The following is a 57447-nucleotide window of genomic DNA, read 5'->3' as shown; positions in this document are numbered from 1 at the left end:
ATGACGCACCTTCAGATCAAAGCCCTTTGATCGAACCTCTCGGTGTGCGGGTCGGCGTTGTCGATAGCGGTTTCGATATCGATCGCATCATCAATAACGACGTCGTGATCGATAGCCTGAACGTGCATACCGGTCTCAAGGAGGTGAGTGGCGGCAATGAGTGGCACGGTAACGTTGTCGCATCGACCATTTCCGGCGGTACCCTGGGTAGCGCCCGGCTGGATCTGATCAAGGTAGAAGATCCGAGCGGAACGACCTACAGCAGCACGCTGGATTACGGCATCGGCGAGGCGGCGCTTCGCGGGGCCCGCGTCATCAACACCAGCTATTCGCGTCGTTTAGAGGCCAGCGATCCGCGATTGAGTTTCAACGGCGTTTCGTCAGCGGAGTCCTATCAACGCGTGGTTGACGCAAACGGTGGCAAGGGGGCGGTGTACGTCGTCAGTGCCGGTAACAGCGGCGCGTCGATCGATACGCGGGGTAACCCCATTTATGCTAGCCAACCCGGCCTATTTAACATGATGCTGATCGCTGTAGGCAGTGATGATCAGGGTAATTTGCACCCGGCGAGCAGCTATCCAGGCGACGATACGCAGCTACAGTCGCGCACGCTGGCCGCGCCTTTCGTCAATCGTCAGGTGGGGGCGCAGGGCACTTCCATTTCGGCGCCCCGGGTGGCGGAGTACGCCGCTGGCATCATTGCGCGCTGGCCTCACTTGACGGCGCAGCAGGTGAGCCAGCGCCTGTTGGAGACCGCAAGCCGCGACAGCGCTCTGTTTGGTCAAAACAGCTGCGGCGCCTCGGGCACCGCCAACTGCGGTTTCTTCTATTTGGGCCAGGGAGCCGCCGATATCGACGCAGCGCTGGCGCCTGCCGGCGAGCTGGTGGTCGCCAGCGGCGAGAGCGTGGCACTTGGCGGTGAGTCTGCCAGCGCCTCCTTCGCCCAGCTCTCCGGTGCTTATGGCGACGCGCTCGCCAGTACCAATGCGCTCGAAAACGTGGCGGCCTTCGATGCGTTGGGGCGCGACTACGCGATCGACATGAGTGGCAATGCTCAGCGGCGCAAGAGTCACGATGATCAGCTGCGTACCGGTATGGAGCGCGTTTCCAGTGCGTCGGTTCAGGCGGTGAAGACGCAGTTCATCGACAGCGGCGCTTATCAGTTCACGGCGAGTACGGATAGCGCCGGCACACCGCTGGCAAGTCGTTTCGATGTCGACTTCGGTGCGACCGGCTTTGGTGCGGCTGGCCTCGGTGCCGCCGGCTTCAGCGCTTACCGCTTCGCGGGCGACCAGGCAAGCCCGATGAGTAGCTACGCCGAGTCCCGCATGATGCCGATGATCTCCTTTCAGGGCGGCTCGGCGCTGACCCAAGGGCTTGATAGCGTGAGCGGCGTTCAAACCCGCTACGCGCTGGGCAGCCGGGTCGAGCTGAGCGCCTCGCACTGGGCCGGGGTCGTCGAAGATCAGCAGGAGAGCCGCTACCGCTCGAACCGCTCCGATATCGGTATCTCGTTTAAGTTGGCGCCGGCGCTTGCGATCGATACCCACGTGGGCCGGCTGGGCGAGCAGGAAGGGCTACTCGGTGCTCACGGCACCGGCGCGCTGAGCCTCGGCGAAAACAATCACATGACGTTTGCCGGCGTAGGGCTTCAAATGGCGCTGGGCCGCGGCTTCAGCGGATTCGCCGAATTCGAACAGGCCCGTGGTGATGCCGGTGGCAGCGGTTTGCTCGCCAGCGTCGATAACGTCGTGGCGCGTGAAATGGCGTTGGGCGCGCAGTGGCAAGGGCAGGGCGCGCGTGCCGACGAGCGGCTGGCGCTAAGCGTTCGCCAGCCGCTGCGCATCGAAAGCGCGGATGCCAGTTTCAATGTGCCGGTCGGCCGGCGCCTTGACGGCACCGTGGTGCGCGAAACCCGCGAAGCCTCGCTTTCGCCTTCCGGGCGTCAGGTGGATATCGAGCTTGGTTATGCCTTCGCCGGCGGCGAGCGCAGCGAGTGGCAGTTGAACGTACTGCACACCCTCGAGCCTGGCCACGATGCCGATGCGCCCAACGATACGGCGGCGGTGGTCAATTACCGCTATAGCTGGTAGGTACCAAGCCGCTCTATTCACTCCCGGCGGCGGGCACCTTGGCCATTGCCAGCCCGGCCGCCAGCCGCTAGAGTTCGCCCTTTTAACCAGGGGCGCGCATGGCCACGCTGATGATTCAGGGCACCACCTCGGATGCGGGCAAGAGCACGGTGGTGGCCGGGCTTTGCCGGGTGCTGGCGCGCCGCGGCGTTTCGGTGGTCCCCTTTAAGCCGCAAAACATGGCGCTCAACAGCGCCGTGACTGTCGATGACGGCGAAATCGGCCGCTCCACCGCGCTGCAGGCGATAGCGGCAGGGGTGGCGCCTCACAGCGACATGAACCCGGTGCTGTTGAAGCCTGAAAGTGACCGCGGCGCCCAGGTAATTCTGCGCGGCCGCGTTCATGGTCATATGGATGCGCTCGACTACCACGCCTTCAAGCGCACCGCGCAGGAAAGCGTTCTGGATGCTTGGCGAGACTTGAGCGCGCGCTTTGACGTGATCATCGCCGAGGGCGCGGGCAGCCCCGCCGAGATCAACCTGCGCCAAGGCGACATCGCCAATATGGGCTTCGCCGAGGCCATCGACTGCCCGGTGCTGCTGGTGGGCGACATCGACCGCGGCGGCGTGTTCGCCCAGCTCGTCGGCACGCTGGCGCTTTTGAGCGCCTCCGAGCAGGCCCGCACTCAAGGCTTCATCATCAATCGTTTTCGCGGCGATATCGGCCTGCTCACCTCAGGCCTTGATTGGCTCACACAGCACACCGGCAAGCCGGTATTCGGCACGCTGCCCTACCTCAAGGGCCACCTGCTCGACGCCGAGGACGCCATTGCCGGGGTTCAGGCCGACAAAAGCGCCCAAACGCTGAAGATCGTGGTGCCAAGGCTTCCCCGCATCAGCAACCACACTGACTTCGACGCCCTGCGCCTGCACCCTCAGGTCTCGTTGATCTTCGTTCATGAAGGCGAGCCGATTCCACCGGCAGACGCCATCATCCTGCCCGGCAGCAAGAGTACGCTCAGCGACCTTGGTTGGCTCAAGCGAAACGGCTGGGAGGCGGCGATCGAGCGTCATCTTCGTTACGGCGGGCGCGTGCTGGGTATCTGCGGCGGTTTTCAGATGCTCGGTGAGTGGGTCGAGGACCCGGAGGGGCTCGAAGGGCCCGCCGGGCGCGTACCTGGGCTTGGTCTTTTGGCGCTTACCACCACCATGGTCAAAGGCAAGCAGCTTCGAAACGTGGAGGGCACCATGGTCGAGGAGGGTGTGCGCGTGAGCGGCTACGAGATCCATAACGGCGTCAGTCACGGCGCCGCGTTAAAGCGCGCGCTGTTCGATCTGGGAAGCCACGTCGATGGTGCCGTAAGCGAAGATGGCCAGGTGCTGGGCACTTATCTGCACGGCGTGTTCGACGGTGGCGAGGCGTGTCAGGCGCTGCTCGCGCGGTTGGGGCTGCAAACGAGCAGCGCGGTCGACTATAGCGCCCACCGCGAGCGCGAGCTGGAACGGTTGGCGGATACGCTGGAAGCGCATCTGGATATCGAGCGAATAGTGGGAATACTCGAAAACGCGCCTTCGAGCACAGGCTAGGCTCGAAGGCGTTTGAACGTGAGAAAAGGTTATTCCGGGCCGGTATCCGAATCGGGCTGCGGCTTGCTTTCACTTTGTGAGCGCCGGCTACGGCTCGCCATCAGCGTGATCTCCACGTTGCTGCCCTTGCACAGGCGGCTCGCCTCGGTGCAGGTGCGCGCCGGGTACTGACCCGCTTCGAAAAACTCGGCGTAGACGCTGTCGAGTTTGCTGATCTCGCCAAGGTCGGTCAGGTGAATATCGACGCGAACCACGTCGCGCCACTCAAGCTCTTCCTGGCGCAGCATACGCTCGAGCTCGCGCATGATGCGGTGCGTCTCCTTGGCGACGTCATCGACCACCTGGTCCTCTTCGACGATATCGGCAATGGTGAGCCCGGAAATGAACACGTAGTGGTCATCCACCACCATGTGGCTTCCGGGAAAATCGGGTTTGGGCAGGGTCGGGTCGTTGATGAACTGAGGCACGGGCTCTCCTTGTCGGCCTGGGGTAGGGTGTCGTTCTGTGTGATCAGCCTGGCACATTAGCGCCTGCCGTGCGTGATCGCTCTGGCACCTGGACGCGGTTTACTCTAGGCTTGCGGGCTTCGAGCGTGCGCTTCACGCGCGCCGAGAGTTGGTCAAAAAAGCACGACGAGAGAGCACAATGAAGGTTGTCCAGATTAAAGAGCCCCGCGAGCGCTGCGCGTGTCTTGCAAAGCTATGCGCTGAAGCATACGGCCAGCAGGCGGGGCTGACCCCGCTGGTGGTCTTCACCGGCACCCAAAACGTGCTGTTCGAGCAGGAGGCCGCAAGGCTGATCGCCGGTACGGGCAGTGGCGGCGAGATTCTGGCGCTGGCGCTACTGGTGCTTGACGAGAAGGGCGAAGGCATGACGCTGAGCCTGGCCTGGGAGCAGCGCGAGGGGGCAAAAGCGCGGCTGATCAGCGAGCTTAGCCTCAACGTGCCGCTCAAGGTCGAAGTGAGTGAGCCATCGCAGGTGGCGTTTTATCAAGGCTGTGGGCTCAAGCGCTGGTTCGACGGCGAAAACGGCGAACGGATCGGCCTTAACGCCCGCCACCCGGCGGCTCGTTTCGAGGAAATTTCGCCGACCCTGACGCTGGATCACGACCGGATACTGCGCCGCTTCAAGCACGACCCGAAAGCGTTCGAGGCGGCCAAGCGTGACTTTCTGGAAGGCCTCGAGCGCGCGCCGAGCGCGCTTTAACGTCATTCGAGCCTGGCCTTTGCTCGTATAGAAAGCACACTCACTATAAAAAGCACATTCACGAAAGCTCGCGCATGGCCGCCTCGAGCCCTTCGACGGTCATCGGGTACATGCGATCCTCGATGATCTCCTGAATCAGCTTCGTCGAGTAAGTGTACTCCCAGGTGCGCGGCAAGGCCGGGTTGAGCCACACGAGTTTCGGGAAGTGCCGAGTCAAACGTTCGAGCCAAACGCCGCCCGGCTCCTCATTGAAGTGCTCGACGCTCCCACCCGGGTGGGTGATCTCGTAAGGCGACATCGCCGCATCGCCCACCACCACGACCTGATAGTCCGGCCCATAAGTGCGCAGAAGCTCCAGCGTCGGAATACGTTCGCTGCCGCGGCGGCGATTGTTCTTCCAGACGCCTTCGTAAACGCAGTTGTGAAAGTAAAAGTATTCCAGATGCTTGAACTCCGAGCGCGCCGCGGAGAAGAGCTCCTCGCATGCGCGCACGTGGTCGTCCATCGACCCGCCCACGTCCAAAAACAGCAGAATCTTGACGGCGTTGTGGCGCTCCGGGCGCATCTGCACGTTCAAAAGTCCCGCGTCGCGGGCGGTTTCCCGAATGGTGCCCTGAATATCGAACTCCGACCGGGCGCCTTGGCGAGCGAATTTTCTGAGCCGGCGTAGCGCCATCTTGATGTTGCGCGTGCCGAGCTCAAGGCTATCGTCGTAATCGCGAAAGCGGCGCTCGTCCCACACCTTGGTGGCGCGGCGGTGGCGTGAGCCATCCTGGCCGATGCGAATGCCCTCCGGGTTGTATCCGTAGGCGCCGAACGGGCTGGTGCCGCCGGTGCCGATCCACTTGTTGCCGCCGGCGTGGCGCTCTTTTTGTTCTTCCAAACGCTTTTTGAAGGTTTCGATCAGCGCCTCTAGTCCGCCCAGCGACTCGATTTTGGCTTTTTCCTCCGCCGAGAGCTGCTTCTCGAATTCGCGGCGCAGCCACTCATCCGGAATCAGCGCCTCGATGCCGGCGTCCACGCTTTCGAGCCCTTCGAACCAAGCGGCGAAGGCGCGATCGAAGCGATCAAAATAGCGCTCGTCCTTGACCATCACCGTGCGCGCGACGTGGTAGAAGCTCTCCATGTCGGCGAATACCACGCCTTGCTCGAGGGCGGCGTGCACATCGAGGAGCTCGCGTAGCGATACCGGCACGCCGGCACGCTTCAACGTTTCAAACAGACCGATGAACATGGCTTAACGCCCCGGCCCTTTTTGGCGGCGCATCATGAACGCGAGGCGCTCCAATAGGTGGGTATCCTGCTCGTTTTTGATCAGCGCGCCGGCCATGGGCGGCAGGGCTTTACTTGGGTCGCGGTTATAAAGCGCTTCGCGGGAGAGTTCGTCGCTCATCAAGAGCTTCAGCCAATCGACCAGCTCCGAGGTCGAGGGCTTTTTCTTGAGCCCCGGCGCCTCGCGCAGCTCGAAGAAGACGTTGAGCGCCTCGGACACCAGGCGTGGGGCGATATCCGGAAAGTGAACATCGACGATCGCCTGTAGAGTGTCGCGGTCGGGAAAGTCGATGTAGTGGAAAAAGCAGCGGCGCAAAAACGCATCCGGTAGCTCTTTTTCGTTGTTCGAGGTAATGATGATGATCGGGCGGTGCTGAGCGCGCACGGTTTCACCGGTTTCGTAAACGAAGAACTCCATGCGATCCAGCTCCTGGAGCAGGTCGTTGGGGAACTCGATGTCCGCCTTGTCGATTTCATCGATCAAGAGCACCACGCGCTTGTCCGCGGTGAACCCCTCCCACAGCTTGCCGGGGCGAATGTAGTTGGCAACGTTCTCGACGCCCTCGACACCCAGCTGCGAGTCACGCAGCCGGCTGACCGCATCGTACTCGTAAAGGCCTTGAGCCGCCTTGGTGGTCGACTTGATATGCCAGGTCAAAAGCTCGGTATCGAGCGAGCGGGCGAGCTCTTCGGCCAGCAGCGTTTTTCCCGTGCCTGGTTCGCCTTTGATCAATAGCGGGCGCTCGAGCGTAATGGCTGCATTGACCGCCTGCTTGAGCGCCTCGGTGGCTATGTAGGAAGAAGTGGAGTCGAATGCCATGAGGCGTCACCTTTTCGAATTGGGTCAGTGTCTTGTTCAATTCAAAAAGTGTACGTGAGGGGCTTTGCATCACCAAGTCTTAGTGGTCGTTCCACTTGGGAGCCACCACACCCTGGCGGCGCATCTGCCGATATACGGTTGGACGCGATACGCCCATCGTTCTCGCAACGGCGCTGATGTTCCATTGGTGCTCTTTTAACAGTTTCACGAGGTGATCCTCCTTTTCATCATGATTGATTGAAGCGAGGCGCGCTGCGCGGGTGATACGTTGATCGAGACACTGCTCTGGAAGATCGTTCACGGTAATCTCATCGTCCTCGACGGTGGCCATGGCAAATGCGAGGGCATTTTTGAGTTGGCGAATATTCCCCGGCCAGGTGTAGGCCAACAAGGCACTCATGGCGTCGGCGCGCAGCTGGGGGGTGTGAGCTTGCTGGCGCTCGCTGGCAAGCTCATCGTAAACGCGGCGGATCACATCGATTCTGTCGGCGCGGTCGCGAAGGGCGGGTAGGGTCAACTGCGCGCCGTTTAGCCGATAGAAAAGGTCTTCTCTGAATGCGCCGCTTTCAACCAGGCTCGCGATATCCCGGTGAGTGGCGCTCACCAGGCGTATATTGACGGGTACCGGTTGGCTGGCGCCCAGCGGCATTACTTCTCTTTCGGCAAGCACCCGTAAAAGCCGTGTTTGCAATCCGGCAGGCATATCGCCGATCTCGTCCAGAAACAGCGTGCCCCCATCTGCTTGCGCAATGAGCCCTTTGAGGCCCTTGGTGCGTCCGCCGGTAAAGGCACCCGGTGCATAGCCGAAAAGCTCACTTTCGATCAGGCTTTCGGGAATGGCGGCGCAGTTAACCGCGATAAACGGGGCGGTAGAACGCTGGCTACTTTGGTGAAGGGCTCGGGCGACGATCTCCTTGCCGGTGCCGGTCTCACCACAAATTAATACGTTAACGCTGGTTTCATCGCACAGTCTTTTGGCCAGTTTCTGAACCTTGTGTATGGAGGGGTCGTCGCCACCCAGTTGTGCCAATGGCTGCGGCAACGAGCAGCGATCTGAAGGCGACGTCTTGGGTATTCTCGGCCAGCGAGACTCCAATAAGGCAATGAAATAGGTCACATCCGTGGCACGGGCACGAAACGCGCGAAGCTGATCTTCATTGGCACGGTTGATACCCAGGATATCGGGCATTTCACACTCGAAGAGCTCGGTAAGCTGAACAGAGCTTTCGTTGGACCAGGCGGGCCAGCGCTTTCGATGGTGCTCGATCAGCTCACGGCCCAACGTATTGGCCGCTATCACCTGGCCACTCTCTTCGATGGCGATAAGGCCTCGGCCATTGACGTGAACGAACGGCCTGTCGCAGTCGAATCGAAGTATCAGGCAATCCCGGTAGCGCTGAAGAAAATAAGCATCTTCGATCATTCGGGCGTAAAGGGTGACTAGCGAGAGGCCAAAAAGCTGGTCGCCTTGGTGTCTCGACGGATGAAGCGATGAAATATCCAGCGCCGCCATGACGTTACCCCGAGCATCGGTAATGGGTGCGGCGGTACAGGTGAGATCAATGTGCGAGGCGTCGAAATGCGCGTCTCGATGGCATACGACCGCTTGGCGTTCATGCAGGCAAGTACCCACCGCGCAAGTGCCGGCAAATCGCTCGTTCCAGTCCGAGCCAAGATAAAGCCCGGCCCGTCGAAGCGTTGAATCCATTGCTGGGTCGCCCCGAAACTCGACGGTTACGCCCCGATCATCAGTGAGAAGCAGCACATAGCCAAGCTTGGCCACCTGAGCATAGAGCTGATCGACTCCGGCGCGCGCCACGTGTAGGAGTTCATCCACGGATTCACGATGCTCGATGAGGGTCTGCTGGGTGACTACGCGAGCGGGACGAGGGCTAGCCGGGTCGATCAAATATTCATTGAGACAGCGTGACCAGGAGCGTCGAATCAACGGCTGTGAGTCCAACTGCGACATCTCTCGCCCTTCGCCGAAGCGGCATACGCGCTCGATATGCTGGCGCTGCTGGCTGGATAAGGGTGATGTTGAATTGGCGGTTATGGGCATGGCATCGCTCATCAAGGGCTTTTCTTATTGTCTTTTCCAGCCTAAGCGTCCTGGGAAAGGTGTCAATCCTTTAGCGTTAAGCCCTTGGTCGAGCGTTACACCTGTAACGTGAATCGGTTAGCGGGTGTAACAGGTGTAGTCTCACTGTGCTTCAAAGGATGGCTAGGGATCACTTAAGCGATAAGGTAAGTTTTTGTTATTTGGTGCTTATTATATTTTTTTGGAAAGCTTAACTGTGTTGGCATGCTGGCTGCAATGGACAAAGGGACGGTACTAATAAGGTAGCAGTACAACAACAACGACCGACTGGAGCTTACGATGAATCACTTTGACGCCAACACCACGGTTAAGCGCTGGCTAAGCGACTTGGATAGCGCACTACAAAAGCGAGATATCGCCCAAGTACTCGATTTGTTTGACGACGAGTGCTATTGGCGAGACTTCATCGCCTTTACCTGGAATTTGAAAACCTGTGAAGGCAAGGAAGCCATTCAGCACATGCTTGAGGCCACACTAGAGAGGGCGCAGCCCTCGAACTGGCAGTTGGAGGACGATGCCACTATCGAAGGGGGTGTCTGCCAAGCGTGGTTCACCTTTGAAACCGCCGTTGCTACCGGTAAAGGGTATTTGCGTTTACGCGAAGGCAAATGTTGGACGCTTTTGACCACCATGCAGTCGCTTAAGCGCTACCCCGAGCCGCTCAAGGAAAACCGACCATTGGGAGCGGAGCATGGTGCTAACAAGCAGCGGGAAACCTGGCTTGAAGGACGTGAGCGAGAAAAATCCGAGCTTGGCTATAGCGTCCAGCCCTACTGCGTGATCGTTGGCGGCGGGCAGGGCGGGATTGGCTTGGGAGCGCGACTCAAACAGATGGGTGTGCCAACGTTAATAATTGAGCGAAACGAGCGGGCGGGAGATTCATGGCGTAAACGTTACAAGTCGCTCTGCCTGCATGATCCGGTTTGGTACGACCATTTACCTTACCTGCCGTTTCCGGACAACTGGCCAGTCTTTGCCCCCAAGGACAAGGTCGGGGACTGGCTCGAGATGTATACCAACATCATGGAGCTGAATTACTGGCCTTCTACCGAGTGTAAAAGCGCACGCTACGATGAGACGGCTGGCGAATGGGTCGTCGAGGTCGATCGCAACGGCGAACTGCTGACGCTGAGTCCCAAGCATTTGATCATGGCAACCGGCATGTCCGGTATGCCGAATGTGCCGCAATTTCCCGGAGCCGAAACGTTTGAAGGTGAGCAGCAGCATTCGAGTCAGCACTCTGGACCCGATGCCTACGCCGGTAAACGGTGTGTCATTGTGGGATCGAACAATTCCGCTCACGACATCGCTGCTGCGCTTTGGGAGCACGACGCCGATGTCACCATGCTTCAGCGCTCGTCCACTCACATCGTCAAATCGGATGCCTTGATGAAGGAGGCGTTGGGGCCACTTTACTCTGAAGAGGCCGTCGCCCAAGGTGTGACGACCGAGAAGGCGGACCTGCTTTTTGCCTCAATTCCTTATCGGTTATTGCCAGCGTTTCAGCGTCCAGCGTTCGATGCCATACGTGAGCGGGATGCAGATTTCTATCAGAGGTTGGAAAAAGCCGGTTTCATGCTGGACTTCGGTGATGACGACTCGGGCCTCTTTCTCAAATACTTGCGTCGTGGTTCGGGGTACTACATCGACGTGGGAGCCAGCGAATTGGTAGCTAGCGGCGAGATCAAGCTGCGCAGCGGTGTGGGGGTTGAGCGCATCAACCCTCACTCCGTCACTTTGACCGATGGTAGCGAGCTACCTGCAGATCTTATCGTCTACGCAACGGGTTACGGCTCCATGAACGGCTGGGCAGCCAAGCTTATTTCCCAAGAGGTCGCTGACAAGGTAGGTAAGTGTTGGGGCATGGGATCGGATACCACCAAGGACCCCGGCCCTTGGGAAGGGGAGTTGCGCAATATGTGGAAACCTACACAGCAAGAGGCACTCTGGTTTCATGGAGGAAATTTGCACCAGTCGCGCCACTACTCTCATTACTTAGCGCTACAGATTAAGGCGCGTATGGAGGGAATCGATACGCCTGTCTATGGCTTGCAGAGGGTTCACCATGAATCATGACTCCATTGGCTTCAAAATGTTGCAAAGAGGCTAATAACTGCATTGTCGTGGTGCGCTCAACGGCGGAGAGCTACGCTTGCAAGATGACTTGCCGCTTGTTTTTTATATAAGTTTTTGATTTTAAATAATTTTATAAATTATGGCACGCGGCTCGCAATATAATCGGGCAAGAAGCAACCGAATAGAATCACCTGACGTACCGATTCTTCCTTCATTGCTACGTTGCTCAAACGAGCAACACACCGAGTGAGCTGGCGTGCTCCACCTGGGTCCCCTTCGGGGGACCTTTTTTTATGCCTATAAAACAGCGGTGATTAGATAAAAATATTATAAAAGACTTCCACCGATTATTTGGAAACACTGTTCGATTAGTATATATTGTATAAGTAAGCCGGAGGCAACGGCGTGGTTATTGGCAAATTGAGCCACTGGCAAACTTAAAGGATGACCGTGATGAGCAAAGTTAAAGTAATTTCAGCTGCCGTAATTTCTGCAAGCGTTCTGTTGGCAAGCCAGGCAGCGCTTGCCTATCAGGCGGGTGACGTCTTCGTTCGCGGCGGTTACGCCAAAACCGATACTGGTTCCAGCAACGGTAATCTTGCGGGCGATTCTTTGAATGTTCAAAGCGAGAGCGGTTTCACCTACGGTTTAGGCTACCTGTTTACCAACAACGTAGGCATCGAGCTCAACGGTTCCGAGAAGTTTGAGCATCAGTTGAACACCGGTGCCTTGGGCGATGTAGGCACTACCGATCGCCTGCCGGTCAACCTGATGGTCAACTACTACCCGCTGGGTGGCTACGAGTCCAAAGTACAGCCCTACGTGGGCGCGGGCTTGAACTACACCCGTTTCTCCGGCGTACCGAGCGATGTCGAAATCAAGGACAGCTACGGCGCGGCGGCCCAAGTCGGTATCGATCTGGCGGTTACCGATAACGTCATGCTCAACGGTTTTGCAAACTACGCTGACGTCGACTCCGACTATCGCGTTAACGGCGACACCATCGGTAATGTAGAAATGGAGCCGGTCACCATTGGCGGCGGTGTTACCCTGCGCTTCTAAAGTGTCGTGATCGATTTTCGATCGATGAGCATGAACGCCCGGCGAAAGCCGGGCGTTTTTGTATAAGCGTATCCACCGATCTACTCTAGCCTATAAAAGTCCTGGAGGAGCGCCGGCATGACGACAGGCTTCGTTGATACCCACTGTCACTTCGACTTTCCTCCGTTTTTTGGCGACGAGGAGCAAAGTCTGGCACAGGCATTCGATGCCGGTGTCGAAAAAATCATTGCGGTTGGCGTCACGGCAGGGCGCTTTGACGGCGTCATGGCGCTGGCCGAGCGGTTTGAGCCTATTCATGCCGCGCTTGGGATTCACCCCATGGGTATCAGTGAGTTCAAAGAGGAGCACTTGAGTCAGCTCGAAGCGTGGCTCGAAAAACGCCCGGGAAAGCTGGTGGCGATCGGCGAGATTGGGCTGGATCTCTTTATCGACGATCCACAGTTCGAAAAACAGGAAGCGCTGCTCGATGCTCAGCTCAAACTGGCCCGCCGGTTCGAGCTTCCGGTGATCCTGCATTCGCGGCGCACCCACGATAAGCTCGCCATGCACTTGCGGCGATTGAACCTACCGAAAACCGGCGTGGTGCACGGCTTTGCCGGAAGCCTGCAGCAGGCCCGCGCGTTCATCGAGGCGGGCTACTATATCGGCGTCGGTGGCACCATGACCTATGAGCGCGCGACCAAAACGCGGCGTACGCTTGCGCGCCTGCCGCTCTCAACGTTGCTGCTGGAAACGGATTCGCCGGACATGCCGGTTCAAGGGTTCCAGGGCGAACCCAATCGACCCGAGCGTATTCGCCACGTATGGCAAAGCCTTTGCGAGATTCGCGAGGAGTCGCCGCAAGAGATCCTTGAGACCATCCGCGACAACAGCCGCCGGCTGTTTGGAATTTAGCCGGCGGATTGCCTCGCTCTCTGCTTCAGGGCGCCTGCTTCAAGGCGTTAGATTCTCGAAGCCCGACTCGGTGACCACGACGTTGTCTTCGACCCGAATACCGCCGCAGTTGATCAGCGAGTCCACCAGCGGCCAGTTGATGGCCAGTTCCCGCTCCTTGAGCGGAGCCAGCAGCATAGGAATGAAGTAGAGCCCGGGTTCGATAGTGACGACCATGCCGGGTTTGAGCGTGCGGGTCAGACGCAGCGCCGGGTGCTCTTTTGGGGCGGGTAAAGGGGCGCCATCTTCGGTTTTAAGACCCGCCACGTCGTGCACCTGCAGGCCCAGCAGGTGGCCAAGCCCGTGAGGGCAGAAGGCGCGGGTGACGCCGAGTTCGACTGCGCTTTCGGCGCTGCCCTGGTAAAGATCGAAGCTCACCAGAATATTCGCCAGGCGCCGGTGCATTTGTTCGTGCAGCGTCAAAAACTCGACGTTGGGCCCAACGCTTTGCACCAGCTCATTTTTGAGCCCGTGCAGCGCCACGACTAGCGCGGCGAAGGTTTCCGGGGCATCCGGGCCAACGTGGGTGCGGGTGATATCGGCGCAGTAGCCGCGAAAGCGATGGCCCGCATCTACCAGTAGGCTGTGCCTGTTCCTGGGTGGGGTCAGGTCGTAGTGTTGATAGTGCAGTACGCCGGCGTGGCCGTTCAAACCGATGATATTTTTATAGGGCACCATGGACTCGCGCTGACGGCTCGCGCCCAGATAGGCAAGCTGAATATCGAGTTCGGCGCCAACGCCAATGAACGCCGCCTTGGCCGCCTGATGGCCCGCCTTGGCCAGGCGATTCGCTTCGCGCAGGCAGGCGAGTTCGTAGTCGCTTTTGATCACGCGCAGCTCGTCGAGCGCGGTGATCAGTGTCTCGGGCATGAACTGCGCCCCGGACAGCGCCTTTTGCTGGTGCGCGTCCAGCCGCTCGACGTCGCCGATCACCGCCGCGTTGGACGAAAGCGTGGGGGCGGTGGGCTCCTTGCAGAGCGTGATATCGAAGGCTTCGATCCAGGGCTCCTCCGGCAGGGTCGTCGTTAGATGCCAGAAATCGCTTGGGGCGTAGAGCAGCAGCTGGGGCTTTTGCCCTGGCGTGATGACGATCCAGCTGCGTTCGGCCCCGGCCAGGCCGACCCAGTGCATGAAATGTCCATAAGCCTGAAAAGCGGGCGCGTGGTCATCGGCGAAGAAGGGGGCGCTGTGGCCGCTGTAGATGGCCACGCTCTCGAGGCCCTCGCGTTCGAGAATCGCGGCGTAGGCGCGATCCAGGCGTTTCAAATGCGCTAGCTGTAAGGCAAAAAGTGTCTCTGACATGGTCATCCCTTTTAAACGTGAAGCGCAGGCAGCTCGCTCCAGAGCCTCTCCAGCTCGGCGTGATGTTTTTTCTGATGGCGGTACAGACGTAGCTCCGTCGGCACATCGAAATGGGGGTCACCGGCGCGCACCAGCGCGCCGCTTTGAAGCTCGGCGCTGACGTTTCTCTCGGGCAGCCACCCCATACCATAGCCCAGAAGCACGAGCTCCTTGATGTTCGCGGCAAAAAGATTGTCGCTTTGGGCGCTCAGGTAGCTGCTGTGAGAAAGCCTTGCCAAGTGCGCCTTGATCGCCCCGCCCAGCAGGCTGCGCTTGGGATAGGCAAGCCAGCGCACCGGTTTAGTGGGGCTTCCAGGCAGCCGGGCGCCGGGGTCGCTTGCAAGGCTTGCCGCGACGACGGGAATCAGCCGCTCGGCGCCGATCACCCGGTAAACGCAGGCGCTGGTGTCGATATCCGGATCGAACCGCCCGGTCGGCCAGTAGCAGATCGCCAGATCGCACTCGGCGCGGCCCAGTGCCTGGAAGTAGTCGCTGGCCGCCCAGCCCGTCGCCCGCAGGTAAGGCTGGACCTGATGCTGCCAGCCAAGCTCCTCGAGCCACTGCGGCACGAAGCGTGACAAAAGACTTTGCGGGGCGGCCAGCATGATGCGGCGCTGCTCGCCGGCGCTGATCTCCTGTACCCTATCGCGGGTCAGGCGCACGCGGTCGGTGATCTGCTCGCAAAGCGTCAGAAACTCCTCACCGGCGGGGGTAAGCGATAGCGGTAGCGTCTGGCGGTTGATCAGCGTGGCGCCCATCTCCTCTTCCAGCAGCTTGATGCGCCGGGAAAAGGTTGGCTGGGTGACGTGCTGCTCGTCCGCCGCCCGTGAGAAGTGCCGTGTTCTGGCCAGGGCGATAAAGTCTTCTAGCCAGCGGATTTCCATGCCTTACCCCATCGTAATGAAAAAGCGGCGCCGGACGGGTGTCGCGGCGTCACAGTCGGCCCTCTTCAACGCCGTGACAGGCCACCCGCGTGCCGTCAGACTGGGTTTGCAGCAGCGGGATCTCCGCCTTGCAGCGCGCGTTGGCGTGGGGGCAGCGCCCGTGGAACACGCAGCCGCTGGGCAAATTCACCGGCGTCGGTACCTCGCCGGAAAGGCGAATATGCTGCGGGCGGTCATCCTTGAGCCGCGGTATGGCCGATAAAAGCGCTTGGGTGTAGGGGTGGCGCGGCTTGTCGAATAGCGTAGCAGTGGTCGCGATTTCGCACACCGTGCCCAAGTACATGACCGCCACTCGGGTGCCAAAATGCTCGACTACCGCCAGGTCGTGGGTGATGAACAGATAGGTCAGGTTGCGCTCGCGCTGAGCGTCCATCAGAAGGTTCAACACCTGAGCCTGGATGGAGACATCGAGGGCGGAGATCGGCTCGTCGGCGACGATGAACTCCGGGTCGACCGCAAGTGCCCGGGCGATGGCGATACGCTGGCGTTGACCGCCGGAGAACTCGTGGCCAAAGCGTTTACCCCAGTCCGGATCGATGCCCACCGAGCGCATCACGGTTTCGACCTTGTCGGCCACCTTGGCTCGGTCCCACTCCGGGTGGTGAAAGCGCAGCGGCTCTTCCAGGGTTTGCTGGATGGTCATGCGCGGGTTGAGCGAGGCGTAAGGGTTTTGAAAGATCATCTGCATGCGCTTGCGATAGGGCAAAAGCTTTCGCGCGCTCAAATCGTCGATACGCTGACCGTCATAGCGTATTTCGCCTTCCGAGGGGCTTAATAACCCCATGACGGTTCGTGCCACCGTCGACTTGCCGCAGCCGGACTCGCCCACCACGCAAAGCGCCTCGCCGCGCTGAATGTCAAGATTGACGCCGTTGATCGCGTGCACGTGCTCCTGATGGCGAACGAGTCTGCCTTTTTTAAAGCGCAGCTGATCGAGAAAATCGCCGGAAAGCGAGAAGCGCTTTTTGAGATCGCGAATTTCAAGCAACGCATCGCCGCGCTCAGTCGCTGGTGCATCGCTTGCGATGACGTTCTCGGTCGGCTCTACGTGGGTCGCCTCGATGCTCATGGGGTTTCCTCCTTCAGCCGGCGGTCTTCGAGCATTTCCGCCACCATGTGGCAGGCCACTCGGCAGTTGCCGGTATCGACGAAGCCGGGCACCTGCTCAACACACGCCGCACGCGGCTCACCGTTTGGTCGAATGCGAAAGTCGCAGCGTGGATGAAAGGCGCAGCCGCTGGGCAAATTGGAAAGTGAGGGCATGCTGCCGCGGATTTGGTTGAGCTTCTCGCCGGGCGTGGCCATTTGCGGCAGGGCGTTGATCAGACCTTGCGTGTAGGGGTGCTGCGGGTCGTTGATGATTTCGCGGGTCGGGCCCTGCTCGATCACCCGCCCGGCGTACATCACCAGCATGCGCTGGGTGACCTGGCTGACCACGCCCAGATCATGGGTGATCAAAATCAAGCCGACGTTGTGCTGCTCGCACAGATCGAGCAGCAGCGCCATGATTTCGGCCTGAATGGTGACATCGAGGGCGGTGGTGGGCTCGTCGGCGATGATGATGTCCGGGTCGAGCAGCAGGGCAATGGCGATGATGATGCGCTGACGCATACCGCCGGAGAGCTCGTGCGGGTATTGATCCAGGCGTTTTTCCGGCGATGGGATCTGCACCTGCTGGAGCTTGTCCAGCGCAATGGTGCGGGCCGCCTTGCTGGAGATCCGCCGGTGCGCTTTCAGACACTCCACCATCTGCTCGCCGATCGAGAGCACCGGGTTGAGCGTCATCATCGGATCCTGAAAGATCATCGAGATGCGGTGGCCGCGCACGCGCCTCAGCGCGCGCTCGGACATGGTGTTGAGCGTCTGGCCTTCGAACGTGACGCTACCGCCGGCAATGAAGCCGGGTTTGGCGATCAGGTTCAAAAGCGAGAAGGCCGCTACGGATTTACCCGCGCCGGATTCGCCGACGATGCCGAGGCGCTCGCCCCGGTCCAGGGTGAAGCTGACGTCGCGCAGCGCGCGTACTTCGCCCTGGCGCAGCGCAAAGCGCACGTCGAGTCCTGAAACTTCGAGTAGTGCCATGGTGGTCTCACCCCTTGTAGAGTCGTGGGTTCATGACATCGCGCAGCCAGTCACCGAGCAGATTGATCGAGAGCACCAGCACGACCAGCACCGCCCCTGGAATCAGCGTGATCCACCAGGAGCCGGACTGGATATAGTCGAACCCGGCCTTGATCAGCGAGCCAAGCGACGGATGGGTCTCCGGCATGCCAAGGCCCAGAAACGACAGCGCCGCTTCGGAAATGATGGCGTTGGCGATCTGTACGGTGGAGATGACGAAAATCGGCGACAGCGTATTGGGCAGCACGTGGCGAAACATGATGCGCCGGCTCTTCAGGCCCATAACCCGTGCGGCGTCGACGTACTCCTTGCTCCGCTCGGCCAGTACCGAGGCGCGCACGGTGCGCGCGTACTGCGGCCACTCGGCCAAGCCGATGATCAAAATCAGCATGATCACCGCGTACTGGCTGTAAAAGGCGCTGCCCATGGTCGCCTTGACCACCGCGCCGACCACGATGGCCACCATCAGCGTCGAAAACGATAGCTGGATATCGGCCAGGCGCATCAATAGCGCGTCGACGCGCCCACCGAGGTAGCCGGCCATTAAGCCGAACGTAACGCCGATCAACGCCTGGAGGATCACCGCGCCGAAGCCGATCAACAGCGACACGCGGGTGCCGTAAAGAATGATCGACCAGAGATCGCGCCCCTGGGCGTCGGTGCCCAGGGTGTAGCGCTCGTCGAAGCCGTCGATCCAGAACGGCGGCAATTCCGAGTCGAGAATGTTGATCTGGCGAAGATCGTAAGGATCGGTCGGGGCGATCAGCGGCGCGGCGAAGGCGGCGATCACCAGGCAGATGAAAACGAAAAGGCACAGCTGGGCGGTGCGGTCGCGCTTGAAGCTGTACCACAGATAGGAGTCGCGCAGGCGCTCCCAGCGGCTTGGGGCGGTCGTGGCACTCATGCGGGCTTACCTGTCAGTTTGACGGTGGGGTTAACGAAGCCGTAGATCAAATCCACGATGGTGTTCGTCACCACGAAAATGACGCCGACGATCATCAGGTAGCTGACGATCAGCGGAATGTCGGCCCGGTTGATCGCTTCCAGGAACATCAGTCCCATGCCGGGCCATTGGAAAACGGTTTCGGTCAGGATGGTGTAGGCGACCATCGTGCCGATCTGCACGCCGCCGACCGTGATGACCGGCAGCATGGTGTTCTTGAGCGCGTGAACGAAGTAGATGCGGCGCATTGAAATGCCCTTGGCGCGGGCGTACTTCACGTACTCGGACTGCAGCACTTCCATCATCTCGGCGCGAATCAGGCGAATGAACAGCGGCAGCATGATCGAGGCGAGCGAGATGGCGGGCAGCACCAAATGCTGTAAGCCGCTCAGGCTTGCCAGGTTGGTGTCCCAGTGGCCGACCACGTGGACGAGATCATACCCGCGCCCGAAGGAGGGCATGTTGCCCGAGGTCGAGAGCAGTCCATTGAGCCAAGCCCCCCAGACCGTCTGCTCTGGAAAGAGCGTGATAGTGATGCCGATCGAAAAGATCTGGATCAACACGATCGCGGTCAAAAAGACCGGGACCGAGATACCGATGATCGACACGCCCATAAAAAAACGGGACACGAGCGAGCGCGGCTTGATCGCGCTGTACACACCGATCGGCACCGACAGCACGACGATGATGAGCGTGGCGGCGAATACCAGCTCTAACGTTGCCGGTAGGTGGCGGGCGATGACCTCCAGCGCCGGCTCGCGGTAGAAATAGGATTGGCCGAAGTCGCCCTGAAGCGCGTTGGTGGCAAAACGCGCGTACTGCACGAGGAAGGGGTCGTTGAGCCCCAAACGCTCGCGCAGCGCCTCGCGCTCGCTTTCGGGGACCGACTGGCCCACCAGCTGTTGTACCGGGTCACCCAGGTTGTCCTGAATGGCGAAGGCCAGCACGCTGATGACGAACATCACCAGTACCGCGTGCATCAGCCGCTTGATGAGAAATGCAATCATGGCGTACGCCACCTGTGTGTACGTTGGCAGGAAGGTCGTTAGCGAAAAGCTCGTTGGTCAGTGCCGGATAAAGCCCAACGCAACGCTTCGCTCCCCACCAAGTGAGGAGCGAAGCATCCGTGCTAAAAAGTCGAGCTTGAAGGGCCTTACGACCCCGTGAGTTACCGGGTGATGACCAGATCGCCCAGGTAGGGGAAGTCGATCGCGTTGACGACCGGCTCGATGTCGACACCGTCGGCGGCGGCGTAAGCCAGGTTCTGCCAGTGAAGCGTGATGTAGCCCACGTCCTCATAAAGCATGGCTTCGGCTTCCTGGAGCATCTCGGCGCGTTTTTCCAGATCGGTTTCGCTGTCGGCTTCGGTCACCAGCGCGTCGATCTCTTCGTTGCAGTAGCCGCCGTAGTTGTACTGGCCGGCGCCGGTCTCTTCATTCGGGCAGAAGGTCAGGTACTGGAACAGATTGGCGGTATCTTCGGTATCCGAGTGCCAGCCGACCATCGCCATGTCCGAGCCGCGCTCGTCGTACTCCGGCCAATACTGGGCCAGCGGCATGGTGCGAAGGTTCACGGTGATGTTGATACGCGAAAGCATGTTGGCGACAGCCTGGGCGATCTGGGCGTCGTTCACGTAGCGGTTGTTCGGCGCGATCATGTCGATGGTGAAGCCATCTTCATAGCCGGCTTCTGCCATCAGCTCCTGAGCGCGTTCGATATCGTAGCGCGGCACCATCTCCGGGTTGTGGCCGACGTAGCCCTCGGCAGAGAGCTGACCGGCGGGGGTGGCGAAGCCGCGCATCAACCGATCGGCAATGCCTTCCTGATTGATGGCCAGGTCAACGGCCTGGCGCACGCGCGCGTCCCGGAACGCCTCGACCCTCTCTTCGTTGAGCTGGAAGCCGATGATGCGCGTACCGGGCACCTCAATCAGATTGATGTTCTGCGCCTCGCGCACGCGATCCAGATCGTTGGGCGGCACGGCGTCGATGAAATCCACGCCGCCGGAGAGCAGGGCGGCCACGCGAGAGGCGTTCTCGGAGATCGGCGTCAAAATGATCTCGGACACGTTGCCTTCGCTTTCGGTGTCCCAGTAGTCGTCGAAGCGCTCGAAGTCCACCTGCACGCCCTGACGGCGGCTGGTGACTTCGAAAGGCCCAGTACCGGAGATATTGCGTGAGGCAAATGAGTCGCCTGCCTTAACGATTTCGGACTTGTCGCTGCCGTCTTCGGTTTCGCCGGTGTAGAAGGCGCTGTCCATCGGGAAGATGTAGGTGGCCAGGTTGAGCAGCAGCGGGTAGGGCTCGGCGGTAGTGATTTCGACGGTGTAGTCGTCAATGGCCTCGGCGCTTTCGACCGGCTCGAAGATCGCGCGGTAGTCCGGGCTCTCCTTGAGGCGCTCGATGGTCCAGACCACGTCCTTGGCCGTGAACTCGTTGCCGGAGTGGAAGGTCACGCCTTCACGCAGCGTCATGCGCAAGTGGGTCTCGTCGACCTGCTCCCACTCAGTGGCCAAGCGCGGCTCGAACTGGAAATCCTTGGTCCAGCGTACCAGCGGGTCAAAGGAGAGATGCGAGAAGCGCAGCATGCCGCCGGAGAGCTGTTCGTGAATGTCCAGCGTTTCCGGGTCGGCGGCGTAGCCGATACGCAGCGTTTCAGCGCTCGCCGCCATCGACACCAGCGCGGAGCCTGCAAAGGCCGCGCCGATGATTGAGGCCAGCATGGTTTTTTTAAAAACGGCTTTTTTAGACGTCATGTTTGTTCCCATCCCACGTTATTGTTGATTCAACTTGATCAGCGCCTGTGAACCACTAGCGCCGATTCCGAAGACACGGTTAGTGCAAGCATCAAACGCCAAGCGGCGATCTCAAAAGAGATTTTGGTGCGCAGCGCCTTTGACGACGCAGTGCTAATAACATAGAGAGAGGCCGTGACTGGACACAATCGAAAAAATGACACGACCCATTCATCTGCTGAATGAACCGGCGCCAGGCCGCACCGCGCCTTATACATGAAATAAAACTAACGTATGATTTATCACCCGCCAGAACAGGAGAAGGCCATGATCGCGCGCACGCTTGTATCCTTACGACGCCTTTTGGGTGCGCTTGGGCGAGCGCCCATGCACGCCGTGTTAGCAGCACTGTTATCGGCGACCGCGCTGGCAGACGACGATCCGATGCCGGCAATCAGCGCCACCTTTGACGGTGAGCCGATGGTCTGGTATCTCCTCGGTGAAAATGACGATGTCAGCGCCAGTTTTGTCGAGCAGCGCCAGGCATTGATGGTCGATATCACAGGCTTTACCGACGCCGACGACCCTAGCCCACGCGACTCGCTGGCGCTGCGGCTATCGCTGAGCGAGACGGGCGAGACGTTAACGCTCGAGCAGGCCGAGGCGGTTTACTTCATCAGCAGCGACACCACGGGGCCTGTATACCGCGCGGCCCCCGGCGCGCTCGAGGTGACTCTTGCGCGTGCCGAGCGCGATGGCGCCTGGCTCACGCTTGCCGGCCGCATCGACGGCGAATTCGAGCTCGAGCGCACCCCCGCTGGCCAAAGTGAAAGCGAGCCCGCCGCGCTTTCCGGGCGCTTTGAGCTGCGCGCACGGCGAGTGGAATTTTGAAGACCGTTTTAACGCCTGTTTCAAGGGCGATTTTCAAGGACTGCTTTCAAGGACTGTTTTAAGGGCTAGCCAAAGCGCGATTCGAGCCAGCGGTTGATGTCGCTTGACTCATACAGCCATTCGGTTTGGCCGTCGCCATGCTCGATGCGAAGGCACGGTACCTTGACCTTGCCACCGCCTTGCTCGAGCGCCTGTCGATGATTGGCATCGTGCTGGGCGTCGCGGGTTTCGATGGGAAGGTTCAGCCGGGCGATCTCCTTGCGCACCTTGATACAAAACGGGCAGCTACGAAACTGGTAAAGCGCAAGCTCGCGGCAGGCTTCATCCACTTGGGCCTGCTCCTCCGGGGTGCGCTCCATGCCCTTAGGCGTGGAAAGCTTTTCCTGGGCCAGCATAAACGGCGTCATCACCAAGCGAACGCCGCGAAAGAAGGTGCGAATCACACTACGCATCGTGTACTCCCAAGGGCGACAGGGCGCCCTGCTCGAAAGGGTGGGTCGATAAAGCGGCAATCCTGCTACAAAGCGCCTTCGTTGTCACATCGCGGGCGGATTTAATCAGCGGCAGTGGTGAGCGCTCGGCCAAGGCGTGCTAGGCTCATCGGCTGATTTTTTTACGTTTTTCATGCGCGCCGTTTCAAACGCGGTGTCGGCAAGTAAGGGAGCGACCCATGCATCTGCATGTTATCGGTATCTGTGGCACTTTCATGGGTAGCTTGGCGCTGTTGGCGCGGGAGCTCGGCCACCGGGTCAGCGGCTCGGATGCCAACGTTTACCCGCCCATGAGCACCCAGCTAGAGGAAGCGGGTATCGCTCTTATGGAGGGTTATCGCGCCGAGAATCTCGACGCGGATATCGACCTGGTGGTGGTGGGCAATGCGCTTTCCCGCGGTAATCCCGAGGTCGAGGCGCTGCTGAATTCGACGCTGCGCTACACTTCCGGCGCGCAGTGGCTCGCCGACTACGTGCTCCCCGGCCGCCAGGTCATCGCCGTTGCCGGCACCCACGGCAAAACCACCACGGCGAGCCTGCTTGCCTGGCTTTTGGACAGCGCGGGCAAGGCGCCGGGCTTTCTGATCGGCGGGGTGCCGCGCAATTTCGGCGTCTCGGCGCGCCTCGGGGCGCCGGATGGCCCCTTCGTGGTCGAAGCGGACGAGTACGATACCGCCTTTTTCGACAAGCGCTCCAAGTTCGTCCACTACCGCCCGCACATCGCGGTGCTCAACAATCTCGAATTCGACCACGCCGATATTTTTCCGGACCTGGCCGCGATCGAGCGCCAGTTTCATCACCTGGTGCGCATTGTGCCGAGCAAGGGTTTGCTGCTAGTGGCTGATCACCAGCCGGCGCTTTCGCGCGTGCTCGAAATGGGCGCCTGGTCGCCGGTGGCGTTTTTTGGGAGTGATGCGAAAAGCCCGTGGCGCTACCAGCTGGAGCAGCCGGATGCCAGCCGGTTCAAGGTCATATTCGAGCAGGGCGACACTTCTGATGATGGCGTAGTGGAGTGGGGGCTGACCGGCGAGCACAACGCCTGCAATGCGCTTGCCGCGCTCGCCTGCGCGCGCCAGCTGGGCGTGGATTTGCCGCGGGCGTGCGCCGCGCTTTCGCGTTTTCAAACGCCGCGCCGCCGCCAGGAGGTGCGCGGCGACATCGGCGGCGTCCAGGTGATCGATGACTTCGCCCATCATCCCACGGCGATTGCTGCGACTCTGAAGGGCCTGCGAGCCGCCACGCCCAAGGGGCGGCTTCTGGCGGTCATCGAGCCGCGCTCGAACACCATGCGGTTGGGGGCGCTGCGCGATCGCCTGAAGGCTTGCGTCAGCGATGCCGACGCGGTGTTCTGGTTCGAGCCTGCCGGGCTTGACTGGTCAATGGCCTCGCTGGTCGACGAGCAGGGTCACGGCGCGCTTTATCATGATATCGACGCGCTGGTAAGCGCCGTGGTGGCCAAGGCGCTGCCTCAGGATCGCATCGTGGTGATGTCCAACGGCGGCTTTGCCGGGGTTCACGAACGGCTTTTAAGCGCGCTTCGCGCCAGGGAGAGCTAAATGTCGATGCAGCCAGATACCGCGACAGCCTTCAAGGCGCCGGTGAGCGTGGCGCTCACCGGCGCCTCCGGCGCCCAGTACGGGCTCAGATTGATCGAGGTGCTAATCGAGGCCGGCCACGAGGTGTGGGTAATGATCTCCAAAGCCGCCCATATGGTGATCGCGACCGAAACCGACGTGGATCTGCCCGCCAAGCCCGAGCGCCTGCAGGAGGCTTTGACGGCGCTGAGCGGGGCCGCCGAGGGCCAGATTCGCTGTTTCGGCCGCGAGGACTGGATGGCGCCGGTCGCCTCGGGCTCCGGGGCGCCGTCCGCGATGGTGATCTGCCCCTGCTCGACCGGCACGCTGTCAGCGGTCGCCACCGGGGCGAGCAACAACCTGATCGAGCGCGCCGCAGACGTCGCGCTCAAGGAGCGCCGCACGCTCGTGCTGGTGCCGCGGGAAACACCGTTCTCAGCGATTCATCTCGAGCACATGCTGACGCTGAGCCGACTCGGCGCGGTGATTCTGCCCGCCGCACCCGGGTTTTACCACCGCCCGCGCGCGATTGAAGAGATGATCGATTTTATCGTCGCGCGCATTCTCAACCAGCTCGGTATCGCCCATACCCTGATGCCGCGCTGGGGCGAACCCGAATAGGTAAGCCCCGCTGAGGTTCCGTTGTTCATTTCGACTTTCTCAAGGATTCACGCACATGCTCTCCTGGGCCACGCTTTCCGTCTTCATCCCCACCTTTTTGTTCGTATCGCTGACGCCTGGCATGTGCATGACGCTCTCGATGGTGCTGGGCATGACCCAGGGCGTCAAACGCACGCTCTGGATGATGGCCGGCGAGCTTTTGGGCGTGGGGCTGGTGGCCGCGGCGGCGGGCGCCGGCGTGGCCGCGCTGATGCTCAAGCAGCCGGCGCTCTTTATCGTGTTCAAGTGGGTTGGCGGGGCGTACCTGGTCTACCTTGGCGTGATGATGTGGCGCTCGCGGGGGCGTATGGCCATTCCTTCCGAGATCGAGACCGGCCTACCCGCCGGGCGTCTTCAGCTTGCAAGCCAAGGCTTCGTCACGGCGATCGCCAACCCTAAGGGATGGGCGTTTTTCGTCGCGCTTTTACCGCCGTTTCTCGACAGCAGTCGGGCGCTTTTTCATCAGCTCGCCGCGCTGATCGCGGTGATTCTCGTCATCGAGTTTGCAAGCCTTCTGGTGTACGCCACCGGCGGCAAGACTCTGCGTAAAACGCTGGGTAAAAGCGGTAACGTGCGCCTGATGAACCGTATTGCCGGCACGCTGATGATCGGCGTAGGGCTATGGCTGGCGCTGGGTTAGGTGGCTTGCCTTCGCTATACCGGAGGTAAAAAGGCGATACGCAGACCGATCAGTACCGCCGTTAGTCCCATGAGCGACGTAAACGGGCAGGGCGACAGCGGATTGCGCGCGCGGTGTTGCCATACCAGCCGGGTCAACGCGCACACGCAAAGCCCCAGAAGCGCGCCGCCGATCAGGTCGCTCAGCCAGTGCACCCCGAGCAGAAGTCGCGAAAGCGCCATGGGCAGCACGATGATGATTGCCCCCCAGTAGACCCACAGACGGTAGCGGCGCGAGCACTCGGCAGCGATGAACGCGGCGGCCAAGCCAACCACTACTACGAAGCCTGAGGTGTGGGCGCTTGGGTAGGAGAGCGAGCCTGTCAGGTAGTCCGGCGTGTCCGGCCGAGCGCGACCGAACACCGCCTTGCCGACGGTATTGAGCAGCGCCACGCCGCCAAGCGCCCCCGCCCAGCATACGAGTACGTCGAAACGCCGCTTGAACAAAAGCCATAGCGCCCAAGGCGTCATTAATACCGCTATGCCGAGCTTGTCGCCGAGTTTCGCCAGGCCTAGGCTTACCAACAGCAGCGAATCGGTTCGAAGCCAGTCGAACAGTCGCTGTGCCTGCAAATCGAGCGTTAGCGACTCCGGGGATTTCAGCACGTACAGCGTCCAGGCGCAGAAGCCGGTCAGGGCGATGATCAACAGCAGAAGTGATGCCAGTGGAACTTCGCCGGACTGGCTCATGGCAAGCCAGGGGCGGCGCGCGAAAGGCAGGCGCCGCGCCAAACGCGCGGTCACAAGGTAAAGCCGGCCGTGGCGGCCCAATTGGGCGCGTCCCCAGGAGAACACGACCGCCAGTACTACTACGATCGCGCCAATGACCATCAGCGCGGCTTCGATATTAGGCGGCAGTTTCAGATAGCGCTGCCAGGTGTGGCCCAAAAGATAGCCCGGCAGTACGTAGGCGGGTGCCCATACCAGCGCCGAGCTTAGATTGGCCCATACGAAGGTGCGCGGGCGCATGCGCATCATGCCGGCAACCAGTGGAATGATCGGCCGTACCGGTCCGACGAAGCGGCCGATGAACACAGAATAGATACCGTAGCGCTCAAAAAAACGCGCTCCGCGCTCCAGCCACTCTGGATGCTGGGACAGCGGCCACCTCCGCGTTATCTGTTCGCGGTAGTCATAGCCGAGCTTGAAGCTGATCCCATCGCCGGCCACCGCGCCGAAAAACGCGGCCAGCAGCAGCCCGAGCATATCTACGCCCTGATGGCCCGCCATGGAGGCGGCTGCGGTTACCAGCACCACGCCTGGCACCAAAAGACCCACCACGGCCAACGACTCGAGCGCCGAAATCAAAAAGATCAGAAGCAGCAGTGTAAAAGGGGAAAGCGAGAGATCCAGCAGCTGTTCGGCTAGCGACACGAAAGACTCCATTCATGGTCGGGGTGCTGTGTTGATCAATGACGATAGAGCGTTTCCGATAGCCGTTCGAGACGCTGGATGAAAGGCGCGAAGCGCTCGTCAGGGCGCGGCAAGCATACACCGATTCGCGCCTCGAGCGGGCCGATTTCAATCAGCACTTGCCTTGAAAGCGCCCGGTTGAGGCGCTCGCGCACCAATAGTGCGCCGCTTTCGCTGGTGTCTGGTAGCACCAGCCAAAAATTCGCGCCGCCCGAGCGGCCCAGCAGATCGTGATCGCGGCATCGGCGGTTGACCTCGCTACAAAGCGCCTCCAGCAGCGCTTTTTTTGTGCGAAGACCGAACTGTTCTTCGGCCATGTCGAGCTGTGGCAGGTGGAGCACCAAGACCGCCAGCCGCTTGTCGAGCAGCCGAGCGCGCTGAAACTCGTTGCCCAGCCGCTCCTTGAGCGTATCGATATCGTAAGCGTCGCATTCGTTGTCGTGAGGATCGGAGGCGCGCAGCAGCGCGTGGCGCCGGGACAGTTCCCATGGAGGTAAAGCGAACATTAAAATAATCGCCAGGTAGCCGAAGGAGAGCGGAAAAAGGTCGCTTTCGATCGGCGGTATCAGCCACCAAAGCGGCGTATAGAGCAAATTCAAACAAAGCGCGCTCCAGTGCGGGAGCAGCACGAACGCTGCCGCCACCGGAAGGCCAAGCCAAAGTAGCGAGTGTGTCAGGCCGAAGTGGAAGGCCGAAGAGACGCCGATATAGGCGCTGGCAAGCAAAATCGCTCGAGGCCCGTAGGGCGAAAAAGCGCGGCCACAGTGCAAAAGCACCGCCGTTATCAAAAGCAGCGTGATAAACAGCGGTACCATCAGTTCGCGGTAGTAGCCCATGGCGTAGAGCCAAAGCGTATAGAAGGCGGTAATTAGCAGGCAGGCAACGTAGGTCAGCGACATCAGCGCCCGCGGATGAAAGTATCGGGTCATGGACAGCACTCTGTAGGCTCTTCAATCGCCAAGGATTGACGGGTGAGAGATTCGAGCGTGATCTCACTTGAAAGCTCGCTGAGCACAACGTACTGGCAGCGAATGTCGCCGGGTAGCGCGCTGCAAAGCCTTGAACGACGCTCGGCCATGTCCTGGCGGTCTGCGCAAAGCAGCAGTACCGCAAGCGTCGAGCCGTCGAGGCGATAAACGCTCTCAAAGTCGTACGTTAAATTGCAAAGGCGCTGGGCGCAGGACCAAAGCTGGTGGCGCTTGACGTGAACGATCATTACCTCGGCGTGAATATTTTCGCGTTTGGCGCGTATCTGCTCGCGGTTCAAGTCGCGCAAAAGCTGCTCGCCGGCCCAAAGATTGAGCCCCGGTATCAAGCGCAGCCGCTGGCGTACGCTGGAGCCGTGCACGTCGACCAGCTTACGGCTTTGGGCGTAGGCCAACAGCGATAAAATGCCCAGCGCCAGTAGCAGCAGCAGCGCTTGATCCATGGGCGTGACAAGCGCCACCAGTACCCAGCTAATGGCGGTACCCAACACGTTGAAGGTGAGCATCATTCGGCTTTGCGGGAGCATGAAAAAAGCGGCCCAGACCCAGACTAGAATGCCGTGGCGCTCTGGGTCGGCCACGATCAGATACAGCAGCAGGAGTATGGTTAAAAGTTGCCAGCTTAAATCCCGCGAGCGGCGTAGGGTGAAGTCAAGAAGCGTCGCCGTGAGCAAAAGCCAGAACGCGCCGACCCAAAGTGCAACTGCGGCGGGAACCGGGGCCCCGTAGGACCAGAAAGCGAGGGCGGCGGCGGCCAGCAGCAGGTTGATTCTCAAAAAGCATACTTTGTACTCGTTTTGCATGGTAACTGACTACTGATCCGGTTTGAGAAGAGGACCTGATGCGAAAAAACGACGCAGCGACTAAGGCATACGGGTGGTTCGAATCCGAAAACTCAGTATAACGTTTAGTCTATTTATTTTGTGGGTGATAATGTTATTAGATGTTTCCGCCGCCGATGCCGGCAGCGGCCGAGCGTACGGGACGACTCGCTAACACCTGCCAACGTCAGGGCGAGTCTACGCAGGACACCACGATGACCACACTGGGAGAGAGCATGAGCGTTGCAAGCGCTGATCACGATAACGCCCTGACCGCGCTGGCCGAAAGTGACGTACCGGCCTACATGAAAGAGCTTGGCCTGCGCGCCCGGGCCGCGGCGAAAACGCTGCGCGCTGCGGATACCGGCAGCAAAAACCGGGCGCTCGGCGCGATCGCTCGCGAGCTCGACGCCGCCCGCCCGGCGCTTTTAGCGGCCAACCAGGCGGATCTCGAACGCGGCCGCCAAAACGGTCTGGATGCGGCGCTTTTGGATCGGCTGGCGCTGACCGAGGCGCGCATCGACGCCATGATCGCAGGCCTCGAGCAGGTCTGTGCGCTGCCGGACCCGGTGGGTGAAATCAGTGTGATGAACTACCGCCCAAGCGGTATCCAGGTCGGCAAGATGCGCGTGCCGCTCGGTGTGATCGGCATCATCTTCGAGTCGCGCCCCAACGTCACCATCGAGGCGGCGAGTCTGTGCCTTAAATCCGGCAACGCCTGCATTCTGCGCGGCGGCTCCGAAGCGCAAGCCTCCAACGCCGCGCTCAACGCCTGCCTCCAGGTAGGGCTTGCAAGCGCCGGGCTTTCCCCCAGTGCCGTGCAGATCGTCGCCACCACCGACCGTGCCGCGGTGGGCGCGCTGATCACCATGCCCGAGTTCGTCGATGTGATCATCCCCCGCGGCGGCAAATCGCTGATCGCGCGTATTTCCGCCGAGGCGCAGGTGCCGGTCATTAAGCATCTCGACGGCGTTTGTCACGTTTATATCGATGCCACCGCGGACCCGGCCAAGGCGCTCGCCATCGCGATCAACGCCAAGACCCATCGCTACGGTACCTGCAACACCATGGAGACGCTGCTGGTCGACACCGCCGTCGCCGATATCGTGCTGCCGGAGCTCGCCCGAGCCTTTGCTGAGTTCGAAGTGGAGCTTCGCGGCTGCGAGCGCACCCGCGCGCTTCTGCCCCAAGCGCTCGAGGCCACCGAGGAGGACTGGGCCGCCGAATATCTAGCGCCGATTCTCGCCGTGCGTGTAGTGGACGGCATCGACGAGGCCATGGCGCATATCGAGCGCTACAGCTCGCAGCACACCGATGCGATCGTCACCGAAGACTATTCGCTTGCCCGGCGTTTCATGGCCGAGGTCGATTCGAGTTCGGTGGTGGTCAACGCCTCGACCCGCTTTGCCGACGGCTTCGAGTACGGGTTGGGCGCGGAGATCGGTATCTCCACCGATAAGCTCCACGCCCGCGGCCCGGTCGGCCTCGAAGGCCTGACCACGCAAAAATACGTCGTGCTGGGCGAGGGCCAGGTGCGTCAATGAGCGAGGCGCCTGCCAACGTCGCCATGCTCGGCGGCACCTTCGACCCGGTTCATTTGGGCCATCTAAGGAGCGCGGTCGAGGTGCGCGAGGCGCTCTGTGTCGAGCGTCTTCACATGGTGGCGGCTCCTCGGCCACCGCTTCGCGATACGCCTCAGGTCGCACCTAATGAGCGCTTCGCGCTGCTGCGCGCCGGTATCGGTGACACACCGGGGCTGATCGCCGATGATCGCGAACTTAAGCGCGACGGCCCGTCCTACAGCGTCGAAACGCTCAAAGAGCTTCGACTCGAGTATGGCGACCAGGCGCGGCTTAGTATGGTGATTGGCTTCGACACCTTCTTACGCCTGATCCAGTGGCACCAGCCCGAGGCGATTTTCGAGCTGGCCCACCTGGTGGTGATCGCGCGGCCAGGCTACAGCGATCCGTTGGCGCCGGCGCTTGCGGAACTGGTGGGCCATCGCGCAGTCGATACGGTGGCTGATCTGATGGAGCGCCCCTTTGGGCGCTTTCTGTTTCTCGAGCTTGCCTCACGCATGGCGATCTCCGCCACCGAGGTCCGTGCGCGCTTGGCAAAAGGCAAAAGCGTACGGTACCTGCTGCCCGAGGCCGTCGAGACGCAGATTTTTGCCCGCGGGCTCTATCAAAGTCGCTAATAGCGCTGGTAGTCGGTATAGAAGCCGTTACAATGGCCCGCTATTTGTTGACCACCACACGAGGACATTCGAGGAGTCATGCAAATCGATACACTGAAAACCCTGGCGATCGACGCGTTGGAAGAGCTCAAGGCGCGCGATATCACCCAGCTCGACGTCTCGCAGTTGACTCAGGTTACCGACCTTATGTTGATCGCCAGCGGCACATCGACCCGCCACGTTTCCGCACTGGCGCAAAACGTAGTCGAAAAGGCTAAAGCCGCCGGGCTTAAGCCTCAGGGCGTCGAAGGCGGCGATAACGCCGACTGGGTACTGGTCGATCTAGGCGACGTGTTGGTTCACGTCATGCTGCCCGAAGCTCGCGCGCTTTACGATCTCGAGCGCCTCTGGGCGGATCTGCCGAGCGACGGCGGCGGTGACGAGATGATTAACGAAACGCTGCAAAAGCCGGACCAGCGCATCACGATGTCGTAAGTGGCTAATTGAAGTGAGCATCGATTCATGAAAGTGCGTCTTCTCGCCGTGGGCACCAAAATGCCCGGCTGGGTCGAAGAGGGTGTCGACACCTACCGTAAGCGCCTGCCGCGGGAGTTTAGCCTCGAGATCGAGGAGATCGCGCTGGGCCCCAGGGGTAAGAACGCCGATGTCGCTCGCGCCCGGGCGCAAGAAGGTCAGCGCATCCGCGAAAAGCTTCGCGGGGATGAGCTGGTCGTGGCGCTCGAAGTCGACGGCAAGCGTATCAGCACCGAGCAGCTTGCTAGGGAAGTGGGGCAGTGGCGCATGGAAGGGCGCGACATTGCGCTGCTGGTCGGCGGGCCGGACGGGCTGGAGCCCTCGGTGTCTGCGCTTGCTCATCAGCGCTGGTCGCTTTCGGGGCTGACGCTTCCACATCCGCTGGTGCGGGTCATGCTTGCCGAGCAGCTCTACCGCGCGTGGACGCTGCTCATCGGTCATCCTTACCACCGCTAGGCGCACGGCCGGGCATCCCACGCCCGCGTCGGCTCGTGCCAGTTTCAAGAGTTGCCTGCTGCTATGCGCAAGCGCCGAGACACGCTAAAAAACGCCGAACAGGAACTTCGCATTTTCCGGGTCAGGTCGCTTTTGGCGATCGTATTCGTGCTGATACTGACCGGGGTGTTGACCGGCCGTCTCGCCTATCTGCAAATCGTGCAGCACGACCTTTACACCACCCGCTCGGAAAAAAACCGCGTGCGCGTCGAGCCTTTGCCGCCCACGCGAGGGCTGATTTTCGACCGCAACGGCGTTCTGCTGGCGGAAAACCGCCCGACCTACAACCTGACGCTGGTGCGCGAGCGCGTCGATGATCTCGACGAGACGCTGGCGCTTTTAGTCGAGCTTCTCGAGCTACCCGAGGAAGAAATAGAGGCCTTTAACGTGCGCTCGCGCCAGCGCCAGCGCCCCTTCCAGCCGGCGCTGTTGATGTCTGATTTGAGCGAGGATCAGATCGCCCGGCTCGCGGTCAACCGCCACCGCCTGCCCGGTGTCGAGGTCGAGGCTCAGCTTTTGCGCTACTACCCGGATTCCGAGATCATGTCCCACGCGCTGGGGTATGTTGGGCGCATTAACGCCGACGAGCTCAAGGAGCTGGACACCGGTCGCTACGCCGGCACGCACTTTATCGGCAAAACCGGGGTCGAGCGTTTCTACGAAGAAGAGCTGCACGGTGAGGCCGGCTTTCGCAAGGTGGAGACCAACGCCCGAGGGCGGGTGCTTCGAGAGCTGGGGCGCACCGACCCGGTGCCGGGGCAGAATTTGACGTTGACGCTGGACAAGTCGATGCAGGCGCTTGCCTACGAGCTCATGGATGGCCGCCGCGGCTCGATCGTCGCAATCATGCCCGCCACCGGCGAAATCCTCGCCATGGTCTCGACGCCGGGCTTCGATACCAATCAGTTCGTCACCGGCATCGACGTCGCCTCCTATCGGGGGCTACAGGAGGACATTGACCTTCCGCTTTTCAACCGTGCCATTCGCGGCCACTACCCGGCGGGCTCGACGATCAAGCCGTTCATGGCGCTGGCCGGGCTGATCGAAGGCGCGATCACGCCAGACACCACGATCAACGACCCGGGCTACTACCAGCTGCCCAACGACTCGCGCCGCTACCGCAACTGGTTGCGTTGGGGGCACGGCCGGGTCAATCTCGAGCGCGCGCTGGCGGTCTCCAACAATACCTACTTCTACTCCCTGGCCCACGATTTGGGCATCGATAACATCCACGAACAGCTCAGTAATTTTGGCTTTGGCCAGCGCGTGGCCTTTGATGTTCAGGGCGAAAGCACCGGGCTTTTACCGTCGCGGGAGTGGAAGCGGGCGCGTTTCAATCAGGCCTGGTACCCCGGTGAGACGCTGTCGGTGGGCATTGGGCAGGGATATCTACAGATCACGCCGCTGCAGCTTGCCAGCGCCACCGCCACGCTTGCCAACCGCGGCCACTGGGTCAAACCTCATCTGGCGCGGCGCATTGGCGGTGAACCCTTGCCCGAGGTCTTGCCGGATACGCTGGACGACATTCAGCTGAGCAACGACGGCTGGTGGGATCGGGTCTTCAGCGGGATGGAGAAAGTGCTTTCCGGTAGCGAAGGGACCGCGCGGCGCACCGGGGCGGGGCTCGAGTATCGCATGGGGGGCAAGTCCGGCACCGCCCAGGTCTTTTCTCTGGGGCAGGATCAGCGCTATAACGCCGACCAGCTCGAAGAGCGCCTGCGCGATCACGCCCTGTTCATGGCCTTCGCACCGATCGAGGACCCCCAGATTGCGGTATCGGTGATCGTCGAGAACGCCGGTGGCGGAAGTACTCATGCCGCGCACTTGGCACGGGCCATGACCGACGCCTGGCTTTTACGCGACCAAGCCCCGGAGGCCGAGGAAATACTCGATGAAATGAACGACGAAAGCACCGGCGTGGAGGGTAACTGATGATCACCTGGCCGCTACCACGCAGCTTTCGCCGCCACCCGGTGCGCCCGCCGGACAGCGGCATCGCCCGGCGCAAGAGTATTTGGGAGCGACTGCACCTGGACCCTTGGCTTCTGGCAATGCTGCTGGTGCTGATGGCCAGCGGGCTGATAGTGCTCTACAGCGCCTCGGGTCAGCGTATCGAGGTCGTTATCGCCCAGGCGACGCGTTTTGGACTGGCGCTGGTGGTGATGTTCACGCTGGCCCAGCTCAGCCCGACCACCTTTCTACGCTGGGCGCCGCTGGCCTATGGCGTAGGGCTTGCCATGCTGGTGGCGGTCGAAATCGTTGGCGATATCGGCATGGGCGCCAAGCGCTGGCTCGAGATTCCCGGCGTGATCCGCTTTCAACCCTCTGAAATGATGAAGCTGGCGGTGCCCCTGATGGTGTCTGCCTATTTGAACCGCTGTCAGCTGCCGCCCAGGCTTCGCGATCTGGTGGTGTGTGCCATCATCATCGGTGTGCCGGTGGTGCTGACCGCGATTCAGCCGGATTTGGGCACGTCGCTTTTGATCGCAAGCGCCGCGGTGCTGGTCGTGCTGCTGGCAGGGCTCTCCTGGCGGCTGATCGCGTTTTTCGCGGCGCTGGCGGGTGCGGCGCTGCCCCTTTTGTGGATGAACATGCACAACTATCAGCGTCAGCGCGTGCTGACGTTCCTCGACCCGGACAGTGACCCGCTTGGGTCGGGCTGGAACATCATTCAGTCCACCACGGCGATCGGTAGCGGCGGCATCTGGGGCAAGGGCTGGCTCGAAGGCACCCAGTCGCAGCTCGAGTTTCTACCCGAGCGTCACACCGATTTCATTATCGCAGTGCTGGGCGAGGAGTTCGGTCTGGTCGGCATGACGGTGCTGCTCGTGCTCTATACGCTGATCATTAGCCGCGGACTGTGGCTCGCCGCCGGCTCCCAGGCGACCTTCGGGCGACTGTTTGCCGGCAGCATCATTTTGACGTTTTTCATCTATGTCTTCGTCAATGTCGGCATGGTTAGCGGTATTCTGCCCGTGGTGGGCGTGCCGCTGCCGCTGGTGAGCTACGGCGGTACATCGAGCGTGACCTTGCTGGCCGGCTTCGGTATTCTCATGTCCATTCACGCCCATCGGCGGCTGCTGTCGCGTTAGTGCTTGACCGGCGGTGGCGCGGTTTTTTGACAAAGGAGTGTGGGGAATGGGCAGGACCCGAAAAAGCGTTGGCGGCATTGTATTGGCGGTGGCGATGTCTGGCGCCTTACCGGCGTGGGGCGAGCCGGAGAACGCTTTCGACCCCGATCAGCACCAAGCGACTGCGGAGCTGATCGACGAGCTTTCAGGCCAAGGCATCCCTCGGGCATGGCTCGACCAGGCACTTGATGAGGCCACCTTCAGCCAAGAGGTGCTCGACGCCATGGAGGGCGCTGCCGAGCGCCGGCTCGAGTGGCACGAGTACCGCGATATCTTTATGAGTGACGAGCGGGTCGAGCAGGGCGCTGCGTTCATCAGCACCCATCAGGACGCTTTCGATCGCGCCGAGGAGCTTTATGGGGTGCCGGCCGAGGTGATCGCTGCGATCATCGGGGTGGAAACCTATTACGGGCGCTACAAAGGCGATCACCGCGTGCTCGACTCGCTCGCCACGCTCGCCTTCTACCACCCGTCGCGCGGGCGCTTTTTCCGTGGCGAACTGGCGGCTTTTTTGGCCATCACCCACGAGCAGGAGGTCGCGCCGGAAAGCGTGCTGGGCTCTTACGCCGGGGCGATGGGCTACCCGCAGTTCATTCCCACCAGCTACCAGGCCTACGCGGTCGACTTCGATGGTGATGGGCGCCGCGATTTGTGGGAAAATCCGGTCGATGCGATTGGCAGTGTCGCCAACTATTTTGCCGAGCACCGCTGGCAGCCAAATGCGCCGATCTACCATGAGGCAACGGGCAGCGAGGCCGCCGAGCAAGCGCTTTCGTTCAATCAAACCAGTACGCCGAGCGTAACGGTTCGCGAAGCCGCCGAGGCAGGTCTTGTAAGCGACGACGAGCTTGATCCGTCACTCGAGATCGTGCCGCTGGCGCTGACACTCGCCGATGGCGAGACCCGTTACGGCATCGGCGAATACAACTTTTACGTGATCACCCGCTACAACCACAGCCACCTTTACGCGATGGCGGTGGTCGAGCTCGCCGGGGCCATTGCCGACACGCTTGAGGGCCAGCAATGATACAACTGTTCAAACAGGCGCGCGTGCTCGGCGCGGGTGCGGCGCTTTTGACGCTCGTGACCGGGTGCGCGAGCCAAAACGCGCCAACCACGGTCAACGCCAACCACCCGCCTCGCGAGGCGGCGCCGGCCGCGTCGAGTGCCCCAAGTGGTAGCGGCGAGCGCTACGCCATGAGCGGTGATGCCTACCCGATCGAGCCGCCGGATGTCAGCCAGGTGCCGGATGCTCAGCCTCGCATCGAGGAGCCCTCCCGGGCGGGCAACCGCTCGACCTACCAAGTGTGGGGCGAAACCTACCACGTGCTGCCGAGCGCTTCGGGCTATACCAATCAGGGCACCGCGTCCTGGTACGGCGAGAAATTCCACGGCTACGCCACCTCCAACGGTGAAATCTACGACATGTACAAGATGTCGGCGGCGCATCGCTCTTTGCCGCTGCCGACCTTTGCCCGAATCACCAGCCTCGATAGCGGCAATTCGGTCATTGTGCGGGTCAACGACCGCGGCCCGTTCCACAGCGACCGAGAAATCGATCTTTCCTACGCCGCGGCGGCGCGCTTGGGTATTCTGGACAACGGAACCGGACGGGTACGCGTCGAGGCGATCGACCCGCAGCAGTGGCTGGCCAATCGCGGCGGCGGGGATAAGCCTGCGCCCGCCGCCACGTCTTCGCGGGCACCTGCCCCCGCGCCGTCGCGGGCGCCCGCCGTAGCGTCTGTACCGGCACCGGCCGCCGCGCCGGCTCGCGCTGAACCTGCGGCCGGCGGTGATGAAATCTACCTGCAAATCGCCGCGCTGGGTAACGAAGAGAGCGCCCACGAGCTCCAGCAGCGCCTGGGCGGCGAGCTTTTGCACTCGGTGCGAGTGCAAAGCGATGCCAACGTGCATCGCGTACAGGTCGGCCCCATGTCGCCGAATCAGGAGCAGCAGGCCCGGGCGGCGCTGGGGCAGGCGGGCTTCTCTCAGGTTTTCGTTGTGAGATAATCGGTGGTTACCGATACCTTTCGTTTTTTTGACGCTTTATTGATGCAAGTGAGAAGTGAGTAATGACTATTTTCAATGCGTTTCGCCGTACCGCTCGTCTTTGCCTGATTGCAACGGTGACCGCAGTGGTTCTGCCCGCCACGGCCCAGGTAATTCCCCAGCCCCAGACCATCATCCCCGCGGCGCCGCAGCTTGCCGCCAGCTCCTGGATTTTGATGGATGCCGATAGCGGTCGCATACTGGTCGAGCACAACGCCGACGAGCGCCTGCCGCCGGCGAGTATCACCAAGCTGATGACCGCCTACATGGTGGAGCGCGAGCTCGACCGCGGCACCATTAACATGAGCGATATGGTCAACATCAGTGAAAACGCCTGGCGTACCGGCGGCTCCAAGATGTTCATCGAAGTAGGCGACCAGGTATCGGTAGAGGACCTGCTTCACGGTATCGTCATCGTCTCCGGGAACGATGCAAGCGTGGCCATGGCCGAGCACTTGGCCGGCGGCGAAGCGCCGTTTGCCGATTTGATGAACCAGCACGCCGACCGGCTCGGCATGCGCAATACCCATTTCGAAAATGCCACGGGCTTGCCCCACGACAACCACTACTCGTCGGCCCATGACCTGGCGCTTTTGACTCAGCACATCATCAATGACTACCCCGAGCACTACCAGATTTACTCGCAGAGAAGCTTCTCCTACGGCGGTATCGACCAGCCCAACCGTAACCGGTTGCTGTGGCGCGACCCGACCGTCGACGGGCTGAAAACCGGCTGGACCAACGATGCCGGTTACTGCCTGGTCTCCTCGGCCAAGCGTGACGACATGCGCTTGATTTCGGTGGTCATGGGCACCAACTCCGAAGAGGCTCGCGCTCAGGAAACCCAGAAGCTTCTAAGCTACGGATTTCGTTTTTATGAAACCATGAAGCTCTACGAGCGCGGCGCGGTCCTGGCCACCCCGCGTGTGTGGGGCGGCGACATCAACGAGCTGCGCGTCGGTGTGGATGGCGAGGTCTTCATGACGCTGCCACGCAATCGCAACGAAGAGCTGCGCGCACGCCTGAACCTGGACGAAGACCTTCAGGCCCCGGTCGCCGTAGGTGACAACGTCGGTACACTGGAAGTCTATCTGGGCGAAGAGATGGTGGGCGAGCGCCAGCTGAGCGCGCTCGAAAGCGTGGAAGAGGGCGGGTTTTTCAAGCGCATGTTCGACCAGGTGCAGCGCTTTTTCAGCGGGCTGATCAGCCGCTTCACCGACTAAGCGTTTTGGTATCACCGCGCGCCCACAAGGCGCGCGCCATTTTGAAGCTATTTTTTTGCAACCAAAGGCAAGCCATGAAAAAGGGTGCAAACAACGGGTTTCGCGACCTGCGTACGCAGGAGCCCAGCGAGCCCCCCAAAATCACGTTCCCCTGTGACTATCCGCTCAAGGTCGTGGGCGACGCCGCGGAAGACTTCGCCGCCAGCGTCTGCCAGATACTGGTGAAGTACGACCCCGAGTTCGATGCCAGCGCCATGCAGGTGATCGACAGCCGCAACGGGCGCTTTCAGTCGGTACGGGTATCGATTCGCGCCACCGGCGAGCAGCAGCTCTCTGCGCTGTTCGAAGAGCTCAAGGCGACCGGCCGCGTGCACATGGTCGTGTAATGAATGCTCGCGCAGCGAATGAGCCTTTGATGGCGGATGCCGCGCCCATCGAGCTCTACCGGCTTGGCCGTCAGCCCTATGAGCCTGTTTGGCAGGCGATGCGCGCGCTGACCGACGAGCGGGGTGATACGACGCCGGATCAGTTCTGGCTCGTCGAGCACGACCCGGTGTTCACCCAGGGCCAAGCCGGCAAGCCGGAGCATTTGTTGATGCCCGGGGATATTCCCGTCGTGCAAACCGACCGGGGCGGGCAGGTGACTTATCACGGCCCGGGCCAAGTGGTGCTCTACCCGCTTCTGGACGTCCGCCGCGCCAAAATCGGCGTGCGCGATCTGGTGAGCGCGCTGGAGAATGCGGTCATCGAGGTGCTCGAAGGCTTTGGCATCAGCGCCCGGGCAAGGCCGGACGCCCCCGGCGTCTACGTGGCAACGCCTTTGGGCGAGGCCAAGATCGCCTCGCTCGGGCTTCGTATTCGCCGCGGCGCCAGTTACCACGGCGTGGCGCTCAACGTCAGCGCCGACCTTGCGCCCTTTGCGCGCATCAACCCGTGCGGCTACGCCGGCATGGCGGTCACACGGCTGCAGGATTTGCTGGAGCCTTCAGACGCTTGCCCAAGTCCTGACGCAGTGGGCGAGAAGCTCGCCCAGGCGCTTGCCGCAACGCTCAAACGCTCGCTCGGGCCGCTCCAGACCAAAACGCTTTAGCGAAAACGGTCAACGTTAGCGACCACCTATCGACGTCACTTAAAACGATGCCATGTAAAACGATGTCGTATTAAACTTCGTCACATAAAAAAGCGCCTGCCCCGCAAGGGACAGGCGCTTTTTTGGTGGGCGCTTGAAAGCCGTATTAGCCGACGTTGAGCGCCGGAATGCGGTTTTCATCCTCCTGCTGGCCCGGTACGGCGGCAGGGGCGGCGAGGCCCAGGTTATTCTTTTCAAACACCTTATCGGCGCGGTAGCTCGAGCGTACTAGCGGCCCGGAGGGAACTTCCATGAAGCCTTTTTCCAGACCCAGCACGCGGTAGCGGTCGAACTCTTCCGGGGTTACCCAGCGCTCCACCGGCAGGTGGTTCTTCGTCGGGCGCAGGTACTGACCGAGCGTGACGATATCGACACCGATCTCGCGCAGGTCATCGAAGGTCTGCAGAATCTCTTCGTCGGTTTCGCCAAGGCCCAGCATCAGGCTCGTTTTTGTGATCACGTCCGGGCGGTGCTTTTTGGCATGCGCCAACACGTCTAGCGTCTTGCGGTAGCCGGCGCGCGGGTCGCGCACGCGAGAGGTCAACCGCTCCACGGTTTCAACGTTCTGGGCAAAGACCTCGAGCCCTGAATCGACCACGCGCTCGATGGCATCGAGCCGGCCGTCGAAGTCCGGCGTCAGCGCCTCTACCACTACTTCCGGAGTGCGTGCCTTGATGGCCTGAATGCAGCTTGAGTAGTGAGCGGCGCCGCCGTCGTTCAGATCGTCCCGGTCGACAGACGTCAGCACGATGTAGCGTAGCGCCATCAGCTCGACGGACTTGGCAGTGTTCTCGGGCTCTTCATGATCGAGCCATCCGTGTGGGTTGCCGGTATCCACAGCGCAGAAGCGGCACGCGCGAGTGCACACCGAACCCATCAGCATGATAGTGGCGGTTCCGTTGCTCCAGCATTCGCCCATGTTGGGGCAGTGAGATTCGGCGCACACCGTGCTCAAACGGTGGGTGGAGACGTTCTTTTTCACCGCCTCGAAACGCTCGCCGCCGGGAATCTGGGCACGCAGCCACTTGGGCTTGCGTTCGAGCGATGGCGACTGAGGCTCTTCGCGCCGAACCTTCATGCCATCCTTGATGGCGGAGGTGCCGTGCTCGTTACGATACTTTTGGCCGCTGGACACACGCTGTGTGGGGGTGTTGCTCATAAAAAGCGCCTCTCTACTGTGCAACGGGCTAAATCAAGGAGCGGGTTTGAAAAGCGCAAACGACAGGTCGATCAACCGGCTCTGAGCCACCCGGCGCTTTTTGAAAGACACTCCTTAAAGTGCGGTCTCTACGCCGTCGGCCGAATTGGCGCGATACGACGTAGGTAGTAGCGCTAATGTAACATATTTGGCGAGGGTCAAAACAGCGACGGCGCCGATCACGGGGGGCTTTCAACGGGCAGGCACGACACCGCGTGGCCCGGCAGCGGGGTGACGCGGGCCTGAAAATAGCAGCGGTATTCGTCGAGGTGCTCTTTAGTGAAGCGCAAAAAAAGCTCCGCAACCGGGGTCAGAAACTGATCGCGCCGGTGGACCGCGCACCAGGCCCGACGAATTGGAAAAGCGGGAAGCTGCGGGCTCGCCAGCAGGTGGTGCTCAAGCTCGAGCTTGACCGCCAGTCGCGGAAGCACCGCCACGCCCAGGTGCGCCATGACGCCCTGTTTGATGGCCTCGTTGGAGCCAAGCTCGATTCGGTGGGCAAGGCCGACTTCCTGGTCGGCTGCAAGCTGCTCGAAGGCGTTGCGCACGCCGGAGCCGGGCTCTCGCATCAGGATGTAGTGGCGCGCAAAGTCGGCAAGGGTAGGCGAGGCCATGGTCAATAGCGGGTGATCCGGCCATACCACTGGAATCAGCTCGTTTTCCAACAGCGGGGTCACCGAGAGCGCGTCGTTTTGCGGCACCATCGCCATGATCACCAGATCGTCGCGCTGCTCGGCCAGACGTTCGAGCGCCTGGCTTCGATTGCACACCTTCAAGCGCACGTTGATATCCGGGTACTGGGCGCGAAAGCGCGCCAGCAGGTAGGGCACCACGTACTGGGCCGACGAAACGGCAGCGAGGTTGAGCTCGCCCTTGATGCGTCCATCGAGATCCGACAGGTTCATCGAAAGCCTGGCCAGCTGGCCGATGATTTCCCGGGTAGAAATCGCCAGCGTGTCCGCGGCGGGCAGCGCGTAGAGTGTTTTGCCCGCATAGTTGAAAAGCGGCGCTTTTAGGGCGTGTTCGAGCTGGCGAATTTGGGCGCTCACCGCCGGCTGCGTCAGGCCGAGCTGTTCGGCGGCGCGGGAGTAGGAGCGCTTTTGATAGACCGCCTGAAACACCTGGAGTTGGCGAAAGGTCAGACGATTGAGCAGGCCGGTCGGGGTCATGCAATCCTCGATCATTAACAGGCCGCGGCAAGCGGGTCGGCAAACGGCGGGCCAAGTGCGGAGAAATGCTATCACCGAAAAGGCACCCGCGTCCCGGCGTTATCGACGCTTTGAATGCTTTGGGCTAGACTATATTGCATTGCAGCATGAGGGCGTGTTGCATGGATGCGCCTCTGGCACCAATCCATCAGGAGAAACCATGAATTTTCTCGCTAATCCCTTACTGTCGGGCCGCTGGCTCCCCGGGCTTCCGGATCAAAAAAGCGGCGAGGCCTTACCCGGCCAGCAGGCACTGGCCAGTATGATGGACCCGTTCGGTTTTGGTCGCGCCGCCGCGAGCTACTGGCGCGACAGCGTCGAGCGCAGCATTCTTTACTGGGACGTCATGCGCGTGCGCGGCAACCAGTATCTCGAGCACATGGAGCAGACCAAACCCAACGTGCTGGGATTCAAGACCGAAGTGGTGATGGACGGCCGTACCCTGGCGTATCCCACCAACTACGAGCTTCTGCGTGTGCTTCCACCGGAAGGCACGCAGGTCGACCCTAAAAAGCGGCCCTTCGTGGTGGTCGACCCGCGCGCCGGCCACGGCCCGGGCATTGGCGGCTTCAAACCCGACAGCGAACTGGGTGTGGCGCTCAAAGCGGGCCATCCGTGCTACTTCATCGGCTTTTTACCCTATCCGGAGCTTGGCCAGACCGTCGAGGACGTGGTCGAGGCGGAAGTCGAATTCCTGCGCCACGTTATCTCGCTTCACCCGGAGATCACCGAAAAGCCGATGGTGGTGGGTAACTGCCAGGCGGGGTGGCAGCTGATGATGGCGGCGGCGCTGGAGCCGGACGTGTTCGGCCCTATTTTGATCGCCGGCGCGCCGCTTTCCTACTGGGCCGGCGAGCGCGGCAAGGCGCCGATGCGCTACACCGGCGGTATGGCTGGCGGCAGTTGGGTTACGGCGCTGACGAGCGACTTGGGCAACGGCCAGTTCGATGGTGCCTGGCTGGTGCAAAACTTCGAGCGTTTGAACCCGGCCAACACCTACTGGAAGAAGCAGTATCATCTGTACGCCAACGTCGATACCGAATCCAGCCGCTATCTCGAGTTCGAGCGCTGGTGGGGCGGGCACGTCATTCTCGGCGGCGATGAAATCCAGTATATCGTCGATAATCTGTTCGTGGGTAACCGCCTCTCCACCGCGCAGCTGGTGAGCCGTGACGGGCGGCGTATCGATCTTCGCAACCTGCGCTCGCCGGTCGTGGTGTTCTGCTCTCGCGGCGACGACATTACCCCGCCGCCCCAGGCGCTGGGCTGGATTCGCGATCTCTACGAAGGCGAAGACGATATCGTCGCCAACGAACAGACCATCATCTACTGCATGCACGATACCACCGGCCACTTGGGCATCTTCGTTTCCGGCAGCGTCTCGCGCAAGGAGCACTCGGAATTCACGGCGAACATGGATTACATCGATGTCATGCCGCCGGGGCTTTATGAAACCACGATAACGCATGCCAGCGAGCGCAAGGACGCCGACCTGATCGAGCGCGATTACCTGCTCGAATTTACCCCGCGAGATTTCGAAGAGCTCGACGAAGAGGTTCACCACGTTGCTGAAGACGATCGGCGCTTCGCCACCGTCGCGCGCGTCTCGGAAATCAATTTGGGCTTTTATCGCCTCTACCTGCAGCCGCTGATTCAGGCAATGGTCACGCCGGAGTCGGCGCGATTTATGCGTCGGATGCATCCGATCCGCTTGGGTTATCGGCTGATGTCGGATCGCAACCCGTTGACCGTATTTTTACCCACCATGGCCCAGGCCGTGCGTGAAAACCGTGTTGAGGTAAGCGACGACAATCTGTTCAAAACGTTCGAATCCTTCGTGTCGGATCAGATCGTCGATAGCCTCAATACCTTCCGCGACGTTCGCGACAGCGCCACCGAGAAGATGTTCCTGTCGATTTACGGTCAGCCACAGCTTCAGGCGGCGGTGGGCCTGTATGGCGATGCCCACGTACATCGCCGCCGTCCGGGTGCGGAGCCGGAGCACCTGCGCTTCATCGAGCAGCGCAAGGAGGCGCTGCGCGAAAAAATCAGCCAGGGCGGGCCGCTCGAGGCGATCATTCGTTCGATCATCTACGTGCTGGGCGGGGCGCCCGCCACCGACGAGCGCAATTTCAAGCGCCTTCGCGCCTCGCGTGCCGAGCTTGAAACCCAAACGACGCTCGAGGAGTTCAAGCGGCTGGTGCGCGAGCAGTTCTTCATTTTGAAGCTCGACCGCGAAAAAGCGCTCGAGTCGCTGCCGATGCTGCTCGAAGGCGAGGACAACGCCGCGCTCGACGAGCACGTGCAGCACCTGAGTCAGGTGTTCGGCGCCAGCGGTGAGCTTAGCGAGCGCGGCGCCGAGCGTTTCGAGCAGATCAAGACGCTTTTCGATCGCGCGCGAAGTCCGGAAAAAGCCGTGGAGGCGTCGACGCCGGCCTCCGAGGCGCCGGCCAAAAAAGCGACAGCCGACGCCGACGATGATGCCTTGAGCGCAAGCGCTGAGAGTGCGGAGAAAACGTCGGCCGCTGACGAATCCGCCAAAAGTGCCGACGAGCAGTCGGCCTCAACGAGTGCTGGCTTGTCGAGCAAAGCCGACGAGCAGTCTTCACCAGCAGAAACCGCCGCTCAAACAGCTGAGGCGCCGGACGCTTCCGCCAAACCCTCGAGTGACGCTGGCGGAGCGCCGGCCAAGACGAGCAAAGCCAAACCCGGCGGCGCCAAGCGCACAAGCACCTCGCGCGCCAAGCCGCGTACCCGGCGCTAACGGTGTAGCGTTTTTAGAGTGACGTTCGCTCCAACGCCCCCGGCCTGGCCGGGGGCTTTTTTATTCCCTCCGGGGGAGCGCGGCCAGGGCGTTCAGGATTTAAAGGCGCTCGGCTTTTTTAAACGAAAATTTGCAAACGCGGGTTTAGACCCCTATTTAGTAAAGGGCGCCTGAAGTATGGCGCCACTGGCGCTTGGGAAAGGGCTGGGGTAGGGTAGGCGCATTTTTCAGGCCGCCTGACGTTTCTAAACGTTTTCAGCGCGGCACGTATTTAGAGCGGGTCTTGGGCGTAGCGCCAAGAGCGCTCTTAAAAGCTTAGGCAACAGGAAGTGGAGCACTATGGGTAAGTCACTGGTCATCGTCGAGTCGCCCGCCAAGGCGAAGACGATCAATAAGTATCTCGGCAACGATTTTATCGTTAAGTCGAGCGTGGGTCATATTCGTGACCTACCGACCAGCGGCTCGGGCAAGACCGCCGTCGACCCCAAGGAGCGCGCGCGCCAGGCCGCGGCGACCCGCAAGCTCTCGCCGGATGAAAAGGCGGCGTATAAAAAGCAGAAAGCGCAGGATCAGCTGATTCGGCGCATGGGTATCGACCCGGCCAACGGTTGGGAAGCCCACTACGAAATTCTGCCCGGTAAAGAGAAGGTCGTCGCCGAGCTCAAAAAGCTTGCGGAAAAGGCCGACGCCGTCTATCTCGCAACGGATTTGGATCGCGAAGGGGAGGCGATTGCCTGGCACCTGCGCGAAACCATCGGCGGCGACGACGCGCGCTACAAGCGCGTGGTATTCAACGAAATCACCAAAAACGCCATTCAGGACGCGTTCAAGTCGCCAGGGGTGCTCAACATTCCGCGCGTCGAGGCCCAGCAGGCGCGGCGTTTTCTTGACCGCGTGGTCGGCTTCATGCTCTCGCCGCTTTTGTGGGCTAAGATCGCCCGTGGACTTTCCGCCGGGCGTGTGCAGTCGGTGGCGGTGCGTTTGATCGTCGAGCGCGAGCGCGATATCCGCGCCTTCATTCCCGAAGAGTTTTGGGACGTGCACGCCGACCTGGTGTCGCCGGATGGCGTGCCGGTACGCTTCGCGCTCGCCCGTCAGGACGGCCAGGCGTTTCGCCCGACCTCACGCGATGAGACGTATTCGCGTGTTGAGGCGTTAAAAAGCGCCTCGCTTTCGATCACCAATCGCGAAGACAAGCCGACCAGCTCCAAACCCGGCGCGCCATTCATCACCTCGACGCTGCAGCAGGCGGCCAGCGGCCGGCTCGGTTTCTCGGTCAAAAAGACCATGACCATGGCCCAACGCTTGTATGAGGCGGGCTACATCACTTACATGCGTACCGACTCCACCAACCTCTCAAAAGACGCGGTCGAGAGCGCGCGGGACTATATCCAAAGCGAATTCGGCAAGCGCTACCTGCCGGAAAACCCCAACCGCTACTCGAGCAAGGAGAGCGCCCAGGAGGCCCACGAAGCGATTCGTCCGTCGAGCGTGGAGCGCAAGGCCAGCGATCTTTCCGGCATGGAGCGCGACGCCGAGCGCCTTTACGAGCTGATCTGGCGTCAGTTCGTCGCCTGCCAAATGGTGCCAGCGGAGTATCTGTCGAGCACGCTGAGCGTAGAGGTCGATGGTTATGACCTGCGCGCAAAGGGCCGAGTGCTGAAGTTCGATGGCTATACCCGGGTCATCAAGCCTGCGGGTAAGAACGAGGATCAAAGCCTGCCGGATCTGCCCGTCGATACGCCGATGACGTTGGAGGCGCTCGATCCGCAGCAGCACTTCACCAAGCCGCCGGCACGCTATACCGAGGCGAGCCTGGTAAAGGAGCTCGAGAAACAGGGCATCGGCCGGCCCTCGACCTACGCGGCGATCATCTCGACCATTCAGGACCGCGGCTACGTCAAACTCGAAAGCCGGCGCTTCTACGCCGAAAAGCTTGGCGATATCGTCACCGAGCGCTTGAAAGAGTCGTTCCCGGATTTGATGGACTACTCCTTCACTGCGCGCATGGAGGATAGTCTCGACGAAGTGGCCGAAGGCGAGCGCAACTGGCAAGCGCTCCTCGACAGCTTCTACGGCGAATTTCGTGAGGAGCTTGGCCGGGCCGAAAGCGAGGAGGGCATGCGCCCCAACCAGCCGGTGCCCACGGACATCGAGTGCCCGGCCTGTGGACGCGACATGCAGATTCGCACCGCCTCGACCGGCGTGTTTCTTGGCTGCAGCGGCTACAACCTGCCGCCCAAGGAGCGCTGCAAGACCACTATCGATTTGATCCCGGGTGACGAAGCGGTCGCCGACGACGCCAATGAGGAGGCGGAAACCGACGCGCTTCGCGCCAAGCGCCGCTGCGGCAAGTGCGGCACGGCCATGGATAGCTACCTGATCGACGAAACGCGCAAGCTGCACATTTGCGGTCAGAGCCCGGACTGCACCGGCTTCGAAGTCGAGCACGGCAAATTCAAAATCAAGGGCTACGAAGGTCCGGTCATCGAGTGCGACAAGTGCGGCTCCGAAATGCAGCTAAAGTCCGGCCGTTTCGGCAAGTACTTCGGCTGTACCAACAGCGAATGTAAAAACACGCGCAAACTGTTGAGAAGCGGCGAAGTAGCGCCGCCGAAGATGGACCCGATCCCGATGCCGGAGCTCGCCTGCCAAAAGGTCGAGGATCACTACGTGCTGCGCGATGGAGCGAGCGGGCTGTTTCTGGCCGCCAGCAAGTTTCCCAAGAATCGCGAAACGCGCCCGCCGCTGGTCAAGGAGCTCAAGGCGCATAAGGATGAACTGCCGGAGAAGTACCACTTCATCCTCAAGGCGCCTAGCGAAGACCCGGATGGCCGTCCAGCGCAGATCCGCTACTCGCGCAAGAACAGAGAGCAGTACGTGATGACCGATGAAGAGGGCAAGGCGACGGGTTGGAAGGCCACGTTCGAAGGTGGCAAGTGGCACGTTGAGGACAAGCGTAAGTGAGTGCCCGGTCCCGCACCAACCAGCTGCTTTATCAGGCGGAGCTTTTGATCGAAACGCCGGTTCAGGACGATGAGCACGCCCTGACGCGCCAGATGGCGATCGAGGAGGGTGCGCTCGCGCTTTTTGAGCTGGCGCTAGAGAGCTTTCTTGCCGAGGTGACCGAGCACGCGCGCCTGGATACGCGCCGCTGGCAGACGCTGTTGGCGGCCGACGGCCCCGAGCTTGCCGAGCTGATTCGCCTGCGTGATCTGGCCGGCCAGCCCGAGAGCTGGCTTGGCTGGCTGGTCGGCGCGCTTTTGAAGCTTCACGGCGATGAAGGCGTGGCCACGCGGCCAATCAACAACCCGTCGATGATCGCGCTTGCCAGCGAAGCGTCGTTTACCTCCTCTCTTTATCAAAGCGTTCAGGCGGCCAAAAAAGAGATGGCGGCGCTGCGCGAAACCAGCCACGAGTGGTGATTCATCCGTTTGCTCGGGAACCCGGCCGGCGCCAAATGCTCTAGAGTAAGCGCTTAAAAAAAAGTGTCGAGCGGGCAGTGATCACTGCCCGCGCTGTTCACAAGGAGAGCTCATGGATACACGCTACAACCAGGTCAAGGATTTGATTACGTGGGCCGCGGACTACCATGCCCGCATGGCCAAGCGCTACAGCGACGGTGCCGATCGCACCGACAACGAGCGGCTGTCGATGGCGCTGACCTATCTGGCCACTCGCGAAGTGAAGATGCGAAGTGGGCTGGAGGCGCTGTTTCACGACGGCGCCGATCACAGCGAAGTGATGGAGCTGTGGTTCGACGAAACCGGCGATTTCCCCCAGCCGCCCAGGCTGGAGGCGATTACCCAGCGCAGCGTGGCCGACTCGATCGATGGTGTGATTGAGACCGCCTCCGAGGCTCAGGAGAACCTGCGCGCGCTTTACGCCCACCGCGCCGAGTGCGCGAAAATCGAAGAGGAAGCGGCGTTTTTCAACGCCCTGGCCGAAGGGCACGAAGCCGAGCTTCGCAAAATCGTGACCAGCATGCGCGAGTTCGAGGATATTTGATGTTCGCCTGGGCGCTGACATGCACTAAGGCAATGGGGTATAAACGTGTCAGCCAATCCCTACCCGCTGGCCGGTCGCCCCGGCCCGTACCGAGAGTTGATCGATGCCCGTAAACCGCCGCCGCTTTCTAGCACTCGCCATGGGCTTCCCGGCCGTGGCCAGCGCCAACGTCATTGCACCTGTAACACAGGCACCGAGTGATCTCGTTGGCACGCTCATCAGCCGCGCGGCGGCGCCGCGTCACAGCAGCGAGCTTTGGGTGCTGATCGACGATCAAACCTCCTCGCTGAGCATATTTCGCGGTAGCGACAGAATCGAGCACTTCTCGCCGATTTCCCGCGGAACCGGCGGGGCGCGTACCCACCGGGTGCGCGGTGATAGCACCACCCCCCTGGGCGAATTTCGCATCTACCGTTTCAATAATCAGAGCAAGTGGCGCATTTTTATCGGTATCGACTACCCCACGCCAGCCCATGCGCGTATGGCGCTGGAGACGGGCGTCTATACCCAGGCCGACTACGAGGCCTACTTCGACGAATACCGTCGCCACGGCTATCCGCCGCAAAACACCGCGCTGGGCGGGGCGATCGGTATTCACGGTATTGGCACCTCCGATCCACAGATTCATGGGCGCTATCACTGGACCCAGGGCTGCATCGCTGTCAACAATCAGCAGATCGATCGCATCGCATCGCTTGTCGATGTTGGCACTCGCGTCGTGATCCGCTAGTATGATGGTGATCCATAAGGAAGTTCGAGGTTTTGGCCAGCGGCTATAGACAAGCGTTGTGGACTAATATAAAACAGCGTTTGACTTCGACAACGTGACCCAAGGCATTCGTGTCTGGATCATCGAGTCGGTCACTGGAAAGAACCTTTACCGCAGGTAGACAAATCTTAAGCTAGCTTCTAGCCTTACGTTTTGTCAGACCTTCAACGTAGTACCCAAGGAAGACTCAAGGAGAACATTATGACTCTGAAGACTGCTCTGAAAATGACTGCTGCCGCTGCTTCTCTGGCCGTTCTGGCTGGTTGTGCCTCTACCAGCGCGCTGGAAGAAGTTCGCATGACTGCTGAATCTGCACAGGCTGACGCTGCAGAAGCTCGCAGCATGGCTTCTCAGGCTCTGAACACTGCAAACCAGGCTCAGCGCGACGCGCAAGCCGCTCTGCAGATGTCTGAGCAAGGCCGTGAAGAAATGAGCCGTCAGTTCCAGCGCTCCATGCAGAAGTAATTCTGCATGGACCACTGAGCGACAAACGGCTCAGCGGTCTGCGTTAGCTGTGAAAAACCCCGCTTCGTGCGGGGTTTTTTAATGCCTGGCGTTGGCGCAACGCGTGTTGGCATAAAAAAGTGCCAGTCCGTGATTGATAGGCCATCAAAAAAGGGCGATCCCTGTTAGGGCCGCCCTTTTTCAGTGCCTGTTGAGTTATGCGTCGCTGTCAGACTCCGCGGTGGCACTCAGCTCGATGTCCTGGAATAGACCCTGACGCTCGGATGGCGCCTTTTCAGCGGGAGACTCGGGCGCTGGTGCCGGTGCCTGGGGGCCGTAAAGAGCGACGAAACGGCCGTTCGGGGACTCGACCGCATGCCTGACCTGTTCGTAGTCGATCTCGAGATCCTCATCGGTCAGCGACTCGACGCGCTCGATGGCGTTCAAAAGCGGTTCGAAGTCGCCTACGTTCTCCTCGAGCTGCGGGTAGGACTGCACGTAGAGCGTGCCGTCGGCGCCCCAGCCGGCCTTGAACGGCGCGTCCATCAGGTTGACTTGGGTACCGCTGGGGACGCGCTCGTAAAGCGACTCGATGTCTTCCGGGTACATGCGGATACAGCCGCGGCTGACGCGCATGCCGACTCCGTCCGGGCGGTTGGTGCCGTGGATCAAGTAGCTTGGCATGCCCAACAGGATCGCGTGGCGGCCCAGCGGATTGTTCGGGCCGGCGGGCACGATCTCTGGTGCCGGCTCGCCGCGCTCGGCCGCTTCACGGCGCATGGAGGAGGGCGGGGCCCAGGCCGGATCCTTTACCTTGACCGTGGTCTGGGTCATGCCGACCGGGGTCGCGAACTCTTCACGGCCCACGCTCACCGGATAGGTTTCGACGATGCCCGGGCTATTTTCCGGGTAGTAGTAGAGGCGAAGCTCGGAGAGGTTCACCACGATGCCCTTGCGCTCGGCCGGCGGCAGAATGTACTGAGCGGGAATGATCACTTCGGTGCCTTCACCGGGTACCCAAAGGCTTACGTCCGGATTCGCCATGCGAATCTCTTCGTAGCCGATGTTATGGCGCCTGGCGATATCGAGCAGGGTCTCTTCCGGATCTTCTACCGTGACGGTGTAGTACTGGCCGACGATGTCGCCTTCTTCCGGCAGACGAAAGTGGCCGCGGGGCAGCTCGCGCTGCGCGCTGACCTGCTCGGCGCTGGCAAGCGCATCGGCGTCCAGACCCGGAGTGGCCACTTGGGGCGGCTGTTCGGCCACCTCTTGCGCATAGACCGGGGCGCCCAGGGTTGCGGCCAGCAGTACGGCCAGGCTGGTTGGCCCCCAAAGGTTAAGGGTGCGTCGTGTTTTCATGGTCGTTCCTAATGAGTTGATTCACCGCCGCGGGGCGGCCTGATTCGAGCCTATCCGCTTATGTTGTCGGCTTAAGGTCAAGTTTGCATCAAGGTTCACGTCGTCGCTACTTTTTGGTTGAGAAGACCCAACAGATTTTCGACGGCCTCGAAGCGCTGCTCGGGTTTTTCCATGGCAAATTCGAACTTCAGGGTGTCCGAGCCGTCCAGCCGGTAGTGCGCCGGTGAGGTTTGAATGAGCTTCACAAGGGTGAGCGGGTCGACCTGGGTGTCGGCGCTGAACAGAACCCGCCCACGGCTTTCCCCAGCCTCGATGCGCGCAATGCCCAGCGCCTCAGCCCGATGGCGTAGCCGGGTCTGACGCATCAGGTTCTTGAGCGGCTGCGGCAGCAGGCCGAAACGGTCGATCAACTCGACCTGAAGCTCCTTGAGCTCGGCATCGCTTTGCGTATTGGCGATGCGCTTATACATCACCAGCCGCTGCTGCACATCATGAATATAGTCGCTGGGAATCAGCGCCGGTAGGTTGAGCCCGATTTCGACGCCGGTGTTGAACGGTGCCTCGATATTGGGCGTTTTGCCGGCGCGAATCGCCTTGACCGCGCGATCGAGCATTTCCATGTAGAGCGAGTAGCCGATGGTCTCCATCTGACCGCTCTGCTCGTCGCCCAGAAGCTCGCCGGCGCCGCGAATCTCCATGTCGTGGCTGGCGAGTTGAAAGCCCGCCCCCAGATCGATCGAGGCGCTGATGGCCTCAAGGCGCTTGACCGCGTCACGGGTCATCGACTTGGGCGGCGGGGTCAGAAGATAGGCGTAGGCCTGATGGTGGCTACGCCCGACGCGCCCTCGAAGCTGGTGAAGCTGAGCCAAACCAAATTTGTCTGCCCGCTCGATCAGGATGGTATTGGCACTCGGTACGTCGATGCCGGTTTCGATGATCGTCGAGCAGACCAGCACGTTGAAGCGGCGGTGATAAAAATCCGACATCACCCGCTCTAGGCTTCGCTCCGGTAGCTGGCCGTGGGCCACGCCGACGCGCGCCTCGGGTACGAGCTCGCGAAGCTGCTCGGCGGTATTTTCGATGGTCTTGACTTCGTTGTGCAGGAAGTAGACCTGGCCGCCGCGCAGGATTTCGCGCAGCAGCGCCTCCTTGATCAGGCTTTCGTTACGCTGCTGAACGAAGGTCTTGACCGACAGGCGCCGCGCCGGGGGCGTGGCGATGATCGAAAGATCGCGAATGCCGCTCATCGCCATGTTCAACGTGCGCGGAATCGGCGTGGCGGTGAGCGTGAGAATGTCGATCTCGGCGCGCAGGGTCTTGAGTTTCTCTTTCTGAGCGACCCCGAAGCGGTGCTCCTCATCGATGATCAACAGCCCCATTTTGGGCAGCTCGACGCTTTTGGAGAGTAGCTTATGGGTGCCGATGACGATGTCCGCTTGGCCCTCCTTGATGTTCTCGAGGGTTTTGGTGATCTCCTTGCTGCCGGTGAAGCGCGAAATCAGGCTGATGTTGACGGCGGTGTCGGCGAAGCGATCGCGAAAGTTCTCGAAGTGCTGGCGGGCGAGCAGGGTGGTGGGCACCAGCACGACCACCTGGCGGCCGGACTGCACCGCCAGAAAAGCCGCGCGCATCGCTACTTCGGTCTTGCCAAAGCCGACGTCGCCACACACCACGCGATCCATCGGCTGGGGCGAAATCATGTCACCGATCACCGCCTCGATCGCGGCCTTCTGATCCGGTGTCTCCTCGAACGGGAAGCTGGCGGCAAAGCGGCCGTACTCGGCGTCCGGCGTGTCGTACACCGTGCCCTGCTGGGCCTCGCGCCGGGCGTAGATGTCGAGAAGTTCCGCGGCAGTGTCGCGAATCTTTTCGGCGGCCTTGCGCCGGGCTTTTTCCCACTGGTCCGAGCCGAGCCTGTTGAGCGGGGCGTTTTCGTCATCGGCGCCGTTATAGCGCGAGATCAAGTGAAGGCTGTCTACTGGCACGTAGAGTTTGGCACCGCCCTCGTACTCCAGTGCCAGAAATTCGTTGGCCTGGCCGCCGGCCTCCAGCGCCTCGAGCCCCAGGTAACGCCCGACCCCGTGGGCCTGGTGAACCACCGGTGCGCCTTCCTTGAGCTCGGAAAGGTGGCGTACCGCCAGCTCGTTGTCGTCGGTGGCCTTCTCCTGACGCCGGGTCTGGCGCACCACGTCGCCGAAAAGCTCGGTTTCGGTGACGACCGCCACGTTCGGGTCGGTAAGCCATAGCCCACTCGATACCTGGCTTTCGGTGATGGCGGCGCGCTTTTGACCGGCCATGAACGCATCGAAGCCTTCCACCTCGTCGAGCCCCAGGCGCAGCGGCGCTAAAAGCTCCTCGAGCGCCTCGCGCCGCCCCCGCGATTCGGCGACGAACAGCACGCGGGTCTCCGGGTTATGGGTCAAAAAGCTGGAAAGCGCTTCGAGCGGCTCCTGCGCTCGCGCGTTGAGAGCGAGGGCGGGCAGTAACTGGGCCTCTGGCGCGTGGGCGTGGCGCTGGGTGGTGTCGTCGTGAAGGAGCTCCAGCCGGGGGCGCTCCTTGATGTGGGCAAACAGGTCGTTGACCGGTATGAACGCGCGCTTTGGCGGCACCAGCGGGCGGGTCGGATCGACCCCCAGGTTCTCATAGCGCGACTCGATCGCGCGCCAGTGCTGCTCGGCGGCCTCGAACACGTCCGGCAACAGCGCGACCCGTGTGTCCGGCGTGACGTGCTCGAAAAGCGAGGCGGTTTCGTCGAAAAATAGCGGCAGGTAGTGCTCGAGCCCGGGGGAGGGGATCGCCTTGAGCGCGTCGTTATAGAGTGGGCACTGGCGCGGGTCGACGTCGAACAGGGTTTCGAACTGCTCACGAAAGCAGGCGATGGCGCTGCGACTCAGCGAATACTCGTGGGCGGGCAGAAGCTCGATCGCCTCGACCTTTTCCGTGGAGCGCTGGTTGCCCGGATCGAAATGGCGCAGCGTATCGATCTCGTCGTCGAACAGATCGATGCGGATCGGCTCATCAACCCCCATGGGGAACAAATCGATCAGCGCGCCGCGCATGGCGTACTCGCCGGGCTCATACACGGTTTCCACCGCCCGATATCCGGCCCGCGTGAGCAACTCGCGAAAGCTTTCGCGCGAAAGCGTCGCGCCGGTTTTGAGCGTCATGACGCGCCCGGCGATGTAGTCGACCGGCGCCAGGCGCTGCATCAGCGTGTTGATGGGGACCAGTACGATCCCCTTGACGCCTTCCTGAAGCAGCTTGAGCGTTCTAAGTCGCGCCGAGACGATATCCTGGTGTGGGGAAAAACTGTCGTAAGGCAGCGTCTCCCAGTCCGGAAACGGCAATACCGGCACCTGACTGTAAAAAGCCAGATCCTGTTCCAGTCGCTGGGCACTGGCGGTGCTTGGCGTGATGACTAAAAGCGGACCGTCGCCCGCGATTCGCGCCAGTGCCAGCGCCGTTGCACTGCCCGGTGGCGCCGTTAGATAGAGCGTATCCCGTACCCCTTGAGGGCTGGGTGGGTCGAGCAGGGAAAAAGAGGGCATAGTCTGAGTATCTGTCGTGTAAATAACTGTCGTGTGAATGTCTAGCGTGTGAATAACGGTCGTATGAACGTCTGTCGTTCGAGCATCGATCACTTGAATGCGTGTCGATGGATGGCTATCGCGTGACGGCTGATCGACTAAACGTCGTGTCCGGGCAATTTGAGCATCATACACCATAGGCCATGACAGGTTGAGCTGCCCGGAACGAGGCGCTCGCAGTCGGTATCGCGCTGCGGCAAGCGCGTTTTGAGTTTGTAGTCAAATGGGCGTTTGTGTAATACCCCTACACGGCGTGCGACCATCCTTTGATTGCGGCCTCACCGTAAGCCCCGGATAATACACGTCGATTACCTTACCCGATCAAATACGTAAAGAGGCCGCCCGTGAGTCAGTCAACGCTCGAGAACGTTTTTCAACAGTGGCAAAGCGACGAAGCGCTTGCCGAGCAGATGATTCCGCTAGTCGGGAAGCTGTATCGTCAGAACAACGTTGTCGCGACCATGTTCGGGCGCTCGCTGATCAAGAAATCGGTCATCCGGATTCTCAAGGATCACCGCTTCGTACGTAAAATCGAAGGCACTGAGCTGTCGGTTCAGGATACCTTCCCGATCGTCGAAGCGATGGCGGCGATGAATCTGGGGCCAGCCCACGTCGATATCGGCAAGCTCGCGGTCAGCTTCAAGCACCAGGGCGGCGGCGATTTGAACGCCTTTTTGACCCGCGAGCTCGAAGAGATCGTCGATGGCTACCAGCCGGGCGCGAGCATTGGCGAGCCCAAGGACGTCGTGCTCTACGGTTTTGGCCGTATCGGTCGGCTGTTGGCCCGTGTTTTGGTAGAGAAGGCTGGTGGGGGAAACCTCTTGCGCCTGCGTGCGATCGTGGTGCGCGGTCGTGGTGATATCGGCAAGGATCTCGAAAAGCGCGCGAGCCTTCTGCGCCGCGACTCGGTCCACGGCCCCTTCGAGGGCTCGATCTCGGTGGACGTCGAGGCGCGCACCTTGACCGTTAATGGCAACGTGGTGCAGGTGATCTACGCCGACTCACCGGCGGAGGTCGATTACACCGCTTACGGGATCGATAACGCGGTGGTGGTCGATAACACCGGCATCTGGCGCGACGAAGCGGGCCTTGGCCAGCACCTGGAGTGCAAGGGCGCAGCGAAAGCGCTTCTCACCGCGCCGGGTAAGGGCGACATCAAGAACATCGTCTACGGCATTAACCACACGTCCATTGGTGCCGATGATCGCATCGTTTCAGCGGCCTCCTGCACCACCAACGCCATCGTGCCGGTGCTCAAGGTGCTCAACGACGAGTACGGGGTCAAGACCGGCCACGTCGAAACCGTGCACGCCTACACCAACGATCAGAACCTGATCGACAACTACCACAAGGGCGATCGCCGCGGGCGCAGCGCCGCGCTCAACATGGTGCTGACCGAAACCGGTGCGGCCAAGGCGGTTGCCAAGGCGCTGCCGGAGCTCGAAGGTAAGCTCACCGGCAACGCCATTCGCGTGCCCACGCCCAACGTCTCCATGGCGATTTTGAACCTGACGCTCGAGAAGGGAACCGACGCCGCCTCGCTCAACGACTACCTGCGCCGCATGTCGATCGATTCCAACTTCCAAAAGCAGATCGACTTCGTCGACTCGGCAGAGGTGGTGTCGTCGGATTTCGTGGGTAATCGCCATGCAGGTATCGTCGATGCCAAGGCAACCATCGCAAACGGCAACCACGCGGTGGTTTACATGTGGTACGACAACGAGTTCGGCTACAGCTGCCAGGTGATCCGCATTCTGCAGCACATGTCCAACGTCGAGTTTTTGAAACTGCCGCGCCACTAGCGCACTCGCAACGCTCAACGACTAAAACGCCACCTTACGGTGGCGTTTTTTTATGCGTAAATAAACCTGAATGTATATGTATATAGCACTTTAGGCGACAGTGGTGGATGTGGTCATTGGCCGCGCTTATCTTTATAATACGGTAGATTTTTCGGGGTGGTTCAAGCTTGCTTGGGCCTGACTGGTAACAATCTGCACAGCCAACAAAAAATCTCTATGCAGAAAAGAAGCATTCGAACCCCTTACCTTCGTATATCCGATCCATCAACTGGGCGAGACTATGATCGAAGTCAAAAAAGGCCTGGATCTTCCCATCACGGGAGCGCCTGAGCAGCGTATCGACGATGCGCAGCCAGTGCGCCATGTGGCCATCCTGGGTACTGACTACGTTGGCATGAAGCCAACCATGGAAGTTCAGGAAGGGGATAAGGTCAAACTGGGCCAGCTACTGTTCACCGACAAGAAAACGGAAGGGGTGCGCTTTACCGCTCCGGCCGGCGGTGAAGTGGTAGCCATTAACCGTGGCGAAAAAAGACGTTTACTCTCTGTGGTCATCAAGATCGACGAAACCGAAGAAGCGATGACCTTCGCTTCTCACGAGCGCGATTCACTGGCCACTCTCGACCGCCAGCTGGTCGTCGACCAACTGGTCGAAACGGGGCTTTGGACGGCGCTGCGTACGCGACCCTTCTCGCGCACCCCGGCGCTCGATGCGATCCCTTCCGACATCTTCGTCACCGCGGTGGATACCCATCCGCTCAGCGCTGACCCCGGTGTCATCATCAACGAAAATACCCAGGCATTCGAAGACGGCCTCAAGGTGCTAACCCGCCTGACCGAGGGCAA

At 61.0% G+C, this 57447-nt stretch carries 48 protein-coding genes (2 of these 48 running past the window's edge); 29 read left to right on the top strand and 19 right to left on the bottom strand.

The window, feature by feature from the left end:
* Together ACGLWX_RS15000 and ACGLWX_RS14995 are read left to right on the top strand one after the other, a co-directional pair.
* A protein-coding gene (locus ACGLWX_RS15000; protein ID WP_396240869.1) for a S8 family peptidase crosses the window boundary here: on the top strand, positions 1-2093 show its 3' portion. It extends 271 nt beyond the left edge of the window; only the last 2093 of its 2364 coding nucleotides appear in the window; the start codon falls outside the window, past its left edge; it ends in the stop codon at positions 2091-2093.
* A 98-nt stretch (positions 2094-2191) separates the two neighbouring features.
* Positions 2192-3658 carry a cobyric acid synthase gene (locus ACGLWX_RS14995; RefSeq protein ID WP_396240867.1) on the top strand — a complete coding sequence of 489 codons (1467 nt, stop codon included), beginning with the start codon at positions 2192-2194 and terminating at the stop codon, positions 3656-3658.
* Positions 3659-3687: 29 nt separating this feature from the next.
* On the opposite strand, the gene ACGLWX_RS14990 is transcribed toward ACGLWX_RS14995, so the two are convergent.
* The gene (locus ACGLWX_RS14990; RefSeq protein ID WP_396240865.1) at positions 3688-4125 is read right to left on the bottom strand and encodes a RidA family protein; all 438 of its coding nucleotides are present in this window, start codon (positions 4123-4125) and stop codon (positions 3688-3690) included.
* Positions 4126-4303: 178 nt separating this feature from the next.
* On the opposite strand from ACGLWX_RS14990, the gene ACGLWX_RS14985 reads away from it, so the two are divergent.
* The gene (locus ACGLWX_RS14985) at positions 4304-4864 is read left to right on the top strand and encodes a hypothetical protein (protein WP_396240863.1); all 561 of its coding nucleotides are present in this window, start codon (positions 4304-4306) and stop codon (positions 4862-4864) included.
* 58 nt (positions 4865-4922) lie between these two features.
* Here the strand turns inward: ACGLWX_RS14985 and ACGLWX_RS14980 are convergent, their stop codons facing one another.
* The 3 genes from ACGLWX_RS14980 to ACGLWX_RS14970 all read right to left on the bottom strand — a co-directional run bounded on the left by ACGLWX_RS14980 (position 4923) and on the right by ACGLWX_RS14970 (position 9030).
* Positions 4923-6098, bottom strand: coding sequence for a VWA domain-containing protein (locus tag ACGLWX_RS14980; protein WP_396240861.1), 1176 nt, complete (start codon positions 6096-6098; stop codon positions 4923-4925).
* 3 nt (positions 6099-6101) lie between these two features.
* Positions 6102-6956 (bottom strand): AAA family ATPase, encoded by an 855-nt coding sequence (locus ACGLWX_RS14975; protein WP_396240859.1) that lies wholly within the window; start codon positions 6954-6956, stop codon positions 6102-6104.
* A gap of 79 nt (positions 6957-7035) precedes the next feature.
* A complete protein-coding gene (locus tag ACGLWX_RS14970) occupies positions 7036-9030 on the bottom strand; it encodes a sigma-54-dependent Fis family transcriptional regulator (protein ID WP_396240857.1) in 1995 nt (664 codons plus the stop codon).
* Between the two features lie 306 nt (positions 9031-9336).
* Between ACGLWX_RS14970 and ACGLWX_RS14965 the strand changes: the two genes are divergently transcribed.
* From ACGLWX_RS14965 to ACGLWX_RS14955, 3 genes are all read left to right on the top strand, one after another.
* Complete coding sequence (locus ACGLWX_RS14965) at positions 9337-11133, top strand: NAD(P)/FAD-dependent oxidoreductase (protein WP_396240855.1); 1797 nt, start codon at positions 9337-9339, stop codon at positions 11131-11133.
* 453 nt (positions 11134-11586) lie between these two features.
* Positions 11587-12195: an OmpW family protein gene (locus ACGLWX_RS14960; RefSeq protein WP_396240853.1), complete on the top strand. Its 609-nt coding sequence runs from the start codon at positions 11587-11589 to the stop codon at positions 12193-12195.
* A gap of 117 nt (positions 12196-12312) precedes the next feature.
* Positions 12313-13089, top strand: a complete 777-nt coding sequence (locus ACGLWX_RS14955) for a TatD family hydrolase (RefSeq protein WP_396240851.1) — start codon at positions 12313-12315, stop codon at positions 13087-13089.
* 39 nt (positions 13090-13128) lie between these two features.
* On the opposite strand, the gene pepQ is transcribed toward ACGLWX_RS14955, so the two are convergent.
* The 7 genes from pepQ to ACGLWX_RS14920 all read right to left on the bottom strand — a co-directional run bounded on the left by pepQ (position 13129) and on the right by ACGLWX_RS14920 (position 21232).
* The gene (gene pepQ, locus ACGLWX_RS14950; RefSeq protein WP_396240849.1) at positions 13129-14430 is read right to left on the bottom strand and encodes a Xaa-Pro dipeptidase; all 1302 of its coding nucleotides are present in this window, start codon (positions 14428-14430) and stop codon (positions 13129-13131) included.
* A gap of 11 nt (positions 14431-14441) precedes the next feature.
* A complete protein-coding gene (locus ACGLWX_RS14945) occupies positions 14442-15353 on the bottom strand; it encodes a LysR family transcriptional regulator (RefSeq protein WP_396240847.1) in 912 nt (303 codons plus the stop codon).
* 49 nt (positions 15354-15402) lie between these two features.
* Positions 15403-16482 (bottom strand): ABC transporter ATP-binding protein, encoded by a 1080-nt coding sequence (locus tag ACGLWX_RS14940; RefSeq protein WP_396240845.1) that lies wholly within the window; start codon positions 16480-16482, stop codon positions 15403-15405.
* Positions 16479-17495 carry an ABC transporter ATP-binding protein gene (locus ACGLWX_RS14935; protein ID WP_396240843.1) on the bottom strand — a complete coding sequence of 339 codons (1017 nt, stop codon included), beginning with the start codon at positions 17493-17495 and terminating at the stop codon, positions 16479-16481. The genes ACGLWX_RS14940 and ACGLWX_RS14935 overlap by 4 nt, the downstream gene beginning before the upstream one ends.
* A 7-nt stretch (positions 17496-17502) precedes the next feature.
* Entirely contained in the window at positions 17503-18438 is a 936-nt protein-coding gene (locus tag ACGLWX_RS14930) for an ABC transporter permease (RefSeq protein WP_396240841.1), read from the bottom strand.
* A complete protein-coding gene (locus tag ACGLWX_RS14925; protein WP_396240839.1) occupies positions 18435-19484 on the bottom strand; it encodes an ABC transporter permease in 1050 nt (349 codons plus the stop codon). The genes ACGLWX_RS14930 and ACGLWX_RS14925 overlap by 4 nt, the downstream gene beginning before the upstream one ends.
* A gap of 161 nt (positions 19485-19645) precedes the next feature.
* Positions 19646-21232: an ABC transporter substrate-binding protein gene (locus tag ACGLWX_RS14920; protein WP_396240837.1), complete on the bottom strand. Its 1587-nt coding sequence runs from the start codon at positions 21230-21232 to the stop codon at positions 19646-19648.
* A gap of 366 nt (positions 21233-21598) precedes the next feature.
* On the opposite strand from ACGLWX_RS14920, the gene ACGLWX_RS14915 reads away from it, so the two are divergent.
* Complete coding sequence (locus ACGLWX_RS14915) at positions 21599-22102, top strand: hypothetical protein (RefSeq protein WP_396240835.1); 504 nt, start codon at positions 21599-21601, stop codon at positions 22100-22102.
* Positions 22103-22167: 65 nt separating this feature from the next.
* Here ACGLWX_RS14915 and ACGLWX_RS14910 read toward each other — a convergent pair whose 3' ends face one another.
* Positions 22168-22554: a glutaredoxin family protein gene (locus ACGLWX_RS14910; protein WP_396240833.1), complete on the bottom strand. Its 387-nt coding sequence runs from the start codon at positions 22552-22554 to the stop codon at positions 22168-22170.
* Positions 22555-22772: 218 nt separating this feature from the next.
* On the opposite strand from ACGLWX_RS14910, the gene mpl reads away from it, so the two are divergent.
* From mpl to ACGLWX_RS14895, 3 genes are read left to right on the top strand one after another with little or no spacing between them, the layout of a single operon-like run.
* The gene (gene mpl / locus ACGLWX_RS14905) at positions 22773-24149 is read left to right on the top strand and encodes a UDP-N-acetylmuramate:L-alanyl-gamma-D-glutamyl-meso-diaminopimelate ligase (protein ID WP_396240831.1); all 1377 of its coding nucleotides are present in this window, start codon (positions 22773-22775) and stop codon (positions 24147-24149) included.
* Positions 24150-24155: 6 nt separating this feature from the next.
* Positions 24156-24788, top strand: a complete 633-nt coding sequence (locus tag ACGLWX_RS14900) for a flavin prenyltransferase UbiX (RefSeq protein WP_396241047.1) — start codon at positions 24156-24158, stop codon at positions 24786-24788.
* Positions 24789-24843: 55 nt separating this feature from the next.
* Positions 24844-25467: a LysE family translocator gene (locus ACGLWX_RS14895; RefSeq protein ID WP_252109307.1), complete on the top strand. Its 624-nt coding sequence runs from the start codon at positions 24844-24846 to the stop codon at positions 25465-25467.
* Positions 25468-25481: 14 nt separating this feature from the next.
* On the opposite strand, the gene ACGLWX_RS14890 is transcribed toward ACGLWX_RS14895, so the two are convergent.
* From ACGLWX_RS14890 to ACGLWX_RS14880, 3 genes are read right to left on the bottom strand one after another with little or no spacing between them, the layout of a single operon-like run.
* A complete protein-coding gene (locus ACGLWX_RS14890; protein WP_396240829.1) occupies positions 25482-26879 on the bottom strand; it encodes a bifunctional DedA family/phosphatase PAP2 family protein in 1398 nt (465 codons plus the stop codon).
* Between the two features lie 35 nt (positions 26880-26914).
* Positions 26915-27847, bottom strand: coding sequence for a GGDEF domain-containing protein (locus ACGLWX_RS14885; protein ID WP_396240827.1), 933 nt, complete (start codon positions 27845-27847; stop codon positions 26915-26917).
* Positions 27844-28707 (bottom strand): hypothetical protein, encoded by an 864-nt coding sequence (locus tag ACGLWX_RS14880; RefSeq protein WP_396240825.1) that lies wholly within the window; start codon positions 28705-28707, stop codon positions 27844-27846. Before ACGLWX_RS14880 ends, ACGLWX_RS14885 begins: the two co-directional genes overlap by 4 nt.
* Before the next feature lie 254 nt (positions 28708-28961).
* On the opposite strand from ACGLWX_RS14880, the gene ACGLWX_RS14875 reads away from it, so the two are divergent.
* The 11 genes from ACGLWX_RS14875 to lipB all read left to right on the top strand — a co-directional run bounded on the left by ACGLWX_RS14875 (position 28962) and on the right by lipB (position 39423).
* On the top strand, positions 28962-30269 hold the full coding sequence (locus ACGLWX_RS14875) for a glutamate-5-semialdehyde dehydrogenase (protein WP_396241045.1): 1308 nt from the start codon (positions 28962-28964) through the stop codon (positions 30267-30269).
* The gene (gene nadD, locus ACGLWX_RS14870) at positions 30266-30922 is read left to right on the top strand and encodes a nicotinate-nucleotide adenylyltransferase (RefSeq protein ID WP_396240823.1); all 657 of its coding nucleotides are present in this window, start codon (positions 30266-30268) and stop codon (positions 30920-30922) included. The genes ACGLWX_RS14875 and nadD overlap by 4 nt, the downstream gene beginning before the upstream one ends.
* A 78-nt stretch (positions 30923-31000) precedes the next feature.
* On the top strand, positions 31001-31396 hold the full coding sequence (rsfS, locus tag ACGLWX_RS14865) for a ribosome silencing factor (RefSeq protein ID WP_252109302.1): 396 nt from the start codon (positions 31001-31003) through the stop codon (positions 31394-31396).
* 27 nt (positions 31397-31423) lie between these two features.
* Complete coding sequence (gene rlmH, locus ACGLWX_RS14860) at positions 31424-31891, top strand: 23S rRNA (pseudouridine(1915)-N(3))-methyltransferase RlmH (RefSeq protein WP_396240821.1); 468 nt, start codon at positions 31424-31426, stop codon at positions 31889-31891.
* A gap of 63 nt (positions 31892-31954) precedes the next feature.
* Positions 31955-33862 (top strand): penicillin-binding protein 2, encoded by a 1908-nt coding sequence (gene mrdA / locus ACGLWX_RS14855; RefSeq protein ID WP_396240819.1) that lies wholly within the window; start codon positions 31955-31957, stop codon positions 33860-33862.
* The gene (rodA, locus tag ACGLWX_RS14850) at positions 33862-35022 is read left to right on the top strand and encodes a rod shape-determining protein RodA (protein ID WP_252109299.1); all 1161 of its coding nucleotides are present in this window, start codon (positions 33862-33864) and stop codon (positions 35020-35022) included. Before mrdA ends, rodA begins: the two co-directional genes overlap by 1 nt.
* Positions 35023-35068: 46 nt before the next feature.
* Positions 35069-36088 carry a lytic murein transglycosylase B gene (mltB, locus tag ACGLWX_RS14845; RefSeq protein WP_396240817.1) on the top strand — a complete coding sequence of 340 codons (1020 nt, stop codon included), beginning with the start codon at positions 35069-35071 and terminating at the stop codon, positions 36086-36088.
* Positions 36085-37071, top strand: a complete 987-nt coding sequence (locus ACGLWX_RS14840) for a septal ring lytic transglycosylase RlpA family protein (RefSeq protein WP_396240815.1) — start codon at positions 36085-36087, stop codon at positions 37069-37071. Before mltB ends, ACGLWX_RS14840 begins: the two co-directional genes overlap by 4 nt.
* A 62-nt stretch (positions 37072-37133) precedes the next feature.
* The gene (locus ACGLWX_RS14835; protein WP_252109296.1) at positions 37134-38333 is read left to right on the top strand and encodes a D-alanyl-D-alanine carboxypeptidase family protein; all 1200 of its coding nucleotides are present in this window, start codon (positions 37134-37136) and stop codon (positions 38331-38333) included.
* Between the two features lie 74 nt (positions 38334-38407).
* Positions 38408-38719, top strand: coding sequence for a YbeD family protein (locus ACGLWX_RS14830; protein WP_252109295.1), 312 nt, complete (start codon positions 38408-38410; stop codon positions 38717-38719).
* A 29-nt stretch (positions 38720-38748) separates the two neighbouring features.
* The gene (lipB, locus tag ACGLWX_RS14825) at positions 38749-39423 is read left to right on the top strand and encodes a lipoyl(octanoyl) transferase LipB (RefSeq protein WP_396240813.1); all 675 of its coding nucleotides are present in this window, start codon (positions 38749-38751) and stop codon (positions 39421-39423) included.
* 145 nt (positions 39424-39568) lie between these two features.
* Here lipB and lipA read toward each other — a convergent pair whose 3' ends face one another.
* The gene (gene lipA / locus ACGLWX_RS14820; protein ID WP_396240811.1) at positions 39569-40621 is read right to left on the bottom strand and encodes a lipoyl synthase; all 1053 of its coding nucleotides are present in this window, start codon (positions 40619-40621) and stop codon (positions 39569-39571) included.
* Between the two features lie 218 nt (positions 40622-40839).
* The gene (locus ACGLWX_RS14815) at positions 40840-41829 is read right to left on the bottom strand and encodes a LysR family transcriptional regulator (protein ID WP_396240809.1); all 990 of its coding nucleotides are present in this window, start codon (positions 41827-41829) and stop codon (positions 40840-40842) included.
* A gap of 199 nt (positions 41830-42028) precedes the next feature.
* Between ACGLWX_RS14815 and ACGLWX_RS14810 the strand changes: the two genes are divergently transcribed.
* The 6 genes from ACGLWX_RS14810 to ACGLWX_RS14785 all read left to right on the top strand — a co-directional run bounded on the left by ACGLWX_RS14810 (position 42029) and on the right by ACGLWX_RS14785 (position 49874).
* Positions 42029-44632, top strand: coding sequence for a DUF3141 domain-containing protein (locus tag ACGLWX_RS14810; RefSeq protein ID WP_396240807.1), 2604 nt, complete (start codon positions 42029-42031; stop codon positions 44630-44632).
* A gap of 339 nt (positions 44633-44971) precedes the next feature.
* A complete protein-coding gene (gene topA / locus ACGLWX_RS14805; protein WP_396240805.1) occupies positions 44972-47599 on the top strand; it encodes a type I DNA topoisomerase in 2628 nt (875 codons plus the stop codon).
* Complete coding sequence (locus ACGLWX_RS14800) at positions 47596-48057, top strand: DUF6586 family protein (RefSeq protein ID WP_396240803.1); 462 nt, start codon at positions 47596-47598, stop codon at positions 48055-48057. The genes topA and ACGLWX_RS14800 overlap by 4 nt, the downstream gene beginning before the upstream one ends.
* A gap of 112 nt (positions 48058-48169) precedes the next feature.
* Positions 48170-48640, top strand: coding sequence for a 2-hydroxyacyl-CoA dehydratase (locus tag ACGLWX_RS14795; protein WP_252109288.1), 471 nt, complete (start codon positions 48170-48172; stop codon positions 48638-48640).
* A 103-nt stretch (positions 48641-48743) separates the two neighbouring features.
* Complete coding sequence (locus ACGLWX_RS14790) at positions 48744-49370, top strand: L,D-transpeptidase family protein (RefSeq protein WP_396240801.1); 627 nt, start codon at positions 48744-48746, stop codon at positions 49368-49370.
* Positions 49371-49610: 240 nt separating this feature from the next.
* A complete protein-coding gene (locus tag ACGLWX_RS14785; RefSeq protein WP_252109286.1) occupies positions 49611-49874 on the top strand; it encodes an Lpp/OprI family alanine-zipper lipoprotein in 264 nt (87 codons plus the stop codon).
* Between the two features lie 195 nt (positions 49875-50069).
* On the opposite strand, the gene ACGLWX_RS14780 is transcribed toward ACGLWX_RS14785, so the two are convergent.
* Entirely contained in the window at positions 50070-51212 is a 1143-nt protein-coding gene (locus tag ACGLWX_RS14780) for a L,D-transpeptidase family protein (protein WP_396240799.1), read from the bottom strand.
* A 95-nt stretch (positions 51213-51307) separates the two neighbouring features.
* Positions 51308-54760, bottom strand: a complete 3453-nt coding sequence (mfd, locus tag ACGLWX_RS14775) for a transcription-repair coupling factor (protein ID WP_396240797.1) — start codon at positions 54758-54760, stop codon at positions 51308-51310.
* Between the two features lie 383 nt (positions 54761-55143).
* On the opposite strand from mfd, the gene ACGLWX_RS14770 reads away from it, so the two are divergent.
* Entirely contained in the window at positions 55144-56601 is a 1458-nt protein-coding gene (locus tag ACGLWX_RS14770) for a glyceraldehyde-3-phosphate dehydrogenase (RefSeq protein ID WP_396240795.1), read from the top strand.
* A 280-nt stretch (positions 56602-56881) separates the two neighbouring features.
* A protein-coding gene (locus ACGLWX_RS14765; RefSeq protein WP_396240793.1) for a Na(+)-translocating NADH-quinone reductase subunit A crosses the window boundary here: on the top strand, positions 56882-57447 show its start. 784 nt of this gene lie beyond the right edge of the window; the window shows 566 of its 1350 coding nt (coding positions 1-566); it begins with the start codon at positions 56882-56884; its stop codon lies off the right edge, out of view.

Source organism: Halomonas sp. HMF6819 (genome assembly GCF_044335525.1).
Taxonomy (GTDB): Bacteria; Pseudomonadota; Gammaproteobacteria; order Pseudomonadales; family Halomonadaceae; genus Vreelandella.
This window is presented reverse-complemented; position numbering and strand designations above follow the sequence as displayed.

What these genes read in the sequence shown, in the direction of transcription:
- ACGLWX_RS14995 (WP_396240867.1), top strand. Translation starts at nt 2,192, where the DNA reads ATGGCCACGCTGATGATTCAGGGCACCACCTCGGATGCGGGCAAGAGC.
- ACGLWX_RS14985 (WP_396240863.1), top strand. Translation starts at nt 4,304, where the DNA reads ATGAAGGTTGTCCAGATTAAAGAGCCCCGCGAGCGCTGCGCGTGTCTT.
- ACGLWX_RS14980 (WP_396240861.1), bottom strand. Translation starts at nt 6,098, where the DNA reads ATGTTCATCGGTCTGTTTGAAACGTTGAAGCGTGCCGGCGTGCCGGTA.
- ACGLWX_RS14975 (WP_396240859.1), bottom strand. Translation starts at nt 6,956, where the DNA reads ATGGCATTCGACTCCACTTCTTCCTACATAGCCACCGAGGCGCTCAAG.
- ACGLWX_RS14970 (WP_396240857.1), bottom strand. Translation starts at nt 9,030, where the DNA reads ATGAGCGATGCCATGCCCATAACCGCCAATTCAACATCACCCTTATCC.
- ACGLWX_RS14965 (WP_396240855.1), top strand. Translation starts at nt 9,337, where the DNA reads ATGAATCACTTTGACGCCAACACCACGGTTAAGCGCTGGCTAAGCGAC.
- ACGLWX_RS14960 (WP_396240853.1), top strand. Translation starts at nt 11,587, where the DNA reads ATGAGCAAAGTTAAAGTAATTTCAGCTGCCGTAATTTCTGCAAGCGTT.
- ACGLWX_RS14955 (WP_396240851.1), top strand. Translation starts at nt 12,313, where the DNA reads ATGACGACAGGCTTCGTTGATACCCACTGTCACTTCGACTTTCCTCCG.
- pepQ (WP_396240849.1), bottom strand. Translation starts at nt 14,430, where the DNA reads ATGTCAGAGACACTTTTTGCCTTACAGCTAGCGCATTTGAAACGCCTG.
- ACGLWX_RS14945 (WP_396240847.1), bottom strand. Translation starts at nt 15,353, where the DNA reads ATGGAAATCCGCTGGCTAGAAGACTTTATCGCCCTGGCCAGAACACGG.
- ACGLWX_RS14940 (WP_396240845.1), bottom strand. Translation starts at nt 16,482, where the DNA reads ATGAGCATCGAGGCGACCCACGTAGAGCCGACCGAGAACGTCATCGCA.
- ACGLWX_RS14935 (WP_396240843.1), bottom strand. Translation starts at nt 17,495, where the DNA reads ATGGCACTACTCGAAGTTTCAGGACTCGACGTGCGCTTTGCGCTGCGC.
- ACGLWX_RS14930 (WP_396240841.1), bottom strand. Translation starts at nt 18,438, where the DNA reads ATGAGTGCCACGACCGCCCCAAGCCGCTGGGAGCGCCTGCGCGACTCC.
- ACGLWX_RS14925 (WP_396240839.1), bottom strand. Translation starts at nt 19,484, where the DNA reads ATGATTGCATTTCTCATCAAGCGGCTGATGCACGCGGTACTGGTGATG.
- ACGLWX_RS14920 (WP_396240837.1), bottom strand. Translation starts at nt 21,232, where the DNA reads ATGACGTCTAAAAAAGCCGTTTTTAAAAAAACCATGCTGGCCTCAATC.
- ACGLWX_RS14915 (WP_396240835.1), top strand. Translation starts at nt 21,599, where the DNA reads ATGCACGCCGTGTTAGCAGCACTGTTATCGGCGACCGCGCTGGCAGAC.
- ACGLWX_RS14910 (WP_396240833.1), bottom strand. Translation starts at nt 22,554, where the DNA reads ATGCGTAGTGTGATTCGCACCTTCTTTCGCGGCGTTCGCTTGGTGATG.
- mpl (WP_396240831.1), top strand. Translation starts at nt 22,773, where the DNA reads ATGCATCTGCATGTTATCGGTATCTGTGGCACTTTCATGGGTAGCTTG.
- ACGLWX_RS14900 (WP_396241047.1), top strand. Translation starts at nt 24,156, where the DNA reads ATGCAGCCAGATACCGCGACAGCCTTCAAGGCGCCGGTGAGCGTGGCG.
- ACGLWX_RS14895 (WP_252109307.1), top strand. Translation starts at nt 24,844, where the DNA reads ATGCTCTCCTGGGCCACGCTTTCCGTCTTCATCCCCACCTTTTTGTTC.
- ACGLWX_RS14885 (WP_396240827.1), bottom strand. Translation starts at nt 27,847, where the DNA reads ATGACCCGATACTTTCATCCGCGGGCGCTGATGTCGCTGACCTACGTT.
- ACGLWX_RS14880 (WP_396240825.1), bottom strand. Translation starts at nt 28,707, where the DNA reads ATGCAAAACGAGTACAAAGTATGCTTTTTGAGAATCAACCTGCTGCTG.
- ACGLWX_RS14875 (WP_396241045.1), top strand. Translation starts at nt 28,962, where the DNA reads ATGAGCGTTGCAAGCGCTGATCACGATAACGCCCTGACCGCGCTGGCC.
- nadD (WP_396240823.1), top strand. Translation starts at nt 30,266, where the DNA reads ATGAGCGAGGCGCCTGCCAACGTCGCCATGCTCGGCGGCACCTTCGAC.
- rsfS (WP_252109302.1), top strand. Translation starts at nt 31,001, where the DNA reads ATGCAAATCGATACACTGAAAACCCTGGCGATCGACGCGTTGGAAGAG.
- rlmH (WP_396240821.1), top strand. Translation starts at nt 31,424, where the DNA reads ATGAAAGTGCGTCTTCTCGCCGTGGGCACCAAAATGCCCGGCTGGGTC.
- mrdA (WP_396240819.1), top strand. Translation starts at nt 31,955, where the DNA reads ATGCGCAAGCGCCGAGACACGCTAAAAAACGCCGAACAGGAACTTCGC.
- rodA (WP_252109299.1), top strand. Translation starts at nt 33,862, where the DNA reads ATGATCACCTGGCCGCTACCACGCAGCTTTCGCCGCCACCCGGTGCGC.
- mltB (WP_396240817.1), top strand. Translation starts at nt 35,069, where the DNA reads ATGGGCAGGACCCGAAAAAGCGTTGGCGGCATTGTATTGGCGGTGGCG.
- ACGLWX_RS14840 (WP_396240815.1), top strand. Translation starts at nt 36,085, where the DNA reads ATGATACAACTGTTCAAACAGGCGCGCGTGCTCGGCGCGGGTGCGGCG.
- ACGLWX_RS14835 (WP_252109296.1), top strand. Translation starts at nt 37,134, where the DNA reads ATGACTATTTTCAATGCGTTTCGCCGTACCGCTCGTCTTTGCCTGATT.
- ACGLWX_RS14830 (WP_252109295.1), top strand. Translation starts at nt 38,408, where the DNA reads ATGAAAAAGGGTGCAAACAACGGGTTTCGCGACCTGCGTACGCAGGAG.
- lipB (WP_396240813.1), top strand. Translation starts at nt 38,749, where the DNA reads ATGGCGGATGCCGCGCCCATCGAGCTCTACCGGCTTGGCCGTCAGCCC.
- lipA (WP_396240811.1), bottom strand. Translation starts at nt 40,621, where the DNA reads ATGAGCAACACCCCCACACAGCGTGTGTCCAGCGGCCAAAAGTATCGT.
- ACGLWX_RS14815 (WP_396240809.1), bottom strand. Translation starts at nt 41,829, where the DNA reads ATGACCCCGACCGGCCTGCTCAATCGTCTGACCTTTCGCCAACTCCAG.
- ACGLWX_RS14810 (WP_396240807.1), top strand. Translation starts at nt 42,029, where the DNA reads ATGAATTTTCTCGCTAATCCCTTACTGTCGGGCCGCTGGCTCCCCGGG.
- topA (WP_396240805.1), top strand. Translation starts at nt 44,972, where the DNA reads ATGGGTAAGTCACTGGTCATCGTCGAGTCGCCCGCCAAGGCGAAGACG.
- ACGLWX_RS14795 (WP_252109288.1), top strand. Translation starts at nt 48,170, where the DNA reads ATGGATACACGCTACAACCAGGTCAAGGATTTGATTACGTGGGCCGCG.
- ACGLWX_RS14790 (WP_396240801.1), top strand. Translation starts at nt 48,744, where the DNA reads ATGCCCGTAAACCGCCGCCGCTTTCTAGCACTCGCCATGGGCTTCCCG.
- ACGLWX_RS14785 (WP_252109286.1), top strand. Translation starts at nt 49,611, where the DNA reads ATGACTCTGAAGACTGCTCTGAAAATGACTGCTGCCGCTGCTTCTCTG.
- ACGLWX_RS14780 (WP_396240799.1), bottom strand. Translation starts at nt 51,212, where the DNA reads ATGAAAACACGACGCACCCTTAACCTTTGGGGGCCAACCAGCCTGGCC.
- mfd (WP_396240797.1), bottom strand. Translation starts at nt 54,760, where the DNA reads ATGCCCTCTTTTTCCCTGCTCGACCCACCCAGCCCTCAAGGGGTACGG.